Consider the following 55,503-nt stretch of genomic DNA (forward strand, 5'->3'; position numbering starts at 1 on the left):
GGTCGCACTGGCTGCCGTGCGACCGCGCCGTCGCCATGCCCTCGGCTTCTCCACCTGGCCCGATCGACCCGTTTACCACCGCCACAGCGATGACGGCTGGCTGGCGCTGGCGCATCCCCCTCCAGCATCGCGTCGGCAACGGCTATGTCTATTCCTCGGCGCACCTCAGCGACGACGCCGCCGCCGATGCACTGGTCGGCGCGGTAACAGGCCAGCATCTCGCCGACCCGCGCCAGCTCCGCTTCCGCGCCGGTCGCCGAACACACGGCTGGGTCGGCAACGTCGTTGGCATCGGTCTCGCCTCGGGTTTCCTCGAACCGCTCGAATCGACGAGCATTTACCTGGCGCAAGGCGCCATCCTGCAGTTACTAGAGCTATTCCCCATCGGTTGCGCAAGCGATGCCGACCGCGCTGAATATAATCGGATGGTCGACCTTGAATATGAGCGCATCCGTGACTTCCTCATTCTCCATTATCACGCCACGACGCGCGACGATTCGCCCTTCTGGGATCATGTTCGCACAACGGTCGTTCCAGACAGTTTGGCGGCCAAGATCGCGCTGTGGCGCGAGGCTGGGCGGATCGAGAAATACAGCCACGGGCTGTTCTTCGAACCGAGCTGGATCGCCGTTTATCTGGGCCAAGGGCTGGTCCCGCTCCATTGGGACAGCCGCGCCGACGCGATCACGCCCGATGCAATTTCCGCCGCAATCGAACGTTTGCGCGGCCAGGTCGCGGCGGCAGCGGGGCAGATGCCGGGGCATGACGCCTTTCTGGCGAGCCTCGCGCGGTGAGCGAACGCGCGGTCCGGTCAATCTGCGTTGTCGGGGACGGCATCGTCGGGCTGTCGGCAGCGCTGGCAATCGGTCGGGCCTTCCCGACGGTCACGATGAGCATTCTGGGCACGACGAGCAATCCTGCGGCGGTGGCCGAACTCCCGCCCGCGACCCTGCCCACGGTCGGCCGCTTCCATGCGGCTATCGGGTTCGACGAACTTGATCTGGTCCGGCGCGGGATTGCGCAGCATCATCTGGGAACACGGTTCGGCGGTGCGCAGCCCTGGCTCCACAGCTTCGGCGAGGTCGGTCGTCCCGAGGGCGCGGTTGCCTTCCACCAGCTGTGGCTGCGCGCGCACGGCGAGGGCCGCGCGCTTCCCTTTGAGCAATATTCCCCGGCGAGCATGATCGGGGCGGCGGCCAAATTCGTTCATCCCTCGGCCGACGCCTCGTCGCCCTTGTCGACCTATCTCTATGGCCTTCGCTTCAATGCTCAACGCTACCGCGAGGCGCTCGACCTCGCCGCCGGCGAGGTCCCGCGCGTGGCAGGCGAGGTGCTGGCCATCGAGCGCAGTTCCGACGGGCGCATCGCCGCCTTGCGCCTGTCAGATGACCGCCGCCTCGCTGCCGACCTCTATCTCGATTGCAGCGGGCCACGCGCCATCGTCCACCGCCTGATCGCCAGCCGTTTCGACGACTGGTCGAAATGGATCACGCCGACCGCGGCGACGATCACAATCGCTGGCTCCTCCACCCCGGACCCGCTCGATTTCGCCGAGCAGGGCGCGGACGGATGGTCCCTCACGGCAACCGCACCCGGCGTAGAGACGCAGACAAGGCTTGGTCGTTGCGGCGAGTCGCTCAAGTCCGGTCGGCTCACCGAACCGTTCCGCCACAATGTCCTCGCGCTGGGCGACGCGGCGGTCGCGCTCGATCCGCTGCTCGGCCTCAACCTGTCGCTGGCGCACAATGCCATCTTGCGCGCGATCGAGCTGATGCCCGGTCGGGACATGAACCCGCTCGAGCTTGCCGAATATAACCGCCGGACCGAACGCGAGCAGCTGCGCGTCCGCGATGCGCGGATGCTGCTCGAGCCGTCGTTCGACGAACTGCCCGACACGCTGGCGCGGACCCTTGAGCAATGGCGTGCGCGCGGCCGCCTGCCGTTCTTCGAAGAAGAATTGCTGACCCCGTCGAGTTGGGCACAATTGCTTATCGGCCGCGGGATCCTGCCCAGGGCCGTGGCGCCGCTTACCGGACAGGTCGACAGCGATGCCGCGGCGGGGGCAATGGCGCGCTATGCTGCCGGGATCGCCGACCTCGCAGCGAGCATCCCGCCCTATCCGGCCTATCTTGCGACGATGGGCGCCTAGCGCGCTGGCGCCTTGCGCAACCCCATACCGAGCACCGGCTTGCCATCCTTCCAGCTCAGCGGCGCGATGTAGAGGAAGCGGCTGTCCCCGACCTTGCGGCAGCCCTTGGTCGCGGCCCACGCGTGGAAGGCGATGAAACTGCGCCCGGCGGCCTGGAAAATTGACTGATGCCCGGGGCCACTGAGACAACCGGCCTCGCGGTCGTTGAAACTGTGGAGCACCGGATTGTCGGGAGCGTCCTTGCACGGGCCGAGCGGCGATGTGCAGGTTGCATAGCCCATCGCATAGGGCGAAATGCGCTGATCGTCGTTCCAGCCATAATAGCCTCCGGAATAGAATAGCTGATAGCCGCCCCCGGGCACGCGAACCATGGTCGGCGCCTCGACCAGCTTCTGCTGCCAAGCCTTTGAATCGCGCTCGATCGCGACCGGCTGGCCAATCAGAGTTGTCCCGTCGGCGCCCAACTGCTGGCCCCAGATGGCCGAGCTTTTGGCGACGCGATTGCCGTCATTCTTGTAATAGAGATAGAGTTTACCGTCGGTGTCGCGGAAGGCGTCGGCGTCGATTGTCCCGCCCAGATCGACCTGGCAAACCAGCGGCTCAGCCGCGCTGTCGACAAATGGTCCACGCGGATCGCTCGCGCTCGCGACGCCGACACACTGGCGATCGAGCTTGCGGTGCGCCGCAGTGTAATAGAGCAAATAGCGTTCGCCGACGCGCATGACTTCGGGCGCCCAGGTTGAATCCTTCTTCGCCCACGCCCCAAGCGTCGGCAGGCCGTCCAGTTTCTTGCCCGGATTCGCCGGGTCCATCACCGGCGACCAGTGCACAAGGTCCTTGGATTCCGCCATCGGCAAATTCCGGCCGTCGTTGGTCGAATAAGCGATGAACCCGCCCTTCGCGACGAGCACGAACGGATCGGGAAAATTCTGCTCGAAAACAGGCGCGAAAGATGGATCGGCGATGGCGGCGGTGGCCAATCCGGCCAGCGAAGCGGCAAGCAGCAGGCGGCGCTTGTTCAAACCCAACATCACAAACCCCTCCAATATTTATAGGCACTTAGCGCAGTGTAACCCGATCTTGACCGAATTCCAGCCCAACCGTTAGCAGCGCGCGAAACTCGTTATAGCCGCCCGTCCCAGGGTGATAGGCGTGAAAGAAAAGCTGGGGTCGACCGTCGATCCCCGGCGCGACGGAAGCATGGCCGGGCGCAAGCCATGTCGGGGTCGAGCGAAGCAGCGGTTCGGGCTGCTTCATATACGGCCCGAACATGCTGTCGGCGACCGCGACGCCGATTCCATAGGATGGACTGGTGAAGTCGTTACCGGCGTAAAACAGCCAGTAACGGTCATGCTGCCGGGTCAGCCAAGGACCCTCGATCAAATGCCCCTCCCAGTCGAGGTCGTTCGCGAGGATCTGGGTCGGCTCGCCGATCAGCGCGCGGCCGTCCTGGCTTAGCTTCTGGGCCAGGATCGGCGTGCTCATGTCGGTCACGATTTGTGGACCGAGACCTGATTCCTGAAGTGCTCGACGAACCTTGGACCAGTTGGCCAGCGCCGCGCGGATCAGCGGCTGCATCAGGAAAAAGCGCTCCATCGAACGGCGACTATTGGCCCAAGGCTGCACCGCCGCAGAAAATGCCGCCGTACGCCGGTCACGTTCGTCGTCGAAGAGGATAGGAATGAGATGGGGTTGTTCCCGCAGCAATGCGGCCAGCGGACGCGGCCAATGGCTATTGGTGTCGCGTTTCCACAGCAGCACCGGCTCACCGTCGAGAATGGTGATGTGCGAGTCGATGACGCTGTCGCCAAGCAAAGGGGCGCCATTGTCGATCCACGGCCCCGCCGGGTGACCGCTCCGCGCAAGCCCGATGCACAGCACATTGTTGCGATCGCGGGCGGTGTAGCTGAGCCAATATTCGTCGCCCACCCGCGCCATTTCAGGGGCCCAGAAATCAGCCTTTTGCACTCCGGCCATTGTCCAGTCTGGCGTATGACCCTCGTCGAACACAAAACCGCGCGGTTCCCAGCGTTCGCCATCCTCAGAATGAAGAATCGGGAAAGCATCGGGCGCATCGTTGGAGGTTGCCACCAGCCAATAGCCGTCATCATCCTTGAGCACCGCCGGGTCACCGTAGCCAGCAAGGATTCGCGGCGATAAGTTGGTCGTGATCAGCGGCCGCCACGGCGGCTCGTTGCCGGCAGGGGCAACAGTGTCGAAGTGGCGCGGCAAACGCGTCCCGAAATCGCGCGAAAGCTCCTCGAAAAACTGCTCATAATGAAGCGGATCTCCGCCCGCCACGCGATAGTGGTGCGGCTCGCCATCGCTCGGCCGGACGGTGAACAGGGTCGCTTCGCCTTCGGCGAGGGCATCGACGGCGAAGCTCAAGGGTGCGCTGATCATCCAGCAGTTAATAGGCCCTCAAATGTGCCCTTGGAAGCCGCCAATTGCTGCCGATTGCCAAGCGCCGCCATCACGCTAGACTGAGACGATGCGTATCCTCCTCCCCTTTTTCGCCGCGTTGCTCGGGGCCGCCGGGCCGGCGCCGCGCTATGCCAACCCGATTATCGACCATGATTTTCCGGACCCGGCGGTGCTGCGGGCGAGCGACGGTTTTTATTATGCCTATGCGACCCAGTCGACGGGTGCCGATGGCAAGTTTCGCAACATTGCGGCAGCCCGTTCGCGCGACCTTGTACACTGGAGCGAGCTTGCCGACGCACTCCCGGTCAAGCCCGCCTGGGCAAGCCGGACTCAGGATTTCTGGGCGCCCCATGTGATTGCCGCCAAGGGACGTTATTATCTTTATTTTTCAGCCAAGCCGGATGCGGCGCTCAGCGACGACAAGCAAGGGCTATGCCTCGCCGTCGCTACAGCATCACGGCCGCAGGGACCGTTCAGCGACAGCGGCCGGCCGCTCAAGTGCGGGCCAAGCTATGTGAACATCGACCCGATGGCCTTCGACGATCCAGCAACCGGCAAGCACCTGCTTTACTGGGGCTCGGGGATGGAGCCGATCAAGGTCCAGGAACTGGCGCAAGATCGGCTTTCATTCGCGCCTGGTTCGTCTCCAAAACCGCTGCTGACCCCGGTCAAGAGCGAGGATCCGGCCGAATATCGTCGGCTGGTCGAAGGCGCATGGGTGACTCGTCACGGCGGCTATTATTATCTGTTCGCGTCGGGCGATAATTGTTGCGGGACGAAAGCGCATTACGGGGTGTTCGTTGCGCGCTCACGCTCAGCGACTGGCCCCTTCACCATCCGTCCTCGCCCCGCCTATCTGGTCGTCGAAGGCAATGCGAAATGGGCAGCGCCCGGTCATAATTCGTTGATCGCCGACCGCAACGGACGCATCTGGATGCTCTATCACGGAGTCGATCGAGCAGTGCCGCGAGCCAAGCCGAGCGACGAGATCAATACCCGGCGGGTCCTGCTGCTCGACGCGATCGTATGGCGAAACGGCTGGCCGATCGTCGCCAACACCCAGCCTTCGTCAGGCCTGGTGACCGCCCCGCGTCCCTAGATCGGGCGGACGGCGTCGCCGATCATCACGCCGTTGAAGGGTACCAGGACCAGGTTGAACTTCTGCTCGTCGGGTTTCGTCGCCCGGCCACCAAAAGCGGTCCGCTGCTGTCGACGCGTGCGGGTGGTCTTGATCCGGCTCATGTTGGGCATGACATGGACGACCTTGCCTTCGCCCTTCACAATCTCGAAATTGCCCAGCGACAACTCGGTGTCGGGATCGAACAGCTCAGTGCCGTTGGCGTAGATGACAAAGCGCATGTCAAAGGTCACGCCGTTCGACTGCCCTGTGCTGATGACCAGGCTGGTGTAATCATCATGCTCGCCGACGGCGTCATTGTCGGTCACCAGCGCTCCATCGCTCCGCACCAGCGCGACAACTCGAGCGAATGGCTTATCGTCGGACATCGGTGGAAACTTCCTTCCTTGACGATTGCACGCCATTTCGAGGCGAGACGGGCCCACTCGTACAGCAGGCACAGGCAATGATCGAATAGCGGCGGGCTATAGTAGTTTTACCGCTGCTGGAAAGGCTGAACCATCACAGATTCCTTTCGGGAGGCCGCCAGGACGCGCTTGCAAAGACCTCCCGCCCAGCAGCTATCAGGCGTATGCTTCGTCTAACGTAAACGCAGTCCTTGTCCTGATTTATTTGTCTGATTACATAGGCGTATCGAAGCGAGAGGATTATCAGATCGTGAGTGACATGCCCCGACGCCCTCTCCGTTCGCGGGCATGGTTTGACGATCCGTCGAACCCGGACATGACCGCGCTCTATCTCGAGCGCTACATGAACTTCGGTTTGAGCCTGGAAGAGCTACAGTCGGATCGCCCGATCATCGGTATCGCCCAGACCGGAAGCGACCTGTCGCCGTGCAACCGCCACCATCTCGTCCTTGCCGATCGATTGCGCGAGGGTATTCGCGAGGCGGGCGGGATCGCGATCGAATTTCCTGTTCATCCGATCCAGGAGACAGGCAAGCGCCCGACCGCCGGGCTCGACCGCAATCTCGCCTACCTCGGGCTGGTCGAGACTTTGTTCGGCTATCCGCTCGACGGCACGGTCCTGACAATTGGTTGCGACAAGACCACCCCGGCGTGCCTGATGGCCGCCGCCACGGTCAATATCCCGGCGATCGCGCTGTCGGTCGGGCCGATGCTCAACGGATGGTTCAAGGGCGAGCGGACCGGTTCGGGCACGATCGTGTGGAAAGCGCGCGAGCTGCTCGCGACCGGCGAGATTGATTACAAGGGGTTCATCAAGCTGGTGGCCTCGTCGGCCCCGTCGACGGGCTATTGCAACACGATGGGCACCGCCACGACGATGAACAGCCTGGCCGAGGCGCTGGGCATGTCGCTGTCGGGATCGGCTGCGATCCCCGCTCCGTACCGCGACCGGCAGGAATGTGCCTACGAGACCGGCAAGCGGATCGTCGAAATGGTCCATGCCGACCGAAAGCCATCGGACATCATGACGCTTAGCGCCTTCCACAACGCGATCGTCGTCAGTGCCGCTATCGGCGGATCGACCAATGCTCCGATCCACCTTGCCGCGATCGCCAGGCACATGGGAGTCGACCTTCCTCTCGATGATTGGCAGCGGCTCGGGCGAGACATCCCTTTGCTCGTCAACCTCCAGCCAGCCGGGGAATATCTCGGCGAGGATTATTACCGTGCCGGGGGCGTCCCCGCCGTCGCTGCCGAATTGCTAAAGCAGGGACTGATCAGCGAAGACGCAATCACCGTCACCGGCTCGACCTTTGCCGACGAGATCCGCAACGCGACGATCGAAGACGAGCGAGTCATTCGCCGCTTTGATGCACCCCTCAAGGAGGCAGCCGGATTCTCGATCCTGCGTGGCAATTTGTTCGACAGCGCGATCATGAAATTATCGGTCATCTCGCCCGACTTTCGCAAACGGTATCTGTCCAACCCAGACGATCCCAACGCGTTCGAAGGCAAGGTCATCGTGTTCGACGGTCCCGAGGATTATCATGCGCGGATCGACAGCCCCGACCTCGGCGCCGACGATCGCACGTTGCTGGTGATGCGCGGTGCGGGCCCGATCGGCTATCCGGGCGCCGCCGAGGTGGTCAACATGCGCCCGCCGGTGCACCTCATCGAAGACGGTATCCATGCCCTCCCCTGCATTGGCGACGGACGCCAGTCGGGAACGTCAGGCTCACCCTCGATCCTCAACGCCTCACCCGAAGCTGCCGCGGGGGGTGGGCTTGCGCTGCTTCGCTCGGGAGACCGCGTACGGATCGATCTCAATACCGGTCAAGCCAACATGCTCGTCGATCCCGATGAAATTGCGCGTCGCCGGGCGGAACTCGATGCGGGCGGCGGCTACAAATATCCCGCGAGCCAGACTCCCTGGCAAGCGATCCAGCGCGCCACCGTCGGCCAGCTCGAATCGGGAGCAATCCTCGAAGGCGCCGAGCAATATCAGCGGATCGCGCAGCGCATCGGCGTCCCGCGCCACAATCACTGAGCAGCGACCACTCCGGATCCGGCCGATCGGGTCGGACAAGGACTGCTGGTCATGGCCAAACGCGATCTGACGCGGTCGCGCCTCAGGCGCCGCCCGATCTTTCCTCGTAGATCAGTTCGCGCGCGTGCCGCGTGTCGAACAGCGCCAGGTCGACCAGATGCGCCATCGCCGCATGGGCCGCGGCCGGGTCCTTGGCCGCCACCGCGTCGAGCACCTTGCGGTGATCGGGGATCGCATCGCGGTGAAGCGGCACCTGGCGCTGTTTGAACACCGTGGTCCATGCCACCGCCGCGCCGACCCCGGGGATCATCGATATGAGGAAAGCATTGTTCGACGCCTCGAGCAGTGCCGAGTGAAACTCCTGATCGGCGGCGCGCCCTGCTTCGGTCGCCAGGCTGTGGGTAGCCATAGCTTCCAGTGCGACCGTCATCCGTTCGACCTGTGCCTCGGTGCGTCGCACGGCGGCCAGTGCCGCCGCTTCGGGCTCGACGATCCGGCGGAGCTCGAACAGACCGTCGAGCAGCGATTCCTCTGGCTCGGACCGGAAAATCCAGCCGAGCACGTCGGGATCGAGCAAATGCCATTGCTCGCGCGGGCTGACCCTCGTTCCGATCTTGGGGCGTGAACTGACCAGTCCCTTGGCCGACAGGATCCGCACCGCCTCACGGTAAGCGGTCCGCGAAACGTTGAGCAACCCGCTTGCCTCAATCTCGCCATCGAGGATGTCGCCGGGCTTGATCTCCCCCGACACGATCTTCATTCCCAGGTCGCGCGCGATCGTACCGTGAAGGCGAAGCGCACCGCCGCCTCTCGCACCAGCCCGTTCGTCATGATCGCCCTTGCCCATCATTCGACCAAGAACGAGTTTCGCCGCGCAATCAAGGGCTCAAGCACCGATGCTGAGCATTGAGACCAAAATCCACGACAAGGTCGATCAGCTGCATCGCCTTGGCGGTCTCCTGCTTCACCCGGCCATATTCGGTCGCGGTTTTCCATCGGCTCGATCGTCGTCGGCGACCCATTCCATATATATTTCGTTGGTTGCCGACCTGGTTGGTTTCGGTCGCGCCGCAGGCAAGGTCGACTTCCCGCGCCCCGAGGACCCATCGTACGGGATCGGCCAAAGCTGGGCCTATTCCAGCAAAGCTGGCTGGGGCGGCAGGATTCGAACCTGCGAATGCCGGCATCAAAAGCCGGTGCCTTACCACTTGGCGACGCCCCAATGAGGGGGCGCTTTAGAGGCGGTTGGCCACGCTGGAAAGGGGTCAGGCACGGCGGCGGATCGGTTCGGGCGCCTTAACCGGACGATGTTGAGCCTGCCGGACGGCATCGGCGGACATTGGGCGACCGAACAGGAAGCCCTGCAACTGCGAGCAGCCGAGGTGTGCCATCAGCTCGGCCTGCGCTGCGGTTTCAATCCCTTCGGCTGTGGTTTCGACTCCCAATCCCTTGGCGAGGGCCAGGATCGACCCGACAATCGCCATGCTTTCGCGCTGACCATTGGCAGCCGCCCGGACGAACATCTGGTCGATCTTGATCTTGGCGAAAAAGCTGTGAGTCAAATATCCGAAGCTTGAATAGCCCGTGCCGAAATCGTCGAGGACGAGGCGTACGCCAAGGCTGCGAAGGTTCGACAGCGCGCCCAGCGTTGCCGTGTCATCCCCCATGAAAACGCTTTCGGTGACCTCGATCTCGAGCCGATGGGGCGCGAGCCCGCTGTCTCGCAACGCTTCCGCGACGGTCTCGTGCAAGCCCGCTCCGGTCAGCTGCGCGACCGAAACATTGACCGCGACTCGCCACTCGCTGGACCAGGTCGCAGCCTGGCGGCAGGCCTCGCGAATGACCCAGTCGCCGATCTGGTGAATCAGCCCAACATCCTCGATGATCGGGATGAATACATCCGGTGAGATGGACCCGCGCTGGGGATGCGACCAGCGCAGCAGCGCCTCATGGCCGACCACGTCCATCGACGCCGCGTCGAGAATCGGCTGATAGGCGAGGTGCAATTCACCGCGCCTGACCGCCTCACGCACGTCATTTTCGAGCAAACGGTCGGCCTGCGCCTTGGCCAGCATCCACGGCTCGTAAAAGGCCGAGCATCCCCGCCCCTGCTCTTTGGCGCGATAGAGCGCCAGGTCCGCGCTGCGCATGAGATGGCCCTCGGTGACGCCGTCGATCGGCGCCCGGGCAACGCCAATCGACACGCCAACGTGAATCGGGGTCGCGCCGATGATGAAGCCCTCGTTCATCGTCGCGACAATGGCTTCGGCCAGCGTGACCAGCGTCAGCGTATCCGACGCAGCTCGCCAGACCACTGCGAACTCGTCACCGCCAAGCCGGGCAACCCCGGCATTCTCCCCGCACACTGCCGTGATCCGCCTGGCGACCTCGATCAGCAGCTGGTCGCCGACGGCATGACCTAGCGTGTCATTGACCAGCTTGAAGCGATCGAGATCGAGCAACAGCAGAACACACTGGCCATCGCCGGCGATCTGGCGAAGCCGGGCTTCCTCAATCATTTCACGCACCAAAAGGCGGTTGCCGAGCCCAGTGAGAGGATCGCGCCGGGCAATCTTGATACTGTCGGTGCCCTGTCCCGCCCGTTGCAGGGTGATGTCCGACGCCACACCGCGCCACCCCGTAATTACGCGCCATTCGTCGCGCACCGGCCGTCCCGACATGCAGAACCAGCGTTTTCCGTCGATCGTCGGAAAGGCGATTTCGTGGAACGACTGGCCACCGCCGATCGCGGCGAACAGCGCGCGCGTCCCTTCGGACAGGGCCGAATGACGATTGCCGGGATCGATCAGCTTGCGCGCGCTGGTTCCGATCAACTCGGCGACGGGTCGTCCGATCGACCTTGCCATGCCGATCGACAGGTATCGAATGTTCAGATCGGCATCGAGCTCCCACAGCCAGTCGCTTCCGCTCGACTGGAACTCGCGCAGCAGGCTGATCAGCTGGCCCTGCTCCTCAAGATCGCAACGCGAATTAATTTGCCGGACGAACACGCGCCCATTCGCTAGGATCGACTGAATCATGCTCAGCGGAATGGTCGCGGCGAGCAATGTCTCAGCGATGCTCTCGTGGTAAATGGTCATCCGCACCTGACCTACGCCAAGGACTAGAATGAAGACTAATGCGGCCATCGGCGCGATGCCGAGCGATGTCGCGCCACTGGACATCAGACCGAGCAAGACCATTCCGATCATGATCTGGTGGTGCTGCGGAAGCATGGGCGACCACAGAAGTGGCGGCACGACCCACAGCAGCGCTGCAACGGCGACAAGGACCGTCGTTTCGGGCAACGCATTTGGCGGAATCTGTCGCTCGATCCGCAGTTTGAGCATTTTGGCCCGGATGATGCGGGCGCAGGCGACGAAGATTGACGCCATCATCCAACCGATCAGCGCGGGCCAGGATACGGCATGTCTAAGCTCCCACCCCATCAGCAGGACAGTGAAAATGGCAAGGAGTTGCGCGAGCGGGGTTAGCCTGAGCAGTTCGCGTAACTGCTCGCCCCGAATGGCAACAAGTATCGGCTCGCGTGCCGACGAGATCGACAGAAGGTCGCGGAGCCCTTCGCGCGGGATCATGGCTCGTGACACTCGCCGCTCGACGATTTCCGCCTCGGGGACATCGGAAGTGGGGCAGGTCATGCCATCGTCTTCGTCTCCCATTCCGAAAGGAAGGGTGAAGCATGGCGCCGGATCGGAGCGAACTCTCGCCGCCGCGATCCGGCCGGTCAGGCGGCCTTGAGCCCGCGTTCCTTGCGGGCCTTAGCCAGCTTTTTGAGCACTATCTCGCGCTTCAGCCGCGACAGGTGGTCGATGAACAATATGCCCTCGAGATGGTCCATCTCGTGCTGCAGGCACACCGCGAGCAGACCTTCGAGCTCCTCCTCATGGCGCACGCCAGCCTCGTCGAGCCAGCGGGCGCGGATGCGGTCGGGGCGATAGACGTCGGCATATTGGTCGGGCACCGACAGGCAGCCCTCGCTATACGGCACCTCGTCGTCGGACGTGGTCAAGATCTCGGGATTGATGAAGACGCGCGGTTCCTTGACCATCTCGCCGCCCTCTTCGACGGGTTCGCCCAAGTCCATCACCAGCAGTCGCCTGGGCACGCCTACCTGGACCGCCGCAAGGCCAATGCCCGGCGCGTCGTACATCGTTTCGAACATGTCGGCGATCAACGCGCGCAGATCGTCGTCGACCGCCTCGACCGGGGTCGAGATCTGGCGCAGAACGGGGTCGGGCGTTTCGAGGATGCGAAGAATGGCCATGGCCGCGAATTAGTCTTTTGCTCCCGCGACTTCAACCCGGGAGGCAGATCACGAAACCGGGCGCCGGGCCCTGAGCGCCTGCGCCAGCGTGCCTTCGTCGAGGTAATCGAGCTCGCCGCCAACCGGCAGTCCATGCGCCAGCTGGGTCAGGCGGATGGGATATTTTTCCAGCCGCTCGGCGAGGTAATGGGCGGTGGTCTGCCCCTCGAGCGTCGCGTTCATCGCCAGCACGACCTCGTCGATCCCGCCCGCCGCGACCCGCCCGACCAGCGTGTCGATGCCGAGGTCTTCGGGGCGGATCCCCTCAAGCGCCGACAGCCGCCCGCCAAGCACATGGTAGCGCCCCGGGAACAGCCGCGACCGATCGAGCGCCCACAGGTCGGCGACTTCCTCGACCACGCACAGCAATCGCGCATCGCGGCGCGGGTCCTCGCACAGCCGGCACGGATCGACCGTGTCGACATTGCCGCACACCGTACAGCTCACCAGATTGTCGGCCACTGCCTGCAACGCGGCCAGCAGCGGCTCCAATGCCGCCTCGCGCTTCTTGACCAAATGCAGCACCGCGCGCCGCGCCGATCGCGGGCCCAGACCGGGGAGCCGCGCGAGGGCAGTACTGAGTGCGTCGAGTTCGGAAGCCATCGCTACCGACATAGGGCGCTTGGCGAGGCGGGCAAGGGTCGGCATAGGCGTCTCCCATGCGGATCATCTTCATGGGTTCCCCCGACTTCGCGCTGCCGACCCTCGACGCCCTCGTCGCGGCGGGGCACGAGCTGGTGTGCGCCTACACCCAGCCCCCCCGAGCAGCGGGTCGCGGCAAGGGCGAGCGGCGGACTGCGGTCCATGAGCGGGCCGAGGCGCTGGGCATCATGGTGCGCCATCCCGCGACCTTGCGCGACCCCGCCGAGCAGGCCGCCTTTGCCGCGCTCGATGCCGATGTCGCGGTGGTCGCGGCCTATGGCCTGATCCTGCCTGAGGCGGTCCTTGCCGCGCCTCGGCTGGGCTGCGTCAATGTCCATGGTTCGCTGCTGCCGCGGTGGCGCGGGGCGGCGCCGGTGCAGCGCGCGATCCTGGCGGGCGACGACCGGGTCGGGGTGACGATCATGCAGATGGAGAAGGGGCTCGATACCGGGCCAATGCTGATCGAGCGGGAGACGCTCGGACACGGTGTGGATGCCGGTCAACTGACTGACGAGATTGCCAGAATCGGCGCCGCGGCGATGGTTGAATGGTGCGCGAATCCAGCGGCTTATCCGCCCCGTCCGCAGCCTGCCGAGGGGATCACCTACGCCGCCAAGATCGACAAGGCCGAAGCGCGGATCGACTGGTCGCGCGATGCCGTCGCGATCGAGCGGCAGGTACGCGCCTTCGCCCCTTCGCCGGGTGCGTGGTTCGAAGCCAATGGCGAGCGGATCAAGCTGCTTGGCGCCGAGGTCGTCGCCGGCGAGGCCGAGCCCGGAACGGTCCTCGACGAGCAGCTGACCATTGCCTGCGGGAGCGGCGCGATCCGGCCGTTGCGGGTCCAGCGGGCCGGTCGCGGGGCGATGTCGCCGGCCGAGCTGCTGCGCGGTTTCTCTTTGCCGATGAGTGTCGAATGACTCGCTGGCGGCTGACGCTGGAGTATGACGGCGGCCCGTTCGTCGGGTGGCAGCGGCAGGCCAATGGCCCGAGTATCCAGTCGACGGTGGAGGATGCCATCGCCCACATGACCGGCGAGCAGGCTTTGGTCCATGGCGCCGGGCGGACCGATGCCGGGGTCCATGCGCTGGCGATGGAGGCGCATGCCGATATTGCGAAGGAGATGACTCCGCACCAGCTGCGCGAAGGGCTCAATGCGCTCGTCCGCCCGGCGCCGGTGACGATCCTCGACACCGCGATCGTCGCCGATGACTGGCATGCGCGATTCAGCTGCACCGCAAGGCGGTATCGCTACCGCATCCTCGACCGGCGCACCCCGCCAGCGGTCGATCGTGGGCGGGTGTGGCATGTCCCCGTCGCGCTCGACATCGCCGCGATGAACGAAGGCGCGGCCCGGCTGATCGGGCTTCACGATTTCACCACCTTCCGATCATCGCATTGCCAGTCGGCGAGCCCGGTAAAATCGCTCGACCGGCTCGAGGTCGAGCGGGTCGGCCATGAAATCCACGTCCACGCCGAAGCCCGCAGCTTCCTTCATCGCCAGGTGCGGTCGATGGTCGGCTGCCTGATGATGGTCGGGCGCGGGGTGTGGTCAGCGGACGACATGAGCGCGGCGCTGGAGGCGAAGGACCGCGCCGCGCTGGGGTTCAACGCGCCGCCGGAGGGGCTGTATTTCGTCGGGGCGAGCTACTAGCCCGCAAACGCCGCCACTTGCACCCGACTGCGAACCGCCCCACCTCTCCTGCCACACGCCGCGCGAAGGAACGCATATGGGTCCGGTTGAACTCTTTTCGCTGGCGGCGTCGACCAGCCTGCTTGCCGGGTGGCGCCTGTACCTCGTGACGCTGGTCACGGGCCTGGCGATGCATTTCGGCTGGATCGCGCTTCCCGCCAATCTCCACATGCTCGATGTCCTCGCCAATCCGTGGGTCATCGGCGCGGCGGCGGTGGGGACGTTCGCGGAGTTCTTCGCCGACAAGATCCAGTTCGTCGACAGCGCATGGGACGCGATCCACAGCTTCATCCGGCCGCTCGGCGGCGCGCTGCTCAGCCTGGCGATCGTCGACAGCTCGAACACCACGCTGCAGGTCGTCAGCTTCCTGCTTGGCGGGGGCGCGGCGCTGCTGGCGCACACCGGCAAGGCGGGGGCGCGGGCGATGGTCAACGCCAGCCCCGAACCCTATTCGAACATCGCGGTGTCGGCCGGCGAGGATGTCGTGACGACCGGGCTGATGGCGCTGGCGATCGCCAATCCGGTACTGGCAGCGATCGTCGCGGTGTTCATCGTGCTCGGTACCGGCTGGCTGGTGTACAAGGCGCGGCGCTTCATGAAGCGGGTGCTGGGGTCGATCAACACGCTCGGCCAGCCCAGGATGAAGGACGTCACGCCCCCCAGTTAAGGTGGCGAGCTAGGCGGCCCTGCGGAGCGGCCTGGCCTCGCCATGGTCGACGATGAACTGATCGACCACCGGGGCAATCTGCTCGCGCCACTTGCGGCCGTTGAAGATGCCGTAATGGCCAACCCCTTCGGCCAGATAATATTTCTTCTGGCCCGCCTTCAGCCCGGTGGCGAGTTTCAGCGCGGCCTTGGTCTGGCCCACGCCCGAGATATCGTCGCGTTCGCCCTCGATCGCCAGCAATGCGGTGTCACGCACCTTGCCGACATCGACCCGGCGTCCGCGATGGTCATACTCGCCCTTTGGCAGCAGGTGACGCTGGAACACCGCGTCGATCGTCTGGAGGTAGAATTCGGCGGTCATGTCGCACACCGACCGATATTCCTCATAGAAAGCGCGGGTCGAATCGGCGCTGTCGTCGTCGCCCTTCACCAGATGCTTGAACAGCTCGAAATGGCTGATCATGTGGCTGCCAAGGTTCATCGTCATGAAGCCCGCAAGCTGCAGGAAACCCGGATACACCTTCCGCCCGGCGCCCGGATACATCATCGGGATGGTCGCGATGACGTTGCGGCTGAACCAGCTGTGGGGGCGCTCGGTGGCCAGCGTGTTGACCGCGGTCGGCGCCTCGCGCGTGTCGATCGGGCCGCCCATCATGGTCAGGGTCAGCGGGCGCGCGGGATTCTTGTCCTCGTTCATCAGCGCGACCGCGGCGAGCGCGGGGACCGACGGCTGGCACACCGCGAGCATGTGCGGACGCTGGCCGGTCTTCTGGTGGATCGTCGCGCAGAAGGTGATCAGATAGTCGATATAATCGTCGAGATTGAAGCGCCCGTCGGACATCGGCACCAGCTTGGCATCGCGCCAGTCGGTGATGAACACATCGTGCCTGGGCAGCATCCGTTCGACCGTGCCGCGCAGCAGGGTGGCATAATGGCCCGACATCGGGGCGACGATGATCAGCGGCGGCTGGCCCCCGACCCCATCCTTGACGCTGCCTTCCTTCACGAAATGCTTGAGCTGGCCAAATGGCTGGCGGGCAAGCAACTCCTCGCGGACGACGACGCTCTTGCGGCCGACTTTCGTCTCCACAATCCCGAAGTCCGGCTTGCCGCGCGGCGCCGAGGCGTGGCTGAACACGTCGAGCGAGGCCGCGACCATCGGGCCCATCGACATGTAGCTCAAGGGGTTGGACGGGTGGTTAAGCCAGTCTGCGCTCAGCCCGGCGATCTTGCTCGCCCCGGCCATCATCGACTTCTGCACTTCATAGGCGTCGTAAAGCATGCGATTTCCCGAGCGAGACTTTAGCGTGACAACCGATGTGCGCGGCTTTCGCTCCCGCGGCAAGCGGTTCTTCGCAGCTGCACCATAAGTGGTAGCGGCATCGGGCGCGATTGAGCAGCGTGCCTCACCCTGCTAGGCGCTGCCCATGGCCAACACTCCGGCGCGCCCCAAGGGCCGCAGCATCTCCAGCCTCAATATGATCTGGCGGTTCGCATCCCATTATCCGGGCCGGATCGCGATCGCCGCCCTGGCGCTGCTGCTCGCTGCCGCCGCGACATCGGGGGTGCCGTGGGCGTTCAAGCTGATCATCGACAAGGGGTTCGGCACGGCCGGGACGGCGGGCATCGCGCGCTGGTTCGAATATCTGCTGCTGCTGGTGATCGTGATGGCGCTGGCCACCGCGACGCGATTCTACTTCGTCTCGTGGCTCGGCGAGCGGACAGTGGCGGATATTCGGCTTGCGGTGCATCGCAACTTGCTGCGCCTGTCGCCGGGGTTCTTCGAGGAGAATCGCCCGGCCGAAATTACCTCGCGATTGACGGTCGACACCACAATCATCGAACAGGTCGTCGGCACCACCGTGTCGGTCGCGCTGCGCAATATCGTCATGGGGATCGCCTGCCTGGTCATCCTGTTCGTGCTGTCGCCCAAGCTGGCGGGGATGATGCTCCTCGGCATCCCGCTGATCGTCGGGCCAATCGTGGTGCTGGGGCGGCGGGTGCGCGCCGTGTCGACCAAGAGCCAGGACCGCATCGCCGACGTCGGCGCGGTCACCTCCGAAGTGCTCGGCGCGATGAAGATCGTCCAGGCGTTCGGGCAGGAAGCGCGTGAGACCGGGCGCTTCACGAGCGCGGTCGAGACGGTGTTCGCGACCGCCAAGAAGCGGATGCTGCTGCGCGCGTTCATGACCGCGATTGTCATCGCCCTGATGTTCAGCGCGATCACCCTGGTCATCTGGCAGGGCGCGATCGACGTTGCCGCTGGGCGGATGAGTGGCGGGACGATCGCCGCGTTCGTGCTCTATGGCGGGTTGCTCGCGGGGGCGTTCGGGGCGCTGAGCGAGACTTATGGCGACCTGCTCCGCGCGGCGGGCGCGTCCGAGCGGTTGAGCGAATTGCTCAACGCCACCCCCGACATCAGCCCGCCAGCCAATCCGGTTCGGTTCGCGTCGCCCGGCGGCGGCGCGCTGTCGTTCGAGCAAGTGACTTTCCGCTACCCGACCCGGCCCGAAGTCTCGGCGCTCGCCGATTTCACGCTGGCCGTCGCACCCAATGAGCGGCTGGCGGTGGTCGGACCGTCGGGCGCGGGCAAGACCACCCTGTTCCAGCTCGCCCAGCGCTTTTACGACCCGCAGGCCGGGCGCGTTCTGCTCGACGGGATCGACCTCAAGGACGCCGACCCGGCCGACATTCGCGCGCGGATCGCGATGGTTCCTCAGGAAACGGTGCTGTTCGCCGCCTCGGCGCGCGACAATCTGCGCTATGGTCAGTGGGACGCGAGCGACGACCAATTGTGGCGTGCGGCGCGCGATGCCAATGCCGAAACCTTCCTGCGCGCGCTGCCTGATGGGCTCGACACGTTCATGGGCGAAGGCGGGGCGCGATTGTCGGGCGGGCAGCGCCAGCGGATCGCGATTGCCCGCGCGCTGCTTCGCGATGCGCCGCTGCTGCTGCTCGACGAGGCGACCTCGGCGCTCGATGCCGAAAGCGAACGGCTGGTCCAGGACGCGCTCGACCGGCTGATGGAGCATCGCACGACGATCGTCATCGCCCACCGCCTCGCGACCGTCCGCGCCGCCGACCGCATCGTGGTGATGGACGCCGGGCGGATCGTCGAGAGCGGCACTCACGCCAGCCTCAACGCTCAGGACGGCCTCTACGCCCGCCTCGCCCGCCTCCAGTTCGACGATGTCGCGGCCTGAGCTAGGCGTCGCGCGGCGGGCTAATTCGCGCTAGGACGGGGGCCGAGAGGAGCATCTCTTGCTCGACTGGGTCATCGTTCGCGGGCTGATCACCGCGGTGGCCGCGGGGTTGCTGATCGGCATCGAGCGCGGCTGGCACTTGCGGCAACGCCGGGCCGGGTCGCGCATCGCCGGGGTCCGCACCTTCACCCTGCTCGGCGCCGCCGGGGGACTCGACGCGTTGATCGTGGCCACGCTGGGGCCGCTGATCGGCGCCATCCCGCTCGCCGGAATCGTCGGCATCCTGATCGTTGGCTATGCCCGCACCCCGGCCGAACGCGATCGCGACACGACGACATTGGTCGCGGCGATCATCGCGCTGTCGGTCGGGTTGCTTGCGGGATCGGGGATGGCGGGGATCGCGATTGCCGGCGCGGCGGCGACGACACTGGTGCTTGCGGTGCGCGAACAGTCGCACCGCTTCGTCCGCCGACTGAGCCGCCAGGACATTGACGCACTGACCTATTATGCCGCCATCGCGGGTGGGATTTTGCCCTTCCTGCCCAACCATCGGCTCGGGCCCTACCAGGCGTGGAACCCGTTCCAGTTATGGCTGGTAGTGGTGCTGGTCACGGGCTTTTCCCTCGTCGGCTATATCGCCAACCGGTTGATCGGCGAGCGGCGCGGCACGCTGGCCACCGCGATCATCGGCGGGGCTTATTCCTCGACTGCGGTCACGGCGTCACTCTCGGCCCGGATCCGCGCGGGCGAGCAAGGGCCGTTCACCGCCGGGATCGCGATCGCCAGCGCGGTGATGTACGTCCGCGTGCTGATCCTGATCGCGCTGCTTGCCGCCCCTGCATTGTGGCCGATGGCGCTCGCGATCGGCCCCGCCCTCATCGTCGGTGGGGTCGTCGCGCTGGTCAGTTGGCGGTGGTCGGCACGCGAGCCCGAGACCGGAACGCCGAAAGTCATCGGCAACCCGATTGCGCTGCTGCCTGCGCTCGGTTTCCTAGTCGCGGTCGCCGGCGCGGCGCTGCTCGTTCGCTGGGCGCAGGCGAGCTTCGGCGAAAGTGGCACCGCCTGGTCGCTGTTCATCGCCGGAAGCGTCGACGTCGACGCCGCGATCGTCACGCTGGCGGGACTTGCCCCGGGCGCCCTGTCCCCGTCGCTCGCGGCGCTGGCGATCGGCGGCACGGTGGCGGTCAACATGATCTTCAAGATGGGGGTGGTAGCAGTCACCGCACGCGGCGCGGGGCTGCGTGCGATTGCCGTACTAGGCAGCAGTCTTGCCGTGCTGATCGCTACGCTGCTCGCGATCGCCTGGCCGCTGATCGCGGCCTAGAGTCTTTTTGCGGAGAACGGCACCGGCCCGCACCCCCACCCGGCCAACCCAATCAGTTTACCGTGTGGGTTGGCCGGGTGGGGGTGCGGGCCGGTGCCGAACCAGCGAAGCTGATCAGACTCTAACGCCGGCGCGCGCTGCGTTGTTCGGCGATGGTGCGCGGCAGGTCGTTCAAGCCGATCGCGCCCTTGTCATCGGGGTCGAGCAGGTTGAACCGGCGCTGCGCCGCCGCCTGCGCCTCGCCGCGGCTGACATGGCCGCTGAAGCTGGTGTCCATCGCCGCGACGGGCTCGGCGATCGCGATCAGGCCATAGCGACCGCCGCCGCCGAGGGCCGCGCCGAGGTCATTCTCTATTTCGCGGCTTTGCCCGACGGCGGCGCTGGGCGGGCCCGATCCGTCGCTGCTGCCGCCACTCTCGCCGCCACCGCTAGCACCGCTGCTACTACGAAAACGGTCGGGGGAACTGACGAAGTTGGCGCCATAATCGGCCGCCACCTCGGGCGCGAAATCGGTTTCATAGGCCTTGATCTCGGCGCTGCTCAGCATCCTGTCATGATTGGTGTCGAGCCGGTCGAAGAAGCGCATGAAGTCGGCGTTGAACTCGCCAAGATCGATCCGCCCGTCGTGATTGGCATCGGCCTGCGCGAACCACGCCGCAACCGGATAGGGCGCCCCCGCGATCGCGCGGAACGGTTCGCCCGAGGGTGCGATGAACAGCTGGCGATGGGCCTGAACCTCGATACGCTCGGAATGGACTGGCTGAGGGACCAACGGCGGGGCCGGTTTCGGTGCCTGCGCCATGGCCACCCCCGCCATCGTCATATAGCCCAGCCCGGTCACATAGTTGCGCATCGCTTGCTCCCTGTCGAACGGCCGTTGCCGATAGTCCCTCCGCGCCCGATCATTGCCCTGCCATGAAGCAAATTGGCGTCGTTCGCATCCCGTTCAGGCGCTCGAGCGTATTTTCCTGCAAATCCCGCGGCGAATTGCCGCGACCAGGAGAATGTTGATGACGAATTTATCACGCCGCGAGGTCTTCGGGCTTGGCACCGTCGCAATGGCCGCCGGGGTGATGATGATCGCCGGGTTCGGCAAGTCCCCGGCCGAGGCCGCGCCCGGCAAATATGAGGTCCGTCGCAGCCCCGCCGAATGGCGCCGCCAGCTTGGCGCGGAGCGCTTTCACATCCTGCGCGAGGGCGGGACCGAGGTGCCTTACACCAGCCCGCTGCTCAAGGAGCATCGCCGCGGCACGTTCGTCTGTGCCGGCTGTGCACTGCCGCTATTCTCGTCGACGACCAAGTTCGAGAGTGGCACCGGCTGGCCCAGTTTCTATGCTCCCCTGCCCCGCGCGGTCGCCGAGACTCGCGATTCGACCCTGGGGATGGTCCGTCGTGAAGTCCATTGCCGCCGCTGTGGCGGGCATTTGGGCCATGTCTTCGACGACGGGCCAAAGCCGACCGGGCTTCGCTATTGCATGGACGGGCTGTCGCTCGGCTTCCATCCGGTTTGACGCCGAGTTAGGGGATTGGAACTAGCGGCGGCGCGCGTCATTGGATGATGATGCGCCGCCCCCTCTCGACCCCGCGTGACCGGATCCGATCGGCGGTGCTAGCGACCGCGATCAACCTCGCCATCGGCTATGGCATCATGTCGGGGCTTGGGGTCCATAACATCCCGCGTCCCGACGAGGCGCTCAAGCTGTTCGCGCTGAGCGACCAGCCCCCGACCCCCGTCCCGCCGCCGCCCGAACAGGCGAAGTCAGAGACCCGCAAGCCGAAGGATCCGGAGGGCGCCGCTGCTCCCCCGGCGAAGCAAAATACCCCGAGCGAGGTCGCCGCGCCAAAAGCAAAGCTGCCCCCGCCTCCGCCGATCCAGGCCGCCCCGGTGGCGGGCCGGGGGACGGCGCCCAAATCGGGTGCAGCAACGATCGACGGACCGGGCACCGGGCGCGGCGGGATCGGCAATGGGACGGGCAGCGGGGTGTCGGGTGACGGAAGCGGCGGCGGCGGTGGCGGCGGAGCAGCGGAACCGGTGCTCCTGTCGGGCGGGATAAGCGGCAGTGATTATCCGAAGGAGGCGCTTGTCGTCCGCGCGCAGGGCACTGTGGTGTTCAGCTTCACCATCACGCTCGACGGGCGGCTGACCGATTGCCGGGTCACCGAATCGAGCGGCAATCGTCTGCTCGACCAGGCAACCTGCCGGATCGCGACCCAGCGCTATCGCTTCCGCCCGGCGCGCAATCGGGCGGGACAGCCGGTCTCGACCCAGGAGGAAGGCGAGCATGACTGGCGGCTTGGACGCGAGGTCGAGACGATCGACCCGCCAGCGCGCTAGGCCCCAACGCTACATCGACGCGCTAGACCCGCCCCCAACGAGAAAGGGCGGCCCCTTGCGGAACCGCCCTCACATCAACCGGCACGCCGATCGAGTTTAACTCGTCAGAAGTTGGAATAGGCCTCGTTGCCGACGAAGCCCATCTTGGTGACTTGCGCCCGCTTGGTCACCGCCATCACTTCGTCGACCAGCTCATAGCGCGCATTCGGCTCGGGCTGGAGATGAAGTTCCGGCACGGGGTTCATCTGCTGCGACACGTCGAGATAGGTGCGCAGCTGGGTCAGCGTCACCGGCGTGCCATTCCAAAGCACCTGCCCCGCCTGCGTAATCACCAGCTTGTTCTTGGTCGGCTCCACCGGCGGCGGCGGCGAGTTGGTATTCTGCGGCAGGTCAAGCTTGACCGCGTGAGTCTGCGGCGGAATCGTGACGATCAGCATGATCAGGAGGACGAGCATGACGTCGATCAACGGCGTCGTGTTCATCTCCATCATGGGCTGGCCTTCGGCATTCGAGCCCGTAGTTTGCATCGCCATGGCGAAACGCTCCTAAACTTTAATTGCGCGCGATCGGGGCGCCACCGACGCCCGGTTGCGAAATGAAGCCGACCTTGGCGAACCCGGCGAGCTGCATTGTGTAAACGGCCCCGCCGATGCAGCGATACGGGGTGTTGATGTCACCGCGGATATGCACTTCGGGCATATTATCCTCGGTGATGTTCTGCGCGCCGCCGACCTTGTCGATCTGGTCCTTCAGATTCTGGACCGCACGATCGAGCAATTCCTTGGAAGTGAGCTTTTTCATGTTCCAATAGACATTGCACGTGCCGTCGGGGCTGCCGTTGATCGACAGCGAGACATTCTCGGGCTTGGTCTGCGTCACTTCGTAGCGAACTTTCGGCAGCTTGACCGGGACGCTCTGGATGACAACCGGGACGGTGATCAGGAAGATGATCAACAGCACCAGCATGACGTCGACGAGCGGAGTCGTGTTGATGTCCGACATCGGCACGTCTTCATCGCCGCCTTCTTGCTTAACGCTCATTGCCATGGGCTGTGGCTTTCCTTGATTCTTCAAACTTCGTGAAGCAAACCGGCCGGGCGGGGAATGTCCTCGCCCGGCCTGTTACGCCTAACGGTTGACGGGGTCGCCAGCCGGCTTGATCGGAGCCGCGGCCGGAGCCTTGACCGCCGGGGCCGCCGAGGCAGCCATCATCTTGGGCTTCACGTTGCCGCCCGACATGATGTAGCCATGAACGTCGTTGGTGAACGCCGCGAGATCCTCGACGATCGACTTGTTACGGCGGATCAGCCAGTTGTAGGCGAGCACCGCGGGAACCGCGACGACCAGGCCGAGCGCGGTCATGATCAGCGATTCGCCGACCGGGCCGGCGACCGTGGTGATCGACGCATCGCCCGACGCACCGATCTTGATCAGCGCGCGATAGATGCCGATGACCGTTCCGAACAGGCCGATGAACGGCGCGGTCGAACCGACGGTCGCGAGGAAGGCGAGGCCTTCACCGAGGCGGTTGCTGATGCCGCCCTGGCTGCGCGCCAGCGAGCTTGCCATCCAGTCATGCTGATCGATCGGATCGGTCAGCTTGCCATGCTGGTCCTGCGCCACCAGCGCGTCGTCGACGATCGAGCGATAGGCGCTCTTGGCTTCGAGCTTGGTCGAGGCTTCGCGAAGATTGGGCGAGTTCCAGAAGTTGGCGCGAACCTTGTTGCCCTGGTTCATGATCTTCTGCTGCTGCAGCCACTTTGTGAACAGGATGTAGAAGGTGCCGATCGAGAAGATCACCAGGATGATGAACACCGACCATGAAATGACGCCGCCTTCATGGAGCGCCTGGAAAAGGCCATATGGGTTGTCGCCTGCGGCCGGAGCGGCGGTGGCGGCGGGAGCTGCTTGCATCGTATAATTCCTTCGAAAAAATTGCGGTGTCGGGTTCAATTATTCGGCGGGAACCCGCCAGGTAATCCGCTGGGAGTAGCTATCGCTCGTCGGCTGCCCGTTGCTGTCCATTGCCGGACTGAAGCGGGCACGGCGGCGAAGGATGTTGCAAGTGGCGGTGTCGAGGGCGGACGAGCCGCTCCCGCTTGTCACTTCGCATCCCGACACGCGACCATCGGTACCGATCGTCAGGCGCACGGCCGTCGTCCCCTGCTCGTTCGCCGAAAGCGCCGAGTTGGGATAATCCTCAGGCGAGAACAGCCCCACGAGGCTACCCTTGGCACGCGCCGATTCGCGCTTGACCGGGGCGGGTGGTGCCGGCGGGGCGGGTGGTGCCGGGCGAGCCGTCGGCGTGATCACCGGCGGCGGCGCAATCGACACCGTCTGGATCTGCGGCGTGACGATGTTGGTGCGGACCAGCGGCGGTGGAGCGACCACCTGTGGCGGCGGCGGCGTGTTGGGCTGCTTCTCCGGGGGAGGTGGTTTTTCCTCCGGCGGCGGCGGCGGCTCGTTGACGTCGAACGTCTTGAGGTCACTCGCTGCGTTCTTGATGACGTTATAGGCCAGGCCTGTCACCAATGCGTATCCGAGGACAACGTGCAGCAGCGCCACCACGATGATCGACGCCGTGCGGTTGGAGCTCATTTGCTTGCGATTTGCGTATGCCATTAAGCCGCAACTCTCCTCGTGTGGTCGTGGGTGTTTTCCACGTCCGAACCGGGTTTTGAAACACCCTGGTCCGGGTTCGCTCGCCACTGACATTACAATGTATCATCAGTGGCGAAGAGCAGTTCATTAATGAACGCTCAATGGTGCCGCAACCGATTTTGTTCCGTTTCCGACACGCAATGGCCTCTAATTGCGCTCCAGACGCCCAAAGGAGGCGATCTCGACCCCCACGCCGGCCGCATCGGGATAGATGTCGGGCTTCGAACTGGCGACCCTGAGGTCGGTCACCCCGTGCATCGCGGCGAACCGCTCGAACAGCGCATGGCACAATGTTTCCTGTAGGTTAAACCGCCTCGAGCCCGCGATTCGGCGGATTTCCTCGCGCAGGAAATCATAGTCCCAGGCCTCCTCGGGGGCATCGTTTGCGGGCACGGTCATCGATTGCAGCCACAATTCGACGGTAATTAACAATCGCTGCGGATTGCCCACTTCGAAGTCGTGAAAACCGATATCGGTCATCACTTCGAGCCGATCGAGCATGATTCGGCTCTGGCGCACCCGGATGCCCGCCGGGATCAGCCCGTCGAGCGGCTTCAGATTTGTCATTTCATCTCCAGAAATTGAACGTCGCGCGGCAGTCCGAGAAAGCGCTGGCCACCGTCGATGGTCAGCGTCTGGCCGGTCATGGTCGCCGCCTCAAGCAGGTAAAATAGCGCACGAATAACGTCGCCGGGCTCGACCCCCAGGCCGAGCGGGTTGAGCGAATGGACTGCCGCGAAATTCGCCTCGCCCTGCTTGCCCGAAGGCAGCATCAGCGCCGGCGCGATCGCGTTGACCCTGATCCCCTGCCCCGCCAGCCCCCGCGCGGCGAGCTCGGTCAGCCCGGCCAGCGCCTGTTTCGATAAAGTGTAGCTAAGGAAATCGGGGTTGGGCGCGGCCAGCTTGGCGTCGAGCAGGTTGACCACCAGCGCACCGCGCGGCGCAACCTTAGCGAACGCCTCGATCAGCAGCGCCGGGGCGCGAACGTTGATTGCCATGTGCGCGTCGAACTCGGCGACACTGAAGGATCCAAAGCCGTCCTCAGCAAAGCGCGCTGCATTATTGACCAGCAGCGTCGGCGAATCGCCCGCTGCCGCAATGATTCGCGCGCCGAAGTCGGGCTGGGCCAGGTCGGCGACGACCTTCACCGCGCCTTCGGGCACCACGTCGCCGTCATGATGGACGTGAGCCACCACGCGCCAGCCCGCCGCGATCAGCGCGCGCGCCATGTCGGCCCCGACGCGCTTGCCCGCGCCGGTGACGATCGCCGTTTGCTGTTGCTCTGCGCCCATGGCTCGGCCCCTGCCGGTGCCATGGCCGCAGTGCAAGGCTGGAATCGCGGACCGGCCGCGCGTAAGGCACTCGCAATGCCCGAAACCCACCCTCCCGTCACGCTCGCCGGCCACTCCCTCGCCGGGCTCGCCGAGGCGATTTCGGGGCGCAGCCTGCCCCCGGTCGACCAGTGGCATCCCGACCATTGCGGGGACAGCCAGATGGTCATTCACCGCGACGGCCGCTGGACCTATCGCGGTGATCCGATCGAGCGCGAGGCGATGATCCGCCTGTTCTCGACCGTCCTTCGCCGCGAGCCCGACGGCAGCTTCGTCCTCGTCACCCCCGCCGAGCGGCTCACCATCATCGTCGAATCGACCCCGTTCCGGGCCATTGCCATGACCAGCGAGGGCGAAGGCCGGGAGCGCCGACTCGGGCTGGAGATCGACCGCACCGACGCGCTGATCGTCGGCCCGGCCCACCCGCTGACGCTGGTCGACACGCCTCACGGCCCCTCGCCGCGAGTTCTTGTCCGAGGCGGGCTCGAGGCGGAACTGTCGCGCCCGCTTTATTATGAGCTGGCCGAAATCGCGCTGGCCGAAGCCGCCAATCCCCCAGGGATCTGGTCCGACGGCGCGTTCTTCGCCCTAGGCGATCCCGCATGAGCCTGGTCGCCCGCCTCACCGCCGCGCTCGCCCTTGCCGCGCCGCCGGGCCTGTCGTCGGGCGACCTCGACGACGATATCGGCGACACCCGGGAGGCGGCGGTGCTGATCGCGGTGACCGACCGGCCCCACCCCGGCGTGCTGTTCATCGTCCGCCCCGAGGAAATGCGGATGCACCCGGGGCAGGTCGCCTTTCCCGGCGGCAAGGTCGACGATGATGACCGCGACCCCGCCCACACCGCGCTTCGCGAAGCCTGGGAGGAGCTGGGCATCGAACCCGCCAGCGTCGCGCTGTGCGGGCTCGCCGACGCTTATCGCACCATCACCAACTATCGCGTGACCCCGGTCGTCGGAGTCGTGCCCCCCGACCTTTCGCTCAGGCCCGATCCGGCCGAAGTCGCCGACTGGTTCGAAGCCCCGCTCGATTATATCCTCGACCCCGCCAACCACGACCAAAGGGTCGCGCAGATCAACGGCCGCGCCGGTGGCTATATCCAGATCAACTGGCAGGGTCGCCGCATCTGGGGCGCGACCGCGGCGATGCTCGTCAACCTGTCGCGGCGGCTTCATGAAGCTTGATCCTGCGGCCTGGTTCGATCGGCCGGGCATCCGCCATTTGCTCGACACGCTCGACGCCACAGACGGCGCCTGCCGCTTCGTCGGCGGCGCGGTCCGCGACCTCGCGCTCGGCTCGGATATTTCCGACCTCGACCTGTCGACCCGGTTCGTGCCCACCGAGGTCATCGACCGGCTCACCGCCGCCGGGATCAAGTCGGTCCCGACCGGGCTTGCCCATGGCACGATCACCGCCATTACCTCGGGCACCGTCGTCGAAGTCACCACGCTGCGCGCCGACCTCGCCACCGACGGGCGCCGCGCCACGGTCGCCTTCACCGACGACTGGGCGGCCGACGCCTCGCGCCGCGACTTCACCATCAACGCGCTCTACGCCGACCCGCTAACGGGCGAGGTCAGCGATCCCGCTGGTCAGGGTCTTGCCGATCTCGACGCTCGCCGGGTGCGCTTTATCGGCGACCCGTTGGTTCGCATCGCCGAGGATCATTTGCGAATCCTGCGCTTTTTCCGCTTCTATGCGCGCTTCGGGCAGGGCGCGCCCGACGCCCCCGCGCTCGCCGCCTGCACCGCCCGCGCCAATGACCTGATGGCGCTGTCGCGGGAGCGGATCGCCTATGAGCTGATGAACCTGCTCGGCCTACCCGACCCCGTGTCGACCCTCGCGATCATGATCGACCATGGCATTTTCCGCCCGGTCCTGCCCGAGATTACCGACTCGGCCCCGCTCGCTGCGCTGATCCTCGCCGAGCGGCAGGCAAACATCCCTGCCGATTCGCTCCGCCGCCTCGCCGCGCTATTGCCGCGCGATCCGCTCATCGCCGAGAAGATCGCCTCGCGCCTCAAAATGTCGCTCAAGGACCGCAAGCGCCTTGCCCAGGCGGTCGACCCGACCAATTTCGGAAGTCCCCAGGCCCATGCCTATCGCCTCGGCAATACTTCCGCCGTCGACCGACTGCTGATCGACGCCCGCCCCGCCGACGCCGCCAGCATCGCCACATGGGAGTTGCCCAGGCTCCCGCTCGGCGGCGGCGCGCTCATCGCCCGCGGTGTTCCCCAGGGCCCGCTCGTCGCGAAAACGCTGCAGGCGATCGAGCAGGCGTGGCTCGATGCCGGCTTCCCGACCGGCGACCTGTTCGACGCGATCGTCGCGGAAGCCATTGCCCGCATCCTCGGCTCGGCATAGGTACGCCAACGTGGATGCTTCTATCTCCCGCTCCGTGACTGATCCTGCCGCCCGCGCGCGGCTGGTCGAAGCGCTCGTCGCCACCGGGCGCGAGGACCGCAGCGCGTTCCGCACCGTCTATGACCTGACCTCGGCGAAGCTTTTTGGAGTCGTCCTTCGTATCTGCAACGATCGGGGAGCGGCGGAGGAAGTTTTGAGCGACGTCTATCTCACCATCTGGAAGCGGGCCGGGGCCTATGAGCCCGGGCGTGCCTCGCCGATCAGCTGGCTTGCGACGATCGCCCGCAATCGCGCGATCGACTGGCGCCGCGCCTCGGCACGCGCCCCCTCGACTCCGCTTCACGAAGCCCCTGATGTTGCCGACGACCGCGCCAGCGCGTTCGACCTGCTCGCTCAGGACGAGGGCGCTCGCGCGCTTCATTTGTGCCTCGACGCGCTCGACGACAAGCAGCGTGCCGCGATCCGCACCGCCTTCTTCGACGGTCTCACCTATGCCGAACTCGCCGAGCGCGAGGCGGTCCCGCTCGGCACGATGAAAAGCTGGGTCCGCCGCGGCCTCATCCGACTGAAGGAGTGCCTCGATGCCTCCTCCTAACCCGTCCAATCCGGTTCCAACCGATCCCGACGTCGCCGCAGCCGAGCTCGCGCTGGGCCTGCTCGAGGGGGACGACCGCGCCGCCGCGCTTCGCCGCCAGCTTGCCGAACCCGCCTTCGCCCGCGAGGTCGAGCAGTGGCGCGACCATTTCGCGACCCTGTTCGCCGGTAGCGCCGAGCGGGTTCCTCCGGCCACTGTCGCGGCGCGAATCGAGGCGCATCTCGACCGCCCGTCGAACCCGGCCCGAACGACCCCCGGTTTCTGGCGCCCGCTGGCGATGGCTGCGAGTCTGCTCGCCGCCTCGCTCACTGGCGTGCTGCTAATCCGCCCCGACGCCACCACCCCGGCGATCATCGCCGCCCCCCAGGTGCAGATGGTCGCGGCGATGGCGTTGTCCGACGGCAAGACCGCCCCGCTCGCGGCCTATTACGACCCCGCGCAAAAGATCGTCCGCATGCCCGGGCCAATGCCGATCCCGGCCAATCACAGTGCGCAGCTATGGGCGATCCACGACGGCCAGCCACCGATCCCGCTCGGGCTGTTCCACGTCGTCGGTAACACCGTCGTCGCCGAGGCCAAGACGCTCAAGACGATCCCTGCGGGCACCATGCTTGCGATTTCGTTCGAGCCGATGGGCGGTTCGCCGACGGGCAAGCCGACCGGCCCGGTCGTCGCCAGCGGCGCGCTGAGTTCGGTCTAGTCCGCCAGGCTCGCGTCGCCTGCATCCGACCTGTTACCCCCGCCGTATCTCCGACCGCTCCCCCCTTTGGAGCCGAATTAGGAGATACCCCCGATGAAAACCGCCCTTCTCGCGCTGAGCGCCACTCTGGCCCTCGTCGCCGTTCCCGCCACCGCCAAGAACCCCATGGTCGGCGGCGCCGCCATGTATTCGACCAAGACCATCGTCCAGAACGCGATCAACTCGAAGGACCACACCACCCTGGTCGCCGCGGTCAAGGCCGCCGGTCTGGTCGACACGCTCAATAGCAAGGGTCCGTTCACGGTCTTCGCGCCGACCAACGCCGCCTTCGCCAAGCTTCCTGCGGGCACCGTCGAGACGCTGGTCAAGCCCGAGAACAAGGATACGCTAACCAAGATCCTGACCTATCACGTCGTGTCGGGCCGGATCACCGCCGGCCAGATCGCGTCGATGGCCGCGCACCATCACGGCACCGCCACGCTGACCACGGTCGAAGGCGGCAAGCTGATGTTCAAGAAGCACGGCAAGGGCTTCCAAGTGATCGACGCCAAGGGCGGAAAAGCCCGCATCACCATCGCGAATGTGATGCAGTCGAACGGAGTCATCCACGTCATCGACAGCGTGTTGATGCCGTAGAATGACCGGGCCGGCGGAGCGGACCCCTGCTGCAACCCCGCCGGCCCGATTTTTCTTGATCTTTAATTGAGCGGCGAAGCCGTACGCGCGCGCCGCGTCTGCAAATATTGATACGCCGCCCCCGCCTCGAGCGGCTTGGCATAATAGAAGCCCTGCCCATTGGCACAGCCCAGCGCTGCCAGCGTAGTCGCCAGCTCGACCGTCTCGATCCCTTCGGCAGTGGTCGACATACCCAGCGCCTCGGCCAGGCTGAGTACCGCGCGGACAATCGCCACACTGTCGGGGTCGCGCATCATTCCGGTGACGAAACTGCGGTCGATCTTGAGCACGTCGATCGGCAGCCGCTGGAGATAGGCGAGGCTTGAATAGCCCGTCCCGAAATCATCCATCGCCACCGTCGCATCGAGCGACTTCAAGGCTTCGAACACCCGCGTTGCGCGCACCGGATCCTGGACGATCGAGCTTTCGGTCAATTCCAGCGTCAGCCGGTGTCCGGTCAGCCCGCTCGACCGCAGCGCGCTCGACACCATTTCGGCGATATCGTCGCGCGCCACCTGGATCGCCGACAAATTGACCCCGACGTGGAGCGGCAACAGCTCCCCTGCGTCCTTGTCCCAGCTCGCTAGCGTGTGCGCCGCCTTGTCCATCGCCCAGCGTCCGAGCGACAGGATCAGCCCGCTCTCCTCGGCCACCGGGATGAACTCGCTCGGCGAAATCTCCCCGCGGTCGGCATGGGTCCAGCGCGCCAGTGCCTCGAAGCCTGACACCTGCCCGGTCTTGAGGTCGATCAGCGGCTGGTAGGACAGCGTCAGCTCGTCACGATCGAGCGCGCGGCGAAGCTCGGTCTCGATAGAAAAGCGCCGCCGCGCCGCGCTCGCCTCGCTTGGTTCGTAAATCTGCGGCCGCCCGACCTGCTTGGCCTGCTTGACCGCGAACTGGGCGTTGCGGAACAGCTCCTCGCTATCGTCGCCGTCGTGCATCAGCGCCGCACCGATTGCGCATTCGACCTTGATCTCAAGCTCTGACAGCTTGAACGGCTGGGTCAAAACTTGCTGGATCCGCTCGGCCGCCGCCAGCGCATCGTCGCGCCCCCGCCGGATCCCGACCAGCACGCCAAATTCATTGCCCCCGGTCCGCGCCAGCACGTCGCCCGACCGCAAGGTCGACATTAACCGCCGCGCGAAGGTGATCAGCAGCTCGTCCCCCGCCAGGCTCCCCATGCTCTCGTTGATCCGGCTGAAGCGCAGCAGGTCGACCACCAGCACGGCATGCTCGATCGGCCCGACCAGCGGTGCAATCTCGGCCTTGCCGACCTGTTCGATCGTCTCGGTAAAGCCCAGCCGGTTGGGCAGGCCGGTCAGGCTGTCGCGCAGCATTTCGGCGCGCAGCGATCGCTCGGCGCGCACCTCGACCGTCCGGTCGACCAGGCTGACGAGACAGCGCGGGCTCCCGTTCGCGGCGCTCGGCAGCGGCGCCAGCTTCATCCGGAAATGCCGCGCCCCGACCCCGTCGCCATCGCGAAACTCAAGTTCGTCGCTCGCCACGCCCGTAGCATTACCGTCAAGGAAATCGCGGAGCAGCCCCGAAATCCGTCCTTCGTGAAACAGCGCCATGTCGGCTGGATCGAACATATCTTCGTTGGAGGATCGGACCGCTTGTTCCAGCCGCCGGTTCCACGCCATCAGCCGCATCGCCCCGTCGTCGCCCCGCCCGACCACCGCTGCGGCAATCGGCAGCGCGTCGAGCAGCGCCCGGTCGGCGGGGGTGAGCGTAGCATATAGCCCCTCCGACGCGTCCACGTCAGACACTCCGGCGAAAACCGGATTGCGAGGGGCTGGCACCTGCATGCCCCGGGGCTTACCCCAGACCGGTTAATTGTCCGTTGCGCTTCTATCCCGAAACTGCTGATTTTTAGGCAAGATCGCGCACCTTGGGCTCTCGCTCCCAATGCCGTGCAGGCGCAATGTCGACGAACGTCTTGAGCGACACCACCCCCGCGTCGGGCTCGACCCCGGCCTTGTCGAGCAGCACTTGAGCATTCGCATCGGCGCCGATCGTCTTCACATGGGCATACGCGTCCATCACGAACCCAACCGCCGCACTGTCCCTGGCCAGCTTGGCGGCACCCTCCGTCGACAGGACCAGCGCGACCGCATCAAACAATACCGACGGCGATCCCGCCAGCTGCCCGTCAGCAGTCATTATGCTGCCATCGGCCATCGTCACCCCGCCGACCCTGGGCGCCACGGTGAACGCCTTGCCGCCAGCCTTGCGGACCTGCTTCGCCAATTTCTCGACCTGCGCCCCGTCCGACCCGTCGGCAAACAGGATGGCGACCTTGCGTCCGGTCATCGGCGGTGGCCCCGCCTTGACGATTGACAGCCGGTCCGACGGCTTCATGTCGATCGTCGGTGCTGCTGCCGGATTTGCCTGGGGCAAGGCCATCCCCAACCCCTCGGCCACCCGCGTAGCCAACCCGACATCGACGTTGAGCAAATTGCCGATCACCCGCTCGCGGATCGCCGGGACCCCGACCTTCGACAGCTCGAACACCAGCGCCGACGCCATGTGCGCCTGCTCGATCTCGGCCTGGCTGCGGAAGAACAGCCGCGCCTGGCTGAAGTGATCCTTGAACGTCTCCGACCGCACCCGCAGCTTCGATCCCGCATCGTTGCGGTCACCCGTCACGCTGATGCTCGCAAACCCCGCCACCGTCTCGCGCGGGCCGCCCGCCTCGCCACCATCGGCCAGGCTGTTGGGCTCGTAATTCGCCCGCCCCTTGGGGACCATCGTCTGCATCATCCCGTCGCGCTGCATGTTGGCGAACGGACATTTGGGGGCGTTGATCGGGATCTGGTGGAAATTGGTCGTCCCCAACCGCGATTTCTGCGTGTCGAGGTACGAGAATAATCGCCCCTGGAGCAGCGGATCGTTGGTGAAATCAATCCCCGGGACGACATTGGTCGGCAGGAACGCGACCTGCTCGGTCTCGGCAAAGAAATTGTCGACATTGCGGTCGAGCACCATCCGCCCGACGATGATCAGCGGCACATCCTCCTCGGGGATCAGCTTGGTCGAATCGAGCACGTCGTACGGCTGCCGCGCAGCGAATTTCTCGTCGAAAATCTGAAGCCCCAATTCCCACTCGGGATAATCCCCCGCATCGATCGCCTCATACAGGTCGCGGCGGTGGTAATCGGGGTCCGCCCCGGCAATCTTGACTGCCTCGTCCCAGCAGGTCGACTGCAATCCCAGCTTCGGCCGCCAGTGGAATTTCACGAACGTCGTCGCGCCCTTGGCGTTGATCAGCTGGAAGGTGTGGACCCCGAACCCTTCCATCATCCGCAAGCTGCGCGGCAGGGTCCGGTCGGACATCGCCCACATGATCATGTGGGTCGCCTCGGGCATCAGGCCGATGAAGTCCCAGAATGTGTCATGCGCTGACGCGGCCTGGGGATAGCCGCGGTCGGCCTCCATCTTCACGGAATGGATGAGGTCGGGAAATTTAATCGCGTCCTGGATGAAGAACACCGGGATGTTGTTGCCGACCAGGTCCCAATTGCCCTCGTCGGTGTAGAATTTGACCGCGAATCCGCGCACGTCACGCGGCGTGTCGACCGATCCCGCGCCGCCGGCCACGGTCGAAAAGCGTGCGAACAGCGGCGTGCGCTTGCCGACCTGCTGGAACGGCGCCGCCATCGTGAGTTCGGGCACTGCGCGGGTGCATTCGAAAAAGCCGTGCGCGCCCGATCCGCGGGCATGGACCACCCGCTCGGGGATGCGCTCATGATCGAAGTGGAAGATCTTCTCGCGCAGCACGAAATCCTCGAGCAGCACCGGCCCGCGCGGCCCTGCCTTGAGGCTGTTCTGATTGTCGCTGATCGCCACGCCATGATTGGTCGTCAGCGGCCCCGAACCCGGCGTCGTGCCCTGCCCCGCGCGCTGGTGAGTCTCCCCGCCCACACCCGGATTGCGCCCGCCGGGCATGGCCTTCTGCGGCTTGCCCTTGCCCGACCCGCTGGTCTGCTTGGTGCCGGTCGCGGGCGCACCCGGCGCTTCGCTGGCGATCATGTTGGCGTCGGTATTCGACGATGCGATCGACTTGGGCTGCTTGGCCATGAATATTCCTTCCGGAGCGGGATTTTTCCCTTCAACGCCCCGGAGGCATCACCGTCCCAAGCGGTAGCGAATATTTATCATTTCGGGACCAGCACCGTGTCGATGTGATCGATCACTCCGTTCGACCTTTTGTCGTCCGACCCGACGATCGCTGCGGTCGTCCCGCCGGCGTCGCTCAGTACGATCTGTGCCCCGCTTCGCGTCGCGGTCAGCGTGCCGCCGGCCATCGTCGCCAACACCGCCTTGCCGCCATGGGCATCGATCGCCTTGGCAATATCGGACGTCAGCATCGTGCCGGGTACGACATGGTGCGAGATCAGCCTGACCAGCTTGGCCTTGCCGCCCGGCGCCATCAGCGCATCGCGCACCGTCGGCGCCAGCTTGGCAAACGCCGCGTCGGTCGGCACCAGCACGGTATAGGGCCCGGGCCCGGCGAACACCGGCTCCATCCCCGCGGCCTTGACCGCCGCGACGAAGCGCTGGTCGCCGCCAAGCCCCTTGGCAATGGTTTCGCCGCCGGCCGCCTTGACCGCCGCCTTGGGCTGGGCCGAGGCCGCGACCTTATTGCCCTCGCCACCCTTCGAGCAGCCGCCGAGCGCCAAGGCAATCGCCGCCGAAGTCAGCAAAAACGCTCTCATCACGAAAGCGCCGAGATGATCGCCTGGATCACCTGAGTCTTGGGATCGACCCGATAGATGTTGCCATCGGCATAGCGGTAATTCTCGTCAGCCGTGTCGCTGTATCGGTCGCGGTATGGGTCAGGGACGTTGTACACGTCATATCCCGCCGGAAGCGCCTGCCCGATGCCGAGCGCGCCAAGCCCGCTGCCATAGCCGCCGCCCAGACCGCCAAGCCCGCCGCCAAGCCCGCCGCCATAACCGCCCCCCGTCAGCAGCGCGACGATGCTTTCGATGAGCCCGCTCGACTGGTTGACCTGATAGATTGCGCCGTCGCCATAGCGATAATCATAATCGCCGTTATCGGGGTAATATCCCTGATAAGGCTGGGGAATATTATAGATATCATAGGCCGCCGGATACAGCTCGCCGGGAGCATAATAGCCATTGCCGGAAAGCGGAAACAGCCCGCTGACCAGATTGTCCGACCGCCCCACGCGATAGGCATAGCCATCGCCATAGCGGTAATAATATTGGTCGTTGTCGGGGTACCAGGCGCGATACTGGCCCGGCAAATAGGCGTCGGCATATTGCGACCGGAGCGGCGCGCCATAGCCCAATGCCGATCGTACCTGACCCGGGGGCATGCAGCCATTGTCCTTCGCCGCCAGCCCCGGCGGGCAACCATTGATATGCCCGCGATCCCGCTGATCGTTGCGATGTTCGACATAGCGGGTCCCGGCATAAGCCGCGCCGGCTCCGGCCGCAGCATAGGCGATGCTCCGGCCATGCTCGCGCACAACGCCCCGCCGCTGTTCGTTACGGGCAAATCGCTCTCCGCCGCGCTGATGCTCGGGGCGATATTCCTGGCGTCGCTCCTGACGATACTCTTGGCGCTGCTCCTGACGATACTCTTGGCGCCGCGCCTGGCGATATTCCTGGCGTCGCTCCTGGCGAAATTCCTGGCGTCGGGCCTGCTGCGGCGAGCCCATGTCGGGCCGACCCATCCGCTCGCCGCCACCGCCATGCTTCTCGCCACCACCGCCGCCGCGCTTCTCGCCGCCGCCACCGCCACGCTGCTGGTCGCCGCCGCCATTACCCGGGCCGCCACCGCCGCCGCCATGCTTCTCGTCACCGCCGCCACCGCCATGCCCGCCACCAGGACCCGCCATCGCCATGCCCGGCGCCAGGCTCGCAAGGGCGATTGCCGCCACACCGACGGCCAGTTTCCACTTGGTCATGCTGATCTCCTTGGCCCCACAAACCCCCGGGCGCCAGTGCCGGTTCCGAAACGGACCCTTCCCAGCGGCCACGAAATGGCTAATCTCGCGGCTTTCCGGGGGGATTTTGCATGACCGACGATCAGCCAGCCGACACGCCGTCAGCCCCCGGCCTCACCCGCCATCCCCGCGGCATCGCTATCCTCGCCGCGACCGAGCTTGCCGAGCGTTTCTCCTATTACGGCATGGCCGCGTTGCTCACCCTTTACATGGTCAAGCAGCTGTTCCTTCCCGGTCATGTCGAACAAGTCGTCGGGCTCGCCACGCTGCGCCATTTGTTCGAATTTCGCGGGCCGATGTCCGACGTCGCCTTCGCCTCGCTGATCTACGGCTGGTACGCCGGCCTCGTCTATTTCACCCCCCTGGGCGGTGGCTGGCTCGCCGATCGCGTGCTGGGCCCCCGCCACACCGTCAGCCTCGGCGCGCTGCTGATGACCGGCGGCCACCTCGCCATGGCCTTCGATCAGAGCTTCCTGCTTGCGTTGTTGCTCCTCATCCTGGGCTCGGGCTGCCTCAAGGGCAATCTCGCGGCGCAGGTCGGCAGCCTCTATCCCGCCAGCGCGACCTCGCTCAGGGATCGCGGCTTCACCATCTTCTCGACCGCGATCAACATCGGCGCGGTCGCCGGCCCGCTCGCCACGGGCGCCGTCGCCGAACTCCACGGCTATCACGCTGGCTTCACCCTCGCCGCTGGCCTCATGCTCGTCGCGCTCGCCGTCTATCTGTTCGGCCAGCGCCTGCTCCCCGCCTCCTTCGCCCGCCCCGCAGCGCGAGCCGTCACCGCACCGCTGACCCCCGCCGAGCGCCGCCGCAGCCTCGCCGCCGCGCTGATCATCCTGCTCAATATTCCGACGGCGATCACCTACACCATGATCGGCGGGATCGGCATCCTGTGGATCGACCAGCATGTCAGCCTGCAAACCAGCCTCGGCACCGTCCCGGCAAGCTGGTTCAACTCGGCCGACAGCTTCGCCAGCATCATCATCGTCCCCCCGCTCGTCGCATTGTGGGCGTGGCAGGCGCGCCGCGGCCGCGAGCCCGACGGGATCACCAAGCTCGCCCTCGGCTTCCTTCTCACCGCGCTGTCGGCCTTGCTCATCGTCACCGGCACACTTCTGCCCGACGCCGCCGGCAAGACATCAGTATTGTGGCCGCTCGCGAGCTTCTTCGGAATGGGGTTCGCCTTCATGTACTACTGGCCCGTCACCCTGTCGCTCGTCGCCCGGGCCGCCCCCGCGCGCTACTCGGCCAGCCTGATGAGCGCGGTCTACGCCTCGCTGTTCGTCGGCACGGTCCTGATGGGCTGGGTCGGCAGCTTTTACGACCAGATGGACGCGACGCGCTTCTGGCTGCTCGACGGCAGCTTCGCGTTCGTCGGCGCCGCCCTCACCTTCGCCCTGCGCCGCCCGATCAATGCCGCACTTGCAGCAACTTAAGCGAGCCCCAGACGCGACAATTCGCTCTTGAATCACGACGGTTCCCCTTGCTGCTTCGTCATCAAACCGTCATAAGCCCTCATGCTTAAACGTCCTGAGCCCGTCGAATGCGAACCGCTCACTCGCATCCAGCACAATCTGCTCGCGCGCTCTGAACGTCGCCTGCTCAACCATTTGTGCGCCAACGCGCCCGCCTGGGTGACCCCCGACAAGCTCACCACGCTCGGCGTGATCGGCGCGGTCGTTACCTTTCTCGGCTATGTATTGAGCAACTTTTCCCCCGCCTGGCTGATGCTCGCCATCGTCGGCTATGCCGTCCAGTGGTTCGGCGATTCGATGGACGGCAGCCTCGCCCGCTTCCGCAAGATCGAACGCCCGCGCTTCGGTTATTTCATCGACCATAGCTGCGACGGGCTGACCACCCTCCTGATCCTCGCCGGCATCGGCTTCAGCCCCTATGTCCGCCTCGACGTCGCGCTGATTGCGCTCGGCGGCTACCTCCTGCTCTCGATCCATGCCTATCTCGCGGCGCGGGTGCTGGGCGAATTGAAGCTGTCCTACCTCAACGCCGGCCCGACCGAGCTTCGCTTCGCGCTCATCGCCATGACCATCGCGATGATGGCGCTTGGCGAGCATCCCGGGCTGTTCGGTCCGGTCAGCGGGTTCGACCTGCTCGTCGGCGGGGTCGGAATCGCGTTGATGAGCCTGTTCGTCATCCAGACCCTGGTCACTGCGCGCCGCCTCGCGGCCCTCGAGCCGACCCCGCCACCCCGAACCTGACCTTACCGGCCATTGACCTCGCCATCGGTCCGGCGAAAATGGCCGGATGAGCGACACGTCGACCCGCACCGTCAGCACCGCGTCAATGGTCATCGCGGCCTTCTCGACGATCGTCGAATGGTATGACTTCACCCTCTACCTCTACTTCGCCACCGTCCTCAGTCGGCTGTTCTTCGGTGACGGCCAGGCGGCGCTGCTGACCACGCTTGGCGGGTTCGCCATTGCCTATCTCGCGCGGCCATTCGGGGCGATCCTGTTCGGTCATATCGGCGACCGCCACGGCCGCCGCCGGATGATGCTCGGCTCGATGGCGCTGATGAGCCTCGCGATGCTCTTGACCGCGCTCCTCCCCACCCGCGCCAGCGTCGGCCCGGTCGCCGGGGTCCTGCTCCTCGGCCTGCGCTGCGTAATGGGCTTCTCGGTCGGGGGCGAATATACCGGAGTCGTCGCCTATCTCGTCGAAGGCGCCCCGGCCCACCGCCGCGGCCTCATCGCCAGCCTCGCCGCCGCCGCCAGCGAAGTCGGCGGATTGCTCGCGGTCGGGCTTTCGGCGGCGACCATCGCCCTGACCAGCGAAGCCACGCTGGCCGCCGGGGCGTGGCGCATCCCGTTCCTGTTCGGCGCCGTCCTCGCCGCCGCGGTCCTCGTCGCCCGCGCCACGCTCGACGAAAGCCCCGACTTCATCCGCCAGCAAGCCCAGGGTACCGTCCCCGCCCACCCCCTGCGCCACAGCCTCACCCACCACCGTGCCGGGATCGCCCGCGGCTTCGCCATCTCCGCCCTAGGCTCGATCACTTACTATGTCGGCATCACCTACGTCCCGACCTTCCTCACCTCGGCCGGCAAGCTCGGCGAGGGGGCCGCCCTGTGGCTGTCGACCGCCGCCGCCGTCATGGTCATCGCCGTCACCCCGTTCGTCGGCCTCGCGTCCGACCGCCTCGGCCGCAAGCCGATCCTGATCGCGCTCGCCCTGCTAAGCGCCGCGCTCCCGCTTCTCCTCTTCTCCTTGATGGCGAGCGGATCCGCGCCCCACGCCCTGCTCGGCGCGCTCTCGCTCGCTGCAGTAGCCGGCGGGGTCAGCGCGGTCGGCGCCGTCGCCACCGCCGAGCAATTCCCCGGCGAAGGCCGCCTCTCGGGTCTCGCGTTCGGCGCCACTGCCGCCACCGCCATCTTCGGCGGCCTCACTCCATGGCTAGCCCAGCTACTCATCGCCCGCACCGGCTGGCCGCTCGTCCCCGGCGCGATGATCGCAATCGTCGCGCTGGCGGTCCTCCCCGTCCTCGCGACCCTCCCCGAAACGGCCCCGCGATTTCGGCCATAATCTAAACGCCAACGGCCCGGCGAGGGGTCTCCTGCGCCGCGCTCGCCCTGTCCTCGATCCGCCCGCCGACCGGCTCGACCGTGTCGGCGAACTGCTTGATCAGCCAGTCGTGAAACGCCCGCACCGGCTTGCGCTCCAGCGCGCTGGGCGGGCACACGAACCAATAGCTGTACGGGCTTTCGATCGTCTGGTCGAACATCTGGACCAGCCGGTCGTCATGCGAATGGGCCATGTGGCTGTCGAGCATGAACGCCACGCCAAGTCCCTCGGCCGCCGCATCAAGGATCAGCTGGCCGGCATCGAAATGGCTGATTCCCGCCGGTTCCAGGTCGGGCACCCCGACCTGCTGCCGCCAATGCTCGAAGCTGGCCGGCATGTCGCGGTGGAGCAGCACCGAAAATCGCTTGAGGTCGCCCGGCTCGCGGATTGCGTCGGGCCCTTCCTTCAGCGATCGCGCCCCGATCGTCATCACCCGTCCGCGCTGAAGCAGCCGCGCATAGTAACGATCGTCGACGCGGTCGGTCAGGGCAATGACTGCGTCGAAATCCTCCTCGACCAGACGTGCCAGCCGGTTGGCCCCGGTGTCGATGTCGATCTGCAGCGTCGGATGGAGCGCGCGCAATGACGGCAACACCGGCAGCAACCGCTGCGCCGCGAACAGTGACGGCACCGCAATCCGCAATCGCATGCCCTTGTCCGGCGCGCTGATCCGCTCGACCGCGCGGCTCATCGCGTCGATATGCGGCGCTACCTCGGTAAAGAAACTCTTGCCCGCCTCATTGAGCTGGATGCCATTATGCGCCCGCTCGAGCAGCGTCCGCCCGACGAACTGTTCCAGCGCCTGGATTCGCCGGGTCAGCGCCGGTGACGACAGCGCCAAGGCGTCCGCCGCGGCCTTGAGCGATCCCAGCCGCGCGACGGAGACAAATGCCTGGATCGATCCCACGGGTGGCAATCTGCGCATGACCCATTGTCGCCCTGCTTATGGTGCAGTGCAACAGGAAACATTCACCGACCCGATGATACCCAAAAAAAAGAGGGCCGCTCCGGTCTGGAACGGCCCCTTTGAAAGGTTCAGGAGAGGATGCCTCGAAAGGCATGATCCTTCTCGCTCAACCCCGCCTATGCTGCAAGTGCGAAGGACGCATGACGAAGTGCAAGAACTGCACCTCTCGCTCGCGCCTTCACTTCAACTCCGCTCCATAGGGCAGGCACGCGCCCGGATCCGCCACCCAGTCGACCGTGTCGCCAAACGGAACCCCCGACGCGCCATTCGGTACCGGCTTGCCCGGATCGTTCGCCTCGAACACCGTCGACACGTCATTGTCGAAGCCGGGGATCGCATCATTGGTGTGGCGGGCCTCGACCGCGGAAATCTCGGGGCCCATCGTGCGGCTGCTCATCAGGGTCCGCATGACTCCATTGGCCAGTAGCGCGCGTCGCCAATATTGGGTGCCGCCAAGCGTTGTCGCGACCGGTTTGGACGAATAGGTCCAGTGCCATCCGGCACGTCGAGGCGGCAGCTTGATGGTCGTCGCATAGCAGCGAAAGCGCGGAAATTCGGTTGCCCAGGTTGCCGTCTGGTCCTGGTCGGCAGACCGTCGCCTCAGATCGGGGGGATAAAATCCCGCCCCGGCGATCGCCAGGCTGCGGCCGTCACTGGCGCTGCCGGTCCAGTCGGGCTTGCCCGTCCCGGTCATTGTCAGCACCGTCGACCCGCGCAACTCGTCGTACCGCCAAGCCACGGTCGTCGGCTCGACCCAGCTGGCCTCGTTGCGCCAATAGCTTTTGAGCGCCCGATCGGCATCCGTTTTCGACATGGCGCCAATCGCCGACTTCACCGCCATGCCTTCATCGCCGTGCAGGATGTTTTCCATCCGCACCTTCGCCTCGATGTCGAAGCCGGCGGTCGCATCGATATTCACGACCCCGATCAGCAGCGGGATCGTCGGCATGACGCTCGGCAATCGCTCGATCCCGGCCCCCGCCGCGCGAACCGGCAGCACCCAGCGATAGGTCGGCGCGGGCAGCAGCCCGAGGTGCACATCGCCCGACCTTGTGCCATCGAGCCACACCGGCTTGCCGTCGACCGTGGCGCGGACAATCACATGGTCGAACAGCGCCGGGCTTGGCAGCCGCTGCCCGATCTCGTCCCCGCCCTTGCTGTTGACCAGCACCAGCTCGGCCGGGATCCCCATTTCGCGCAGCAGCGCCAGCAGCAGCACCGACTTGCCTTTGCAGTCGCCGAACTTGCGGGCCCAGCTCTCGTCGGCGGTCGCCGGGCGGTAATTTCCCCCGGCAAGCCCGACATAGACATAGCGGATATTCTCCTCGACCGATCGCAGCGCAAGCTCGGACCGCGCTGCCGGCGTGCTGGCCGCCGCCATGATCCGCGCCGCCTCCGCCCTGACCGGCGACCCGGGGGCAAGCCGCACCGCCGCCTCGACCGCGTTGGAAAACAGCCGCGACACTTCGGACCAGCTGCCAAAATCGGAATATTCGACCAGGCGGCGAACATTATAGCGCGCCGGGGCGCCCTCGGTCGGCACCGCGCCCGCCGGGTTGCTCATTTCGATCGTGAAGACCTTCTCCCCCTTGGCCGACAACAACGACACGGCGGGCAGGTCGCTTGACAACTGCGTCGCCATCGCCCGCTGCTCGGGCCACAGCAGCCGCGTCCGGAACGTCCCCGGCGTGCCCAGTACGGGCAGCTGGTCGACCCCCGACGAATGGCCGACAAAGGCCGGTTCGGACTGGAACACCGTGGCCGCGACGTCCAGCTCGTCGCCGACCTGGAGCCCCGGCACCTGCAGGCTGGCGGTCAGTTGCCCGTTGAGCACCGACTGCTCCAGCCCCGCCTCGCGCTGGATCACCTTGAACCGGTTGACGGCAAGCACGTCGATCGACTGGCTGCCGCGCAAGATCCGCACGCGGTGAACCACCGCCGATCCCGATTCGGCTTCCCAGCTCAGCGTGACATTCCCGACCCCCAGCCCCTCCGGCTTCTGGATCTTCACCTGATAGGCCATGTACAGTTCGTCGCCGTTCGGCCCGATCCGCACCTGCTGGTCAAGGAAGCGGAACTGGAGCGGTCCGTCGGCCTCATCCTTGCCCGGGGCCGGCGCAGTCGCGGGCGGTGGGAGCACCCAGGCCGGGATCGGGACCGTGCGAATCTCGGTCGGCGCCGCTGCCGCTGCACCGCCAATGGCCGAAATCATCGCGGCCGCCATCTGAACTAGTTTCACGCCTACCCCCGCACCCCTGTACTTGCAGCGATCGTCCAACACATGCGGGCATTGCGCAACCCGCCCGCCGCGAAAAAATGCATGATTGATCAATGATCACCGCAACAGCGCTACGGTTCCCGTGTCCTAACCCCCGAACTTGCCCGACCTTGGAAACCCGATCGGCGCCATCCGCCCCCCGGCACCCCTCACCGCGCGCCACGGCGAAAGGTCGCTCTCGGTCCGCATCCGCCCGCTGCCGCCACCCTGCGGCCAGCTCAGCCCATCGGCCATCCGCACCGCGATTACATCGCTCAAGCCCCCATCGCGATAGCGTTGCAGCTGCACCCCGGCGCCGCGCCCCATCTCGGGCAGCTCGCCCAACGGGAACAGCAGCATCTTGCGATTTTCCCCCACCACGACCACCGCGTCGGCGCCCTCGGGCACCACGCGCAGCACCGCGACCTTCGCCCCGGGACGCAGGTTCACCAGCTGCTTGCCCTTGCGCGTCTCGGCCATCACCGCCTCGCCGCTCGTCACGAACCCGCGCCCGTCCGACGACGCGACCAGCAGCTTCATGCCGACCTTCGCCACCATGAACGCGGCAATCTCGACCTCGGCGGGCAAGTCGATTGTCAGCCGCACCGGCTCGCCGAACCCGCGCCCGCCGGGCAGCTTGTACCCGCCCAGCGTATAGGCTCGCCCATTCTCGCTTAGCAGCAGCAGCTTGTCGGTCGTCTGCGCATGGAATGCGTGAGCCGGCCCGTCGCCCTCGCGCCATTTCAGCTCGGCGACCTCCGCCAGCGCCACATGCCCCTTCATCGCCCGCACCCAGCCGCGCTGCGACAGCATCACCGTGATCGGCTCCTTCTCGATCATCGCCGACCAGTCGAGTATCTTGCCCCCGCCGACCGCAACCTCCTCGATCGCCGTCCGCCGCGCATCGCCCCATTTGTCCTTGACCAGATTGAGGTCGCGCTTGAGCTTGTTGCGCTGCTTCAATGGGCTCTCGATCAGCCCCGCCAACCCCTCGCGCTCCTTGACCAGCCCGTCGCGCTCCTTGCGGATCTCCATCTCCTCAAGCTTGCGGAGCCGCCGCAGCCGCATGTCGAGGATCGCCTCGGCCTGCCGATCGGTCAGCCCGAATTCGGCGATCATCACCGGCTTGGGCTCGTCCTCGGTGCGAATGATCTCGATCACCCGGTCGAGGTTCAAAAACGCGACCAGGAACCCCTCGAGCAGCTCGAGCCGATCATCGATCTTCCCGATCCGCACCGACGCCCGCCGCACCAGCACCTCGATCTGGTGCGCCAGCCACGCGGTCAGCGCCTGCTTCAGGCTCATCACTCCCGGCGTCCGGTTCTTGTCGAGCACGTTGAGGTTGAGCGGGAAGCGCACCTCCAGCTCGCTCATCCGGTACAGGCTTTCCAGCAGCAGCTCGGGGTCCACCGTCCGCGACCGCGGCTCCAGCACCACGCGCAGCGTCTCGGCACTCTCGTCGCGCACATCGGCCAAGATCGGCAGTTTCTTGTCGCCGATCAGCCCGGCGATCACTTCGATCAGCTTGCCCTTCTGCACCCCGTAGGGGATCTCGTGGACCAGCAAATGCCACCCCCCGCCCTTCTCGCGCACCGTCTCGATCTTCGCGCGCAGCCGAAAGCTCCCCCGCCCGGTCTTGTACGCCAGCGCAATCGACTCTGGCCCATCCACCAGCACCCCCCCGGTCGGAAAATCGGGCCCATGGACAAAGTCCATCAGCGCCCGATCCTCGGCCAACGGATTATCGATCAGATGCACCGCCGCCTCGATCAGCTCGGTGACATTATGCGGCGGGATCGACGTCGCCATCCCCACCGCAATCCCGCTCGATCCGTTGGCGAGCAGATTGGGGAACAGCCCGGGCATCACCTCGGGCTCTTCTTCCTCGCCATTATAGGTCGGCTTGAAGTCGACCGTGCCCTCGTCGAGCCCGGCCATCAGCAGCGTCGCGACCCCCGTCAGCCGCGCTTCGGTATAGCGATAGGCGGCGGCATTATCCCCGTCGATGTTGCCGAAATTGCCCTGCCCGTCGACCAGCGGATAGCGCAGCGAAAACGACTGCGCCAACCGCACCATCGCGTCATAGACCGACTGGTCGCCATGCGGATGATATTTGCCGATGACATCGCCCACCACCCGCGCGCATTTCTTGTAGGCGCTGGCCGGGTCGAGCTTGAGCAACCGCATCGCCCACAACAGCCGCCGGTGAACCGGCTTCAGCCCATCGCGCACATCAGGCAGCGACCGCGCCGTGATCGTCGACAGTGCATAAACGAGATAGCGCTCGGACAGCGCGGCCTCGAACGGAACTTCGATTTCCTGGTCGGCGGTGGGTTGCATGAGCGCGGCTTAGCAAGGGGGGAGCGTGGGCGGTAGTGGGGAACCGCGGCACAACCCGTCATCATTGGCCTGACCCGGGATATCGCACATCATCCGTTGGCAATTCGACGAAATCGGCCCGGCAACTCCCCTCGCCCCTATATCATTTTTCGTATAGCGTAACTTGACACCGAACGCCCTGCTCGCTATGCCGAACCATGAAGATCAGGAACGTGATCCACAAAGGCTTGCGGAATTTCATCGAAGATGGCGATGTTAGTGGATTGCAGCCCGCCGTGGTCATCAAGGTCCAGCGCATCGTCTCGTTCCTCCAAGACATGGAGCGCGAAGAGGAATTGCGCACCGTGCCGAGCTGGAAGGCCCATCTTCTGACCGGCGGGCGCAAAGGGACGTGGAGCCTGTTCGTGACGAGGAATTGGCGAATGACGTTCCGGATCGACCGCGAAGAGATTGAGATCATCGACCTCGATTATGAGGATTACCACTAGGAGGTGGCCCATGAGTGAGAATATCGGGAGTGCGATTGCAGGCATTCGCATGAAGAACCCGGCGCATCCGGGCGGTTTCGTGAAGTCGGAAATCATCGAGCCGCTTGGGCTGTCGGTGACTGCGGCGGCGCAAGTGCTGGGCGTCACCCGCGCGACGCTGTCGACGCTGCTCAACGAGCGGTCGCAGCTGTCGCCGGAGATGGCGCTGCGCGTGGAAAAGGCGTTCGGCGTTTCGATGGACACGCTGATGCGGATGCAGAACAGCTACGACATTGTTCAGGCTCGTAAGCGCGAGGGGGAGATCAAGGTTGCGCCGTTCAAGGGCTCGTCCACCGACGCCCGCGCGTCAGCCACACCTTAGGAGGCCCCCCCTACCCCTTCCCCTTCTCCCCCCGGCACCGCTCCGAACAAAATTTCACCGCGTCCCAGTCACGCGCCCATTTCTTGCGCCAGGCGAACGGTAGTCCGCAGGCCGCGCAAATCTTGCTTGGCAGGTCGCTCTTGCGCACCATCTTCGGCATCCCATCCTCCTTTACCCCACATGAAAAAAGCGCGCCCCCTTGCGGTGAGCGCGCCTCCTTCGTGACGAACTTCAGCGTGCCCGATTAAGCCGGCTTGGCGCCCTTGGTCCCGCACTTGGCGAATTTGCCGTTCGCCCGGCACCTTACCGCGACCTTCTTCACCGTGACGCACTTCACGAACTTGCCCTTCTCGCGACACGGCGCGCCAATCGCGGGGGTCGACGACAGCAGGGCGAGGGCAACCGCACTAAAAATTACCGAGCGCATGAACAGACTCCTGGACGGTGGAGCGCGGAAGATGCGCCGACCCGCGCGCCCCGTAAAGACCCCCGCGCGCTCCTCCCGCAAAATATTTACCTATCCTACAGTGAACCATATGGGTTACGCGCGCGCCATGACCAACCATGCACCGGGGTACGGCCCCTCTCCGTCGGGGCGCGATCCCCTTGTCCCCTCCGGTTCGGACGGCGTATCGGTCGAGCCCGCCACGCCGATTGCTCCTGGTGAGCTTTTGCCCATGACGCTCAACGAACTTCGCCAATGGCATATGGACGAGCTTGCCGCTTTGTGCCCCGACCGCCCGCAGGATCATGGCTGGAGCCCATTCTCGCGCCGCCTGTTCCTCGATACGCTGGCCGAGACCGGCAAGGTCGGCGAGGCGTGCGAGATGACCGGGCTCGCCCGCGCCGGCGCCTATGCGCTGCGTAATCGCGACCGGCTGTTCGCCGCCGGGTGGGACGCCGCCGCCGCGATCGCCCGCGACGTGCTGGCCGATCGGCTGGCCGAAGCCGCGCTCGACGGGGTGACCGACACGCTGACCCGCGCCGACGGCGTGACCATCACCCGCCACCGCTTCGACACACGGCTGTCGATCGCGGTCCTCCACCGGCTCGACAAGCGCTGCGACCGCGCCGCCGCAGATCTGCCCGCCGCCTATGGCCCGCGCGCCGCATGGGACGAATATCTCGTCGCGGTCGGCAGCGGGGACGTTGTCGCCGCCGCCGCCATCGCCTTCGCGCCCCCGCCTTCGCCACCGGCACCAACTGGCGACGCCGATTCTGCGCCACACTGTCCAGCCTGTCCAAAACCCGCCGCTGACGGAGACAGTCATCCCTCCCTCGCCGACCAGCTGGCGCTGATGAAGGGCATCCGTGACGGCTCGATCGACGCCCGCGAGGAAGCCCTCGCGCTGGCCGAGAGCGATGACGACGACCTCAGCGACCGCGTGTGGACCAATGTCGACGGCTGCTTCACCAATTTCCCCCCGCCCCCCGGCTTCACCGGCTTCCAGCAGGACAAGTGGGGCGACGAGGAATATTATCGTGTCCTCACCCCCGACGAGATGACGCACTATGAGGCGGTTCTCGCCGACTGGGCAGCGGAAGATGCCGCAGAGGTCGCCGGTCGCATGGCCGACGACGAGGCGCGGCGGCGTGATTTCTTCGATATCGAGGAGAAAGAGGAGGAAGCAGCCCCGGACGACGGTCCTCCTGCGGAAGAACCGACGTCCGAGCCCTTGCTCCTGACCGACACTACGGAGCCTTCGCCACCGCCTCCCGCAGAGCCGACTTCGGAGGATCAGCCTTCAAAAAACGCGCCGACTTCGGAGGATCGGCCTTCAGAGAACGCGCCGACTTCGGAGGATCAGCCTTCAGAAAACGCGGCGACTACGGAGCCTTCGCCACAACCACCCGCAGGGGCGACTACGGAGCCTTCGCCACAGCCACCAACGCCGGACGAAGAAGTCGATCCTTGAGCATATAGCCCGGCTGCATCACCTCGACGATCGTGCCCGCTTCGGCGTCGCTCGGCACTTCGATCATCGCCTGGTGGCGGTTGGGGTCCATCGGCAGGCCCTTGGCCTCGACCCTGGTCACCGCATTGCGCGCGAAGATCGAATCCAGCTCGCGCGCCGTCGCCTCGATCCCGGCCAGGAAGTTCGCTGCGGTCGCGTCGGCGCGCAGTTCGTCGGTCACCGCCGCCAGCGCACGGTCAAGGTTATCCTTCACCGCCAGCATGTCGCGGGCAAAGCCGGTGACCGCATAGGCCGATGCCTGGACTTTTTCCGCTTCCAGCCGGCGGCGCACATTCTGCGCCTCGGCGGCGGCATAAAGTTTCGCTGCAGTGGCTTCGTCCAACTGCTGCTCCAGCTCGGCGATGCGCTCGCCGTGGGGGCTGTCCGCCTCATGTTCGGCAGCAAATTCAGTGTCTTCAATCTCGTTTTCTGGCGTCATCGTTCCATCATTCTGGTTAGGGCCTGGGCCGTGAAATCAACCATGGGGACCACTCGGGCATAGTTCAACCGCGTCGGGCCGATCACACCCACAACGCCCACCACCTGACCTTCGCTCCCCCGCCACGGTGCGGCAATCACTGAGGAACCACTCAATGCGAACATCCGGTGCTCCGATCCGATGTAGATCCGGCAGCCCTCGGCGGCGCGGGCTTCCTCCAGGACGCGGGCGATTTCCTGCCGGTCCTCCAGCTCCTCGAGCATCCGCCGCACCCGGTCGAGATCGGCCGACGCCGCCTCGTCGATCAAATTCGCCTGCCCCCGGACAATCAGCAGCGGGCGCTGGTCAAGGTCGACCGACCACGCCGCCAGCCCCGACGCGACCAGCTCGGCGGCGGCGGCGTCGATCGCCTGCCGCGCTTCCCCGACCTCGGCCCGGATCCGTTCGACCGCCTCGCCCAGCGTCAGTCCGCTCAGCCGCGCCGAGACGAAGTTGGCGACATCCGTCAGCTGCGCCGCACTCGTCCCCGGGGCCAGCGGCACCACCCGGTTCTCGACACTCCCGTCCATCGCCACCAGCACCGCCAGCGCCCGCCGGGCATCGAGCGAGACGAACGACAGTTGCCGCAGCCGCTGCTCCCGCTTCGGCGCCAGAATGACGCCAGCGCACGCCGACAATCCCGACAACATGCTCGTTGCCGCATCCAGCGCCTGCTCGATCGGCCGGTCGCGCATCTGCGCCTCGATCGCCAGCCGCTCTTTCGGCCCGGGGACATTGGTCTGCATGATCCCGTCGACGAACAATCTCAACCCGCTTTCGGTCGGGATCCTGCCGGCGGAGGTATGCGGATGGGTCAGCAACCCCCGCTCCTCCAGCTCCTGCATCACGCCGCGGATCGAGGCGGAGGACAGGCTGACGGTGGCGGCGATCATCTTGGATCCGACCGGCGTGCCGCGTTCGATGTACGCCTCCACCACCAGCCGGAAGATGTCCCGCATTCGGGAGGAAAGATCGCCGATCGGCTCGTCCATCATGGCATGGCATCTAGGATTGGCTGGGCCTCCGGTCTAGGGAGCGCATCAAATCCAAGGAGATCAATCATGCGCCCCTCAGGCCGCGCCCCCGACCAGATGCGAACCCTCAGCTTCGAGCCCGGCTTCACCAAACATGCCGAAGGCTCGTGCCTCGTCAGCTTCGGCGACACCCGCGTCCTCGTCACCGCCTCGGTGGAAGAGAAAGTCCCGCCGTTCCTGCGCGGCAAGGGCCAGGGCTGGGTCACCGCCGAGTACGGCATGCTCCCCCGCGCGACGCACACTCGCGGCAATCGCGAAGCAGCCAAGGGCAAGCAGTCGGGCCGGACGCAGGAAATCCAGCGGCTGATCGGGCGAAGCCTTCGCGCCGTGGTCGACATGGCGGCACTTGGCGAGCGGCAGATATTGATCGACTGCGACGTCATCCAGGCCGACGGCGGCACCCGTACAGCGTCGATTTCGGGCGCGTGGGTCGCGCTTCGGCTGGCGGTCGACACGCTCAAGCTGGCGAACAATCCGATCCGCACCCAGGTCGCCGCCGTGTCGTGCGGCATCCATGACGGAACCGCGGTGCTCGACCTCGATTATATCGAGGATTCGTCGGCAGGATCGGACGGCAATTTCGTCCTCACCGGCGACGGCGCGATCGTCGAGGCACAAATCTCCGCCGAGGGCGCGACCTTCGACGAGGAGCAGTTGCTCCGCCTGCTGCGCCTCGCCCGCATCGGCTGCGCCGACATCTTCACTGGCCAGTTGAAAGCCGTCGGCCGGTGATTAAGCCCGCCAAGCTTGTCATCGCCACGCATAATGCGGGGAAACTGCGCGAGATCAGGGCGTTGCTCGCGCCGCTGGGGATCGAGTGCGTCGGCGCCGAGGAACTCGACCTGCCCGAGCCCGACGAGACCGGGGTCACCTTCGTCGACAATGCCGAGCTGAAAGCGCGGCAGGCCGCCGACCTGTCGGGGCTTGCCGCGCTGGCCGACGACAGCGGACTTGCAGTCGATGCGCTTCACGGCAACCCCGGCATCTTCTCCGCCCGCTGGGCCGAAGACGGGGATGGAGAGCGCGATTTCGGCCGGGCGATGGAGCGGGTGTCGCGCGAGGTCGAGGCCGCCGGGCCCGACGCCGGGCATGACGCGCATTTCGTCTGCGTCCTGTCGCTGGCGTTGCCCGACGGGACGGTCGAAAGCTTTGAAGGACGGTGTGACGGCACGCTCGTCTGGCCACCGCGCGGCGACAAGGGTTTTGGCTATGACCCGATGTTCGTGAAGGCGGGAATGGAGCGGACCTTCGCCGAGATCGACCAGAACGAGAAGCACCGCATCAGCCACCGGGCCAATGCATTCGCCAAGCTGCTAGCCGCGTTCCGCGAGGCGTAACGTCGGGTCGAGCATGATGCCGTCCTTGTTGCCGGTCGGGGCGTAACGGCAGACGAAGTAATCGGTGGTCGCATTGGACACCAATCCGCAGCCGACTTCGGTGGTCGTCGGCCATACGATCTGGGTATAATGGGCGACGTCGTGGAAGTTGCCCGTCGTGCTGACGTCAGGGAAGACCCCGCGGCGGAACAGTGCGCGCTCGTCGATCATCAGGTGGAGCATGACGTCGTAGGAGAAAACTCCGCGCGGACCCCGCCAGATATTCTCGCCCATCAGCTTGCGCCTTCCGGGCGTCGGATCATGCTGGTAGAGATTGGTCGTCGCCATCTGCTGGGCATAGCCGCGGGCGGCAACGGCGAGCCCTTCGTTCCACGCCATCGGCGCGGTCCCGAATTCGCGCCTCGCGGCATTGTGCAAGGATAGTGAGGTCGCACGCAGCAAAGGTTCGCCACGGCTGGCGGGCGCCGGCCAGTTGGGGCTGGGCAGCGCAGCGGACGCACTGATTGCCGCGCATGGCGCGACCAGTGCAAGCGCTATAAGGACCCTTCGCAACATGACGCTCCCCTTGTCCTCCTTAGATCTTAACAAACCCCTGCCTGGCAAGCCGCTTGCCCTTTATGTCCACTGGCCGTTCTGCATCTCCAAATGCCCCTATTGCGACTTCAACAGCCACGTCCGCGACACCGTTGACCAGGACCAGTGGCGCGAGGCGTTGCTGGCTGACCTGGCGCATGAAGCCGCGCTGCTTCCCGGACGGACGCTGACCTCGATCTTCTTCGGGGGCGGGACGCCGTCCCTGATGGATCCGGGCACGGTCGCGGCGGTGATTGCGGCGGCGCGGGAATATTGGCCCTGCGCCGACGATGTCGAGATCACGCTGGAGGCCAATCCCAACAGCGCCGAGGCCGCGCGCTTTGCCGAGCTTGCGGCGGCGGGAGTCAACCGCATCAGCCTTGGATTGCAAAGCTTCGACGATGCCTCGCTCGCCTTTCTTGGGCGGGCGCATTCGGCAGATGAGGGATTGCGCGCCCTAGAGGCGGCGCAATCTGCAGTGGCCCGGGTCAGCTTCGACCTGATTTACGCGCTGCCGGGGGATGACGAGGTGCGCTGGGCGGCGACGCTCGACCGTGCGCTCGGGCTCGGCACCGAGCATCTGTCGCTTTACGAACTGACGATCGAGCCCGGCACGCGCTTTGCCTCGATGGTCGCCAGACGCGAGTTCGACCCGCTGGATGCCGAGATGGCGGCCCGACTGTTCGAATACACCCAGGCGCGGACCGCACTCGCCGGGCTGCCGGCCTACGAGATTTCGAACCATGCCCGCCCGGGGGCGGAGAGCCGCCACAACCTGACCTATTGGCATTATGGCGATTATGCCGGGGTCGGTCCCGGGGCGCATGGCCGGCGGACGGGGATGCGAACGGTGCGGCATCGCAAGCCCGAAAATTTCCTCGCCGCCGTAGCGCGCAACGGACACGGGCTTGTCGAGGAGGAATATCTGGCCAGTGACGAGGCGGCGAGCGAGGCGCTGGTGATGGGTCTTCGCCTGGACGAGGGGATTGATCCAGCGGCGCTGGCGAAGCGCATCGGGGTAAAGACGCTGGTTGATCAGCGAGCAGTGGACCGGCTGGTCGGCCATGGCCTGATCGAACGACGCGGGCCGCGAATTGCGACAACCGAAGCGGGACGCCTGCTGCTCGATTCGATCCTCGCCGAAATTGCCGCCTGACTATTTGGCCGCGGTCGCACTGTGGCTGTCGCGGTAGCGATCGGTCCATTCGCCGAGATAGTCATTGACCTGGGAATCGGCGTCGGGCTCGGCCTTCTTGCGGGTCCATCCGGCCTTCATGTCATAACCGATGACCGCCGAGCGGAAGCCCTGCATCTGCACCGCGCATTCCTGCTTTGCAAAGGCGCCATACCCGTCGGCGGCCAGCTTCTGCGCCGTGCCTTTTTCATAGGATGCGCGCAGACACGAGGTAAATTGCGTGCGCGCGCTATTATCGCTTCCCGCGGCCAGCATCGCGACGAATAACAAGCTTAGCATCCTGCCTCTCCCCAACAGAATAGGGAGCGAACATGACTCTTTTTGCTGCGCAGCGAAAGCGCAAAAGAATCAGCCGCCAAAGGCCTTTGCGGCAGGTGCGATGACGGTCGTTCCGGCGGCCGTGACTTGCCTGACTTCGAGCGCGCGCTGGGCGACGCCGCGACGGTCGAAGCGGAAGATTCCATCAACCCCGGCAAAGCCTTCGCGGTCACGCAGCGCACCCAACGGGAAACCTGCCCCGACTCGCCAGTCACGACTGCTGCGCACCGCGAGGAGGACCGCGTCATAGCCCAGGCTGGCGAGGCGAACGGGAGCCTTGCCGTAGCGCGCCTTGTAGCGTGTCGCGAGCTGGCCGAAGCGGGCGTCGGGGACCGCCGCATACCATGATCCGCGAAGCGCCGGGGTGGCGCCGAGCAAATGGTCATTGGCCCACAATTCAGTACCGAGGATATGCGGCGTGGTCCGAAGCGACGGCGCGGCGAGCGCGGCAATACGTCCGGCGTCGGCGATCAGCACGGCATCACTGGCGCCCTTGGCATTAAGCGCAGCGGCAGCGGTGCGAAGCGCAGCGGGATTGCGGTTGTAAGTCTCCATCGCGACCATCCGGCCGCCGGCATCGCGCACCGAGGCGAGCATCGCCTGGGCCGCGCGCTGGCCATAGAGGCCGGTCGGGACGAGCGCGGCAAAGCGCGCCGCGCCGCGCTGGCGGGCAAGGGTGACGACCCGGTCGATCGACTGGTTGGGGGTGAAGCCGAGGATATAGACCCCGTTGCCGGCAACGCTCTCGTCATTCGAAAAGGCGACGAGCGGCACGCTGGCGGCGCGGACGATCGGGCTCGCCGCGCGCACCTCGTCGGCGAGCAAGGGACCAAGGATCAGGCCATTGCCTTCGGCGATAGCATTGGCGGTGGCAACGGCGGCTCCGCCGGGACCGGCACTGTTGTAGACCGTCAGGCGCAACGTCCGGTCCCCGCTGTCGATCAGGGCAAGGTTGGCGGCGTTAGCGATCGACTGGCCGACCGCAGCATCGGGGCCGGTCAGCGGGACCATGATCGCGACGCGATTGCGCTGTTCGGTCGAGACGACTCCACCGACGGTCGACGGCGGCGCCTGGTCGGGACGAATGATCGGTCGCCCCCCTCCGGTCTGACAACCGGCAAGCGCGAGCGCCAGCAGCGCCGTTGCGATAAACTGGCGGCGGGCTTGCAGCAGATGAGCAGATGCTGTCATGTCTTGACCTTCACGATGAACGAAACTCCCCTTGCCCCAGGCCTCTATATCGTGGCCACGCCGATCGGCAACTTGGGCGACTTGTCGGTTCGTGCAGGGGCAACGTTGCGCGGGGTCGAACGGATCCTTGCCGAGGACAAGAGGGTCAGCGCGAAACTGCTCAAACATGTCGGGGCGACGGCGCCGATGACCGCCTATCACGACCATAGTGACGAAGGCGTAAGAGATCGGATCCTGGCCGAGTTGGGGTCCAAGGCGATTGCACTGATCTGCGATGCCGGGACGCCGTTGATTTCGGATCCGGGGTACAAGCTGGTCCGCGCCGCACGGGCGGCCGGGGTCTCGATCCACACCATTCCCGGACCGTGCGCGGCGGTAGCGGCCCTGACGCTGGCGGGGCTGCCGACCGACCGGTTCCTGTTCCTGGGCTTCCTGCCCGCCAAGGCCCGTGCCCGGAGCGAGGCGATTGCCGAGGTCGCCGGAGTCCGCGCGAGCCTGGTCCTGTACGAGAGCGGTCCGCGGCTGGGCGAGGCATTGGCCGCGCTGGCCGAAGGGCTTGGGCATCGCGGCGCCGCGGTCGCTCGCGAGATCAGCAAGCTCCACGAGGAATGCGTGACGGGGACGCTGGCCGACCTTGCGACACGTTATGCCGATGCCCCGCCGCGCGGAGAAATCGTGATCGTCGTCGGACCGCCGCCCGAGCGCATCGCTGCCAGCGACGACGACCTCGACACCGCCCTGATCGCCGCGCTGGCCAGCCAGTCTCCGTCGCGCGCCGCCG

The 55,503-nt window shown here is 65.8% G+C and carries 56 protein-coding genes and 1 tRNA gene (2 of these 57 only partly in view); 27 read left to right on the forward strand and 30 right to left on the reverse strand.

The features are described from left to right. Nucleotides 1-794 carry the 3' portion of a tryptophan halogenase family protein gene (locus tag U1700_RS09245; RefSeq protein WP_332752138.1) on the forward strand. 715 nt of this gene lie to the left of the window's left edge, so only the last 794 of its 1,509 coding nucleotides appear in the window; its start codon lies off the left edge, out of view; the stop codon is at nt 792-794. Continuing rightward, complete coding sequence (locus U1700_RS09250) at nt 791-2,149, forward strand: tryptophan 7-halogenase (RefSeq protein WP_332752139.1); 1,359 nt, start codon at nt 791-793, stop codon at nt 2,147-2,149. The genes U1700_RS09245 and U1700_RS09250 overlap by 4 nt, the downstream gene beginning before the upstream one ends. Here the strand turns inward: U1700_RS09250 and U1700_RS09255 are convergent. Together U1700_RS09255 and U1700_RS09260 are read right to left on the reverse strand one after the other, a co-directional pair. Then, entirely contained in the window at nt 2,146-3,180 is a 1,035-nt protein-coding gene (locus U1700_RS09255) for a glycoside hydrolase family 43 protein (RefSeq protein WP_332752141.1), read from the reverse strand. The two genes, U1700_RS09250 and U1700_RS09255, sit on opposite strands and share 4 nt — an antisense overlap. A 28-nt stretch (nt 3,181-3,208) precedes the next feature. Further along, nucleotides 3,209-4,552 carry a glycoside hydrolase family 43 protein gene (locus U1700_RS09260; RefSeq protein WP_332752143.1) on the reverse strand — a complete coding sequence of 448 codons (1,344 nt, stop codon included), beginning with the start codon at nt 4,550-4,552 and terminating at the stop codon, nt 3,209-3,211. 88 nt (nt 4,553-4,640) lie between these two features. On the opposite strand from U1700_RS09260, the gene U1700_RS09265 reads away from it, so the two are divergent. Next, a complete protein-coding gene (locus U1700_RS09265; protein WP_332752145.1) occupies nt 4,641-5,672 on the forward strand; it encodes a glycoside hydrolase family 43 protein in 1,032 nt (343 codons plus the stop codon). On the opposite strand, the gene U1700_RS09270 is transcribed toward U1700_RS09265, so the two are convergent. Beyond that, nucleotides 5,669-6,079, reverse strand: coding sequence for a hypothetical protein (locus U1700_RS09270; RefSeq protein ID WP_332752147.1), 411 nt, complete (start codon nt 6,077-6,079; stop codon nt 5,669-5,671). The two genes, U1700_RS09265 and U1700_RS09270, sit on opposite strands and share 4 nt — an antisense overlap. A 298-nt stretch (nt 6,080-6,377) precedes the next feature. On the opposite strand from U1700_RS09270, the gene U1700_RS09275 reads away from it, so the two are divergent. Continuing rightward, the gene (locus U1700_RS09275; protein ID WP_332752148.1) at nt 6,378-8,165 is read left to right on the forward strand and encodes an IlvD/Edd family dehydratase; all 1,788 of its coding nucleotides are present in this window, start codon (nt 6,378-6,380) and stop codon (nt 8,163-8,165) included. An 82-nt stretch (nt 8,166-8,247) separates the two neighbouring features. Here the strand turns inward: U1700_RS09275 and U1700_RS09280 are convergent, their stop codons facing one another. From U1700_RS09280 to recR, 5 genes are all read right to left on the reverse strand, one after another. Beyond that, nucleotides 8,248-9,012: a FadR/GntR family transcriptional regulator gene (locus tag U1700_RS09280; RefSeq protein ID WP_443025923.1), complete on the reverse strand. Its 765-nt coding sequence runs from the start codon at nt 9,010-9,012 to the stop codon at nt 8,248-8,250. A 300-nt stretch (nt 9,013-9,312) separates the two neighbouring features. Continuing rightward, nucleotides 9,313-9,387: transfer RNA gene (locus U1700_RS09285), tRNA-Gln, on the reverse strand. A 43-nt stretch (nt 9,388-9,430) separates the two neighbouring features. After that, a complete protein-coding gene (locus U1700_RS09290) occupies nt 9,431-11,824 on the reverse strand; it encodes a putative bifunctional diguanylate cyclase/phosphodiesterase (protein WP_332752152.1) in 2,394 nt (797 codons plus the stop codon). A gap of 86 nt (nt 11,825-11,910) precedes the next feature. After that, nucleotides 11,911-12,450 carry a peptide deformylase gene (gene def, locus U1700_RS09295; RefSeq protein WP_332752153.1) on the reverse strand — a complete coding sequence of 180 codons (540 nt, stop codon included), beginning with the start codon at nt 12,448-12,450 and terminating at the stop codon, nt 11,911-11,913. 48 nt (nt 12,451-12,498) lie between these two features. Next, nucleotides 12,499-13,092, reverse strand: a complete 594-nt coding sequence (gene recR / locus U1700_RS09300; protein ID WP_332752301.1) for a recombination mediator RecR — start codon at nt 13,090-13,092, stop codon at nt 12,499-12,501. Nucleotides 13,093-13,148: 56 nt separating this feature from the next. Here recR and fmt point away from each other — a divergent pair, with 56 nt between their 5' ends. The 3 genes from fmt to U1700_RS09315 all read left to right on the forward strand — a co-directional run bounded on the left by fmt (nt 13,149) and on the right by U1700_RS09315 (nt 15,488). Continuing rightward, on the forward strand, nt 13,149-14,048 hold the full coding sequence (gene fmt / locus U1700_RS09305; protein WP_332752154.1) for a methionyl-tRNA formyltransferase: 900 nt from the start codon (nt 13,149-13,151) through the stop codon (nt 14,046-14,048). Continuing rightward, nucleotides 14,045-14,782 (forward strand): tRNA pseudouridine(38-40) synthase TruA, encoded by a 738-nt coding sequence (truA, locus tag U1700_RS09310; protein ID WP_332752156.1) that lies wholly within the window; start codon nt 14,045-14,047, stop codon nt 14,780-14,782. Before fmt ends, truA begins: the two co-directional genes overlap by 4 nt. 76 nt (nt 14,783-14,858) lie before the next feature. Further along, nucleotides 14,859-15,488: a DUF4126 domain-containing protein gene (locus U1700_RS09315; protein ID WP_332752158.1), complete on the forward strand. Its 630-nt coding sequence runs from the start codon at nt 14,859-14,861 to the stop codon at nt 15,486-15,488. 9 nt (nt 15,489-15,497) lie between these two features. Here U1700_RS09315 and U1700_RS09320 read toward each other — a convergent pair whose 3' ends face one another. Next, nucleotides 15,498-16,769, reverse strand: a complete 1,272-nt coding sequence (locus U1700_RS09320) for a polyhydroxyalkanoate depolymerase (RefSeq protein ID WP_332752160.1) — start codon at nt 16,767-16,769, stop codon at nt 15,498-15,500. A gap of 145 nt (nt 16,770-16,914) precedes the next feature. Between U1700_RS09320 and U1700_RS09325 the strand changes: the two genes are divergently transcribed. Then, entirely contained in the window at nt 16,915-18,690 is a 1,776-nt protein-coding gene (locus tag U1700_RS09325; protein ID WP_332752162.1) for an ABC transporter transmembrane domain-containing protein, read from the forward strand. Between the two features lie 58 nt (nt 18,691-18,748). Then, complete coding sequence (locus tag U1700_RS09330) at nt 18,749-20,014, forward strand: MgtC/SapB family protein (RefSeq protein WP_332752165.1); 1,266 nt, start codon at nt 18,749-18,751, stop codon at nt 20,012-20,014. Between the two features lie 121 nt (nt 20,015-20,135). Here U1700_RS09330 and U1700_RS09335 read toward each other — a convergent pair whose 3' ends face one another. Further along, nucleotides 20,136-20,867, reverse strand: a complete 732-nt coding sequence (locus U1700_RS09335) for an EF-hand domain-containing protein (RefSeq protein WP_332752167.1) — start codon at nt 20,865-20,867, stop codon at nt 20,136-20,138. Between the two features lie 157 nt (nt 20,868-21,024). Here U1700_RS09335 and msrB point away from each other — a divergent pair, with 157 nt between their 5' ends. Continuing rightward, the gene (gene msrB, locus U1700_RS09340; RefSeq protein ID WP_443025916.1) at nt 21,025-21,525 is read left to right on the forward strand and encodes a peptide-methionine (R)-S-oxide reductase MsrB; all 501 of its coding nucleotides are present in this window, start codon (nt 21,025-21,027) and stop codon (nt 21,523-21,525) included. Nucleotides 21,526-21,575: 50 nt separating this feature from the next. Further along, a complete protein-coding gene (locus U1700_RS09345) occupies nt 21,576-22,349 on the forward strand; it encodes an energy transducer TonB (RefSeq protein ID WP_332752169.1) in 774 nt (257 codons plus the stop codon). Nucleotides 22,350-22,453: 104 nt separating this feature from the next. Here the strand turns inward: U1700_RS09345 and U1700_RS09350 are convergent, their stop codons facing one another. The 6 genes from U1700_RS09350 to U1700_RS09375 form a co-directional block, all read right to left on the reverse strand. Further along, nucleotides 22,454-22,882 carry an ExbD/TolR family protein gene (locus U1700_RS09350; protein WP_332752170.1) on the reverse strand — a complete coding sequence of 143 codons (429 nt, stop codon included), beginning with the start codon at nt 22,880-22,882 and terminating at the stop codon, nt 22,454-22,456. Between the two features lie 19 nt (nt 22,883-22,901). Further along, nucleotides 22,902-23,396 carry an ExbD/TolR family protein gene (locus tag U1700_RS09355; RefSeq protein ID WP_332752172.1) on the reverse strand — a complete coding sequence of 165 codons (495 nt, stop codon included), beginning with the start codon at nt 23,394-23,396 and terminating at the stop codon, nt 22,902-22,904. An 81-nt stretch (nt 23,397-23,477) separates the two neighbouring features. Then, on the reverse strand, nt 23,478-24,263 hold the full coding sequence (locus U1700_RS09360) for a MotA/TolQ/ExbB proton channel family protein (RefSeq protein ID WP_332752174.1): 786 nt from the start codon (nt 24,261-24,263) through the stop codon (nt 23,478-23,480). A gap of 39 nt (nt 24,264-24,302) precedes the next feature. Then, nucleotides 24,303-24,947 carry an energy transducer TonB gene (locus U1700_RS09365; RefSeq protein ID WP_443025917.1) on the reverse strand — a complete coding sequence of 215 codons (645 nt, stop codon included), beginning with the start codon at nt 24,945-24,947 and terminating at the stop codon, nt 24,303-24,305. Between the two features lie 210 nt (nt 24,948-25,157). Next, nucleotides 25,158-25,577, reverse strand: a complete 420-nt coding sequence (locus U1700_RS09370; protein WP_332752178.1) for a dihydroneopterin aldolase — start codon at nt 25,575-25,577, stop codon at nt 25,158-25,160. Next, the gene (locus tag U1700_RS09375; RefSeq protein ID WP_332752180.1) at nt 25,574-26,302 is read right to left on the reverse strand and encodes an SDR family oxidoreductase; all 729 of its coding nucleotides are present in this window, start codon (nt 26,300-26,302) and stop codon (nt 25,574-25,576) included. Before U1700_RS09375 ends, U1700_RS09370 begins: the two co-directional genes overlap by 4 nt. 75 nt (nt 26,303-26,377) lie before the next feature. Here U1700_RS09375 and U1700_RS09380 point away from each other — a divergent pair, with 75 nt between their 5' ends. The 6 genes from U1700_RS09380 to U1700_RS09405 all read left to right on the forward strand — a co-directional run bounded on the left by U1700_RS09380 (nt 26,378) and on the right by U1700_RS09405 (nt 30,636). Continuing rightward, nucleotides 26,378-26,947, forward strand: a complete 570-nt coding sequence (locus U1700_RS09380) for a DUF1285 domain-containing protein (protein ID WP_332752182.1) — start codon at nt 26,378-26,380, stop codon at nt 26,945-26,947. After that, a complete protein-coding gene (locus U1700_RS09385) occupies nt 26,944-27,525 on the forward strand; it encodes a CoA pyrophosphatase (protein ID WP_332752183.1) in 582 nt (193 codons plus the stop codon). Before U1700_RS09380 ends, U1700_RS09385 begins: the two co-directional genes overlap by 4 nt. After that, nucleotides 27,515-28,705 (forward strand): CCA tRNA nucleotidyltransferase, encoded by a 1,191-nt coding sequence (locus tag U1700_RS09390; protein ID WP_332752185.1) that lies wholly within the window; start codon nt 27,515-27,517, stop codon nt 28,703-28,705. The genes U1700_RS09385 and U1700_RS09390 overlap by 11 nt, the downstream gene beginning before the upstream one ends. 34 nt (nt 28,706-28,739) lie before the next feature. Continuing rightward, the gene (locus U1700_RS09395) at nt 28,740-29,300 is read left to right on the forward strand and encodes a sigma-70 family RNA polymerase sigma factor (RefSeq protein WP_332752187.1); all 561 of its coding nucleotides are present in this window, start codon (nt 28,740-28,742) and stop codon (nt 29,298-29,300) included. Continuing rightward, the gene (locus U1700_RS09400) at nt 29,287-30,000 is read left to right on the forward strand and encodes an anti-sigma factor (protein ID WP_332752188.1); all 714 of its coding nucleotides are present in this window, start codon (nt 29,287-29,289) and stop codon (nt 29,998-30,000) included. Before U1700_RS09395 ends, U1700_RS09400 begins: the two co-directional genes overlap by 14 nt. Nucleotides 30,001-30,093: 93 nt before the next feature. Next, nucleotides 30,094-30,636 carry a fasciclin domain-containing protein gene (locus U1700_RS09405; protein ID WP_332752190.1) on the forward strand — a complete coding sequence of 181 codons (543 nt, stop codon included), beginning with the start codon at nt 30,094-30,096 and terminating at the stop codon, nt 30,634-30,636. A gap of 62 nt (nt 30,637-30,698) precedes the next feature. Here the strand turns inward: U1700_RS09405 and U1700_RS09410 are convergent, their stop codons facing one another. The 4 genes from U1700_RS09410 to U1700_RS09425 form a co-directional block, all read right to left on the reverse strand. After that, entirely contained in the window at nt 30,699-32,435 is a 1,737-nt protein-coding gene (locus U1700_RS09410; protein ID WP_332752192.1) for a putative bifunctional diguanylate cyclase/phosphodiesterase, read from the reverse strand. 112 nt (nt 32,436-32,547) lie between these two features. Then, a complete protein-coding gene (locus tag U1700_RS09415; protein ID WP_443025918.1) occupies nt 32,548-34,755 on the reverse strand; it encodes a catalase in 2,208 nt (735 codons plus the stop codon). A gap of 77 nt (nt 34,756-34,832) precedes the next feature. Further along, entirely contained in the window at nt 34,833-35,393 is a 561-nt protein-coding gene (locus U1700_RS09420; protein WP_332752194.1) for a fasciclin domain-containing protein, read from the reverse strand. Next, nucleotides 35,393-36,613: a hypothetical protein gene (locus U1700_RS09425; protein WP_332752195.1), complete on the reverse strand. Its 1,221-nt coding sequence runs from the start codon at nt 36,611-36,613 to the stop codon at nt 35,393-35,395. The genes U1700_RS09420 and U1700_RS09425 overlap by 1 nt, the downstream gene beginning before the upstream one ends. Before the next feature lie 110 nt (nt 36,614-36,723). Here U1700_RS09425 and U1700_RS09430 point away from each other — a divergent pair, with 110 nt between their 5' ends. From U1700_RS09430 to U1700_RS09440, 3 genes are all read left to right on the forward strand, one after another. After that, entirely contained in the window at nt 36,724-38,088 is a 1,365-nt protein-coding gene (locus tag U1700_RS09430) for a peptide MFS transporter (RefSeq protein WP_332752197.1), read from the forward strand. Between the two features lie 81 nt (nt 38,089-38,169). Continuing rightward, the gene (locus tag U1700_RS09435) at nt 38,170-38,868 is read left to right on the forward strand and encodes a CDP-alcohol phosphatidyltransferase family protein (RefSeq protein WP_332752199.1); all 699 of its coding nucleotides are present in this window, start codon (nt 38,170-38,172) and stop codon (nt 38,866-38,868) included. Nucleotides 38,869-38,914: 46 nt separating this feature from the next. Further along, on the forward strand, nt 38,915-40,189 hold the full coding sequence (locus U1700_RS09440; protein WP_332752200.1) for an MFS transporter: 1,275 nt from the start codon (nt 38,915-38,917) through the stop codon (nt 40,187-40,189). 1 nt (nt 40,190) lies between these two features. Here U1700_RS09440 and U1700_RS09445 read toward each other — a convergent pair whose 3' ends face one another. The 3 genes from U1700_RS09445 to parC all read right to left on the reverse strand — a co-directional run bounded on the left by U1700_RS09445 (nt 40,191) and on the right by parC (nt 45,792). Continuing rightward, nucleotides 40,191-41,153, reverse strand: coding sequence for a LysR substrate-binding domain-containing protein (locus U1700_RS09445; protein ID WP_332752201.1), 963 nt, complete (start codon nt 41,151-41,153; stop codon nt 40,191-40,193). Nucleotides 41,154-41,373: 220 nt separating this feature from the next. Next, nucleotides 41,374-43,434 (reverse strand): DUF3857 domain-containing transglutaminase family protein, encoded by a 2,061-nt coding sequence (locus U1700_RS09450; protein WP_332752202.1) that lies wholly within the window; start codon nt 43,432-43,434, stop codon nt 41,374-41,376. A 126-nt stretch (nt 43,435-43,560) separates the two neighbouring features. Beyond that, nucleotides 43,561-45,792: a DNA topoisomerase IV subunit A gene (parC, locus tag U1700_RS09455; RefSeq protein ID WP_332752203.1), complete on the reverse strand. Its 2,232-nt coding sequence runs from the start codon at nt 45,790-45,792 to the stop codon at nt 43,561-43,563. A gap of 197 nt (nt 45,793-45,989) precedes the next feature. Here parC and U1700_RS09460 point away from each other — a divergent pair, with 197 nt between their 5' ends. Continuing rightward, nucleotides 45,990-46,280 (forward strand): type II toxin-antitoxin system RelE/ParE family toxin, encoded by a 291-nt coding sequence (locus U1700_RS09460; protein ID WP_332752205.1) that lies wholly within the window; start codon nt 45,990-45,992, stop codon nt 46,278-46,280. Nucleotides 46,281-46,290: 10 nt separating this feature from the next. Next, on the forward strand, nt 46,291-46,641 hold the full coding sequence (locus U1700_RS09465) for a HigA family addiction module antitoxin (protein WP_332752207.1): 351 nt from the start codon (nt 46,291-46,293) through the stop codon (nt 46,639-46,641). 10 nt (nt 46,642-46,651) lie between these two features. Here the strand turns inward: U1700_RS09465 and U1700_RS09470 are convergent, their stop codons facing one another. Continuing rightward, entirely contained in the window at nt 46,652-46,801 is a 150-nt protein-coding gene (locus tag U1700_RS09470; protein WP_332752208.1) for a DUF2256 domain-containing protein, read from the reverse strand. A gap of 84 nt (nt 46,802-46,885) precedes the next feature. Beyond that, nucleotides 46,886-47,068 carry a hypothetical protein gene (locus U1700_RS09475; protein WP_332752210.1) on the reverse strand — a complete coding sequence of 61 codons (183 nt, stop codon included), beginning with the start codon at nt 47,066-47,068 and terminating at the stop codon, nt 46,886-46,888. A 127-nt stretch (nt 47,069-47,195) separates the two neighbouring features. Here U1700_RS09475 and U1700_RS09480 point away from each other — a divergent pair, with 127 nt between their 5' ends. Beyond that, on the forward strand, nt 47,196-48,557 hold the full coding sequence (locus U1700_RS09480; RefSeq protein ID WP_332752212.1) for a hypothetical protein: 1,362 nt from the start codon (nt 47,196-47,198) through the stop codon (nt 48,555-48,557). On the opposite strand, the gene U1700_RS09485 is transcribed toward U1700_RS09480, so the two are convergent. Together U1700_RS09485 and hrcA are read right to left on the reverse strand one after the other, a co-directional pair. Next, nucleotides 48,505-49,035: a nucleotide exchange factor GrpE gene (locus U1700_RS09485; protein WP_332752214.1), complete on the reverse strand. Its 531-nt coding sequence runs from the start codon at nt 49,033-49,035 to the stop codon at nt 48,505-48,507. The genes U1700_RS09480 and U1700_RS09485 overlap by 53 nt on opposite strands. Further along, a complete protein-coding gene (gene hrcA / locus U1700_RS09490; protein WP_332752216.1) occupies nt 49,032-50,069 on the reverse strand; it encodes a heat-inducible transcriptional repressor HrcA in 1,038 nt (345 codons plus the stop codon). The genes U1700_RS09485 and hrcA overlap by 4 nt, the downstream gene beginning before the upstream one ends. Nucleotides 50,070-50,135: 66 nt before the next feature. Between hrcA and rph the strand changes: the two genes are divergently transcribed. Both rph and rdgB read left to right on the forward strand, forming a co-directional pair. Beyond that, on the forward strand, nt 50,136-50,840 hold the full coding sequence (rph, locus tag U1700_RS09495; RefSeq protein ID WP_332752218.1) for a ribonuclease PH: 705 nt from the start codon (nt 50,136-50,138) through the stop codon (nt 50,838-50,840). Further along, entirely contained in the window at nt 50,837-51,445 is a 609-nt protein-coding gene (gene rdgB / locus U1700_RS09500) for an RdgB/HAM1 family non-canonical purine NTP pyrophosphatase (RefSeq protein WP_332752220.1), read from the forward strand. Before rph ends, rdgB begins: the two co-directional genes overlap by 4 nt. Here rdgB and U1700_RS09505 read toward each other — a convergent pair. After that, nucleotides 51,422-52,000, reverse strand: a complete 579-nt coding sequence (locus tag U1700_RS09505; protein ID WP_332752222.1) for a CAP domain-containing protein — start codon at nt 51,998-52,000, stop codon at nt 51,422-51,424. The two genes, rdgB and U1700_RS09505, sit on opposite strands and share 24 nt — an antisense overlap. Between U1700_RS09505 and hemW the strand changes: the two genes are divergently transcribed. Next, entirely contained in the window at nt 51,999-53,174 is a 1,176-nt protein-coding gene (hemW, locus tag U1700_RS09510) for a radical SAM family heme chaperone HemW (RefSeq protein WP_332752224.1), read from the forward strand. The two genes, U1700_RS09505 and hemW, sit on opposite strands and share 2 nt — an antisense overlap. Here hemW and U1700_RS09515 read toward each other — a convergent pair whose 3' ends face one another. Then, nucleotides 53,175-53,492 (reverse strand): hypothetical protein, encoded by a 318-nt coding sequence (locus U1700_RS09515; protein WP_332752226.1) that lies wholly within the window; start codon nt 53,490-53,492, stop codon nt 53,175-53,177. A gap of 69 nt (nt 53,493-53,561) precedes the next feature. Beyond that, nucleotides 53,562-54,722, reverse strand: coding sequence for a penicillin-binding protein activator (locus tag U1700_RS09520; RefSeq protein WP_332752228.1), 1,161 nt, complete (start codon nt 54,720-54,722; stop codon nt 53,562-53,564). A gap of 15 nt (nt 54,723-54,737) precedes the next feature. Between U1700_RS09520 and rsmI the strand changes: the two genes are divergently transcribed. Continuing rightward, nucleotides 54,738-55,503, forward strand: partial view of a 16S rRNA (cytidine(1402)-2'-O)-methyltransferase gene (gene rsmI / locus U1700_RS09525; protein ID WP_332752230.1) — the 5' portion only. It continues 86 nt past the right edge of the window; the window shows 766 of its 852 coding nt (coding positions 1-766); it begins with the start codon at nt 54,738-54,740; its stop codon lies beyond the right edge, outside the window.

Source organism: Sphingomonas sp. RB1R13 (assembly GCF_036663775.1).
Classification (GTDB): domain Bacteria; phylum Pseudomonadota; class Alphaproteobacteria; order Sphingomonadales; family Sphingomonadaceae; genus Sphingomicrobium.

Excerpts from the sequence above, each read along its gene's own strand:
- U1700_RS09255 (WP_332752141.1), bottom strand. The coding sequence starts at position 3,180 with ATGTTGGGTTTGAACAAGCGCCGCCTGCTGCTTGCCGCTTCGCTGGCC.
- U1700_RS09260 (WP_332752143.1), bottom strand. The coding sequence starts at position 4,552 with ATGATCAGCGCACCCTTGAGCTTCGCCGTCGATGCCCTCGCCGAAGGC.
- U1700_RS09265 (WP_332752145.1), top strand. The coding sequence starts at position 4,641 with ATGCGTATCCTCCTCCCCTTTTTCGCCGCGTTGCTCGGGGCCGCCGGG.
- U1700_RS09270 (WP_332752147.1), bottom strand. The coding sequence starts at position 6,079 with ATGTCCGACGATAAGCCATTCGCTCGAGTTGTCGCGCTGGTGCGGAGC.
- U1700_RS09275 (WP_332752148.1), top strand. The coding sequence starts at position 6,378 with ATGCCCCGACGCCCTCTCCGTTCGCGGGCATGGTTTGACGATCCGTCG.
- U1700_RS09280 (WP_443025923.1), bottom strand. The coding sequence starts at position 9,012 with ATGGGCAAGGGCGATCATGACGAACGGGCTGGTGCGAGAGGCGGCGGT.
- U1700_RS09290 (WP_332752152.1), bottom strand. The coding sequence starts at position 11,824 with ATGACCTGCCCCACTTCCGATGTCCCCGAGGCGGAAATCGTCGAGCGG.
- def (WP_332752153.1), bottom strand. The coding sequence starts at position 12,450 with ATGGCCATTCTTCGCATCCTCGAAACGCCCGACCCCGTTCTGCGCCAG.
- recR (WP_332752301.1), bottom strand. The coding sequence starts at position 13,092 with ATGGCTTCCGAACTCGACGCACTCAGTACTGCCCTCGCGCGGCTCCCC.
- fmt (WP_332752154.1), top strand. The coding sequence starts at position 13,149 with ATGCGGATCATCTTCATGGGTTCCCCCGACTTCGCGCTGCCGACCCTC.
- truA (WP_332752156.1), top strand. The coding sequence starts at position 14,045 with ATGACTCGCTGGCGGCTGACGCTGGAGTATGACGGCGGCCCGTTCGTC.
- U1700_RS09315 (WP_332752158.1), top strand. The coding sequence starts at position 14,859 with ATGGGTCCGGTTGAACTCTTTTCGCTGGCGGCGTCGACCAGCCTGCTT.
- U1700_RS09320 (WP_332752160.1), bottom strand. The coding sequence starts at position 16,769 with ATGCTTTACGACGCCTATGAAGTGCAGAAGTCGATGATGGCCGGGGCG.
- U1700_RS09325 (WP_332752162.1), top strand. The coding sequence starts at position 16,915 with ATGGCCAACACTCCGGCGCGCCCCAAGGGCCGCAGCATCTCCAGCCTC.
- U1700_RS09335 (WP_332752167.1), bottom strand. The coding sequence starts at position 20,867 with ATGCGCAACTATGTGACCGGGCTGGGCTATATGACGATGGCGGGGGTG.
- msrB (WP_443025916.1), top strand. The coding sequence starts at position 21,025 with ATGACGAATTTATCACGCCGCGAGGTCTTCGGGCTTGGCACCGTCGCA.
- U1700_RS09345 (WP_332752169.1), top strand. The coding sequence starts at position 21,576 with ATGCGCCGCCCCCTCTCGACCCCGCGTGACCGGATCCGATCGGCGGTG.
- U1700_RS09350 (WP_332752170.1), bottom strand. The coding sequence starts at position 22,882 with ATGGCGATGCAAACTACGGGCTCGAATGCCGAAGGCCAGCCCATGATG.
- U1700_RS09355 (WP_332752172.1), bottom strand. The coding sequence starts at position 23,396 with ATGGCAATGAGCGTTAAGCAAGAAGGCGGCGATGAAGACGTGCCGATG.
- U1700_RS09360 (WP_332752174.1), bottom strand. The coding sequence starts at position 24,263 with ATGCAAGCAGCTCCCGCCGCCACCGCCGCTCCGGCCGCAGGCGACAAC.
- U1700_RS09365 (WP_443025917.1), bottom strand. The coding sequence starts at position 24,947 with ATGAGCTCCAACCGCACGGCGTCGATCATCGTGGTGGCGCTGCTGCAC.
- U1700_RS09370 (WP_332752178.1), bottom strand. The coding sequence starts at position 25,577 with ATGACAAATCTGAAGCCGCTCGACGGGCTGATCCCGGCGGGCATCCGG.
- U1700_RS09375 (WP_332752180.1), bottom strand. The coding sequence starts at position 26,302 with ATGGGCGCAGAGCAACAGCAAACGGCGATCGTCACCGGCGCGGGCAAG.
- U1700_RS09380 (WP_332752182.1), top strand. The coding sequence starts at position 26,378 with ATGCCCGAAACCCACCCTCCCGTCACGCTCGCCGGCCACTCCCTCGCC.
- U1700_RS09385 (WP_332752183.1), top strand. The coding sequence starts at position 26,944 with ATGAGCCTGGTCGCCCGCCTCACCGCCGCGCTCGCCCTTGCCGCGCCG.
- U1700_RS09390 (WP_332752185.1), top strand. The coding sequence starts at position 27,515 with ATGAAGCTTGATCCTGCGGCCTGGTTCGATCGGCCGGGCATCCGCCAT.
- U1700_RS09400 (WP_332752188.1), top strand. The coding sequence starts at position 29,287 with ATGCCTCCTCCTAACCCGTCCAATCCGGTTCCAACCGATCCCGACGTC.
- U1700_RS09405 (WP_332752190.1), top strand. The coding sequence starts at position 30,094 with ATGAAAACCGCCCTTCTCGCGCTGAGCGCCACTCTGGCCCTCGTCGCC.
- U1700_RS09415 (WP_443025918.1), bottom strand. The coding sequence starts at position 34,755 with ATGGCCAAGCAGCCCAAGTCGATCGCATCGTCGAATACCGACGCCAAC.
- U1700_RS09420 (WP_332752194.1), bottom strand. The coding sequence starts at position 35,393 with ATGAGAGCGTTTTTGCTGACTTCGGCGGCGATTGCCTTGGCGCTCGGC.
- U1700_RS09425 (WP_332752195.1), bottom strand. The coding sequence starts at position 36,613 with ATGACCAAGTGGAAACTGGCCGTCGGTGTGGCGGCAATCGCCCTTGCG.
- U1700_RS09430 (WP_332752197.1), top strand. The coding sequence starts at position 36,724 with ATGACCGACGATCAGCCAGCCGACACGCCGTCAGCCCCCGGCCTCACC.
- U1700_RS09435 (WP_332752199.1), top strand. The coding sequence starts at position 38,170 with ATGCTTAAACGTCCTGAGCCCGTCGAATGCGAACCGCTCACTCGCATC.
- U1700_RS09440 (WP_332752200.1), top strand. The coding sequence starts at position 38,915 with ATGAGCGACACGTCGACCCGCACCGTCAGCACCGCGTCAATGGTCATC.
- U1700_RS09445 (WP_332752201.1), bottom strand. The coding sequence starts at position 41,153 with ATGCGCAGATTGCCACCCGTGGGATCGATCCAGGCATTTGTCTCCGTC.
- parC (WP_332752203.1), bottom strand. The coding sequence starts at position 45,792 with ATGCAACCCACCGCCGACCAGGAAATCGAAGTTCCGTTCGAGGCCGCG.
- U1700_RS09460 (WP_332752205.1), top strand. The coding sequence starts at position 45,990 with ATGAAGATCAGGAACGTGATCCACAAAGGCTTGCGGAATTTCATCGAA.
- U1700_RS09465 (WP_332752207.1), top strand. The coding sequence starts at position 46,291 with ATGAGTGAGAATATCGGGAGTGCGATTGCAGGCATTCGCATGAAGAAC.
- U1700_RS09470 (WP_332752208.1), bottom strand. The coding sequence starts at position 46,801 with ATGCCGAAGATGGTGCGCAAGAGCGACCTGCCAAGCAAGATTTGCGCG.
- U1700_RS09475 (WP_332752210.1), bottom strand. The coding sequence starts at position 47,068 with ATGCGCTCGGTAATTTTTAGTGCGGTTGCCCTCGCCCTGCTGTCGTCG.
- U1700_RS09480 (WP_332752212.1), top strand. The coding sequence starts at position 47,196 with ATGACCAACCATGCACCGGGGTACGGCCCCTCTCCGTCGGGGCGCGAT.
- U1700_RS09485 (WP_332752214.1), bottom strand. The coding sequence starts at position 49,035 with ATGACGCCAGAAAACGAGATTGAAGACACTGAATTTGCTGCCGAACAT.
- hrcA (WP_332752216.1), bottom strand. The coding sequence starts at position 50,069 with ATGATGGACGAGCCGATCGGCGATCTTTCCTCCCGAATGCGGGACATC.
- rph (WP_332752218.1), top strand. The coding sequence starts at position 50,136 with ATGCGCCCCTCAGGCCGCGCCCCCGACCAGATGCGAACCCTCAGCTTC.
- hemW (WP_332752224.1), top strand. The coding sequence starts at position 51,999 with ATGACGCTCCCCTTGTCCTCCTTAGATCTTAACAAACCCCTGCCTGGC.
- U1700_RS09505 (WP_332752222.1), bottom strand. The coding sequence starts at position 52,000 with ATGTTGCGAAGGGTCCTTATAGCGCTTGCACTGGTCGCGCCATGCGCG.
- U1700_RS09515 (WP_332752226.1), bottom strand. The coding sequence starts at position 53,492 with ATGCTAAGCTTGTTATTCGTCGCGATGCTGGCCGCGGGAAGCGATAAT.
- U1700_RS09520 (WP_332752228.1), bottom strand. The coding sequence starts at position 54,722 with ATGACAGCATCTGCTCATCTGCTGCAAGCCCGCCGCCAGTTTATCGCA.